This is a genomic window from Phytohabitans sp. LZ39, assembly GCF_059359075.1.
On the sequence record NZ_JCADBM010000004.1, the window covers coordinates 57,672 to 114,288 of the forward strand.

Consider the following 56,617-nt stretch of genomic DNA (forward strand, 5'->3'; position numbering starts at 1 on the left):
CCGGTCGAGCATCTCCTCGATCATCGTCTGGTACAGCTTCGCGATCGAGCTGGGGATCTCGTAGTAGTCCTTGCGGGCGTACAGGCCGACGGACATCGCGAGCACCAGTGGCGTGCGGTGCAGGTCGAGCGTGCCCGAGGCGCGTACCGCCTGGAGGAAGCTCTCCGGCCCGCTCGCCGCCTTGAACTTGGGGCGCAGCGCGTTGAGGTAGCTGAAGATCTCCGAGTCGCGCAGCGGGGCGAGCGTGCACACCCGGCGGGCGATGGCCGGCACCCACTCGTCCTCGATCATCCGGAAGTTCTGCCGCCGGCAGGTGACCACCACGCGGGCCAGGTGGGTGGGGCGTTCGCGGTCGTGGTCGCGCAGAAACCGGTGGACCGCCTCCAGCACCGCGTCGTACCGGTCGGCCGTGACCTCGTCGAGGCCGTCGAGCATGACCAGGACCCGCTGGCGTTCCAGCAGGTAGGCGAGCAGCCGCACCGCGTCCGCCCGGGTCATGCCGCAGTCGGACACCAGGATGTCGTCGACCAGGAAGTCGGCGAGGCCGCCACCGCGCCCGAGGTAGCGGGCGAGCTTGCGGAGCGGCACGAGGAACGGCACCTCCGCCCGGCCCGGCCGCCGGCCGCGCAGCCAGTGCCGGGCGCGCAGCGCGCCGACGCCGTACGCCTTGAGCAATGTGGACTTGCCGGAGCCGGGCTCGCCCTCGATCACCATGTTGCCGGCGGCCCGGTCGGCGAGCACCTCGGTGGCGACCGCGCGTACCTCCCGGTCGCCCTCCGGTTCGTGGAAGGAGAGCGACACGAACGTGCGGGTGAGGTCAAGATCCTCCTTGTCGTCCAGGTAGGGGTTGTCGTAGACGCCCCAGGTGCGGACGAACCACGCCGCGTACCTGCGCTCTGGCCGCCCGGCCCGGAGCAGCGCGCCCCGCCAGGCCCGCCCGATCGCCCGCCGGACCGGCCCGACCATGGCCACCACGATCGTCGCGACGACGCCCAGCAACGCCAGAATCTCGCTGGCACCCCATTTCGACACGGTCCACGTGCTATCGGATCCTGTCGTCACTGGCAACCAACTGTCGGCCTTGTGTCAGGCCGGCGTTCGTACGGCGGAAGTAAATATGCCCTAACCTCCGGAATCGATGAGCCCCAAGACCCTGCTGGCTGGCAAGCGGGGGCTGCCCGCCCACGTCACCGTGTACCTGTTCGTCATCGTCCCGTTCCTCGCCCTGCTCGCGGCCGTGCCGATCGCGTGGGGCTGGGGACTGTCCTGGGTGGACGTCGCGCTCGCCGCCGCCTGGTACACCTTCACCTGCCTCGGTGTCACCGTGGGCTTCCACCGGTACTTCACGCACGGCGCCTTCAAGGCTGGCCGCCCGATGCGGGTGGCGCTCGCGGTCGCCGGCAGCCTCGCCGTGCAGGGGCCGATCCTGCACTGGGTGGCCGACCACCGGCGGCACCACGCGTTCTCCGACAAGGAGGGCGACCCGCACTCGCCGTGGCTGTTCGGCACGTCGGCGGGGGCGCTGGCCCGCGGCTTCTGGCACGCCCACCTCGGCTGGATCCTCGACCGCGACCTGACCAACCAGGAACGCTTCGCGCCCGACCTGCTCGCCGATCGCGACCTCCGCCTGGTACACCGCCTCTTCGGCCCGCTGACGGTGGTCACGCTGATCGCGCCCGCGGTGATGGGCGGGCTGATCACGTGGTCGTGGTGGGGCGCGGTGACCGCGTTCTTCTGGGCCGGCCTGGTGCGGGTGACGCTGCTGCACCACGTCACCTGGTCGGTCAACTCGGTGTGCCACATGATCGGCGAGCGCCCCTTCGCCGCCCGCGACCGCTCGGCCAACTTCTGGCCGCTCGCGATCCTCAGCATGGGCGAGTCGTGGCACAACCTCCACCACGCCGACCCGACCTGCGCCCGCCACGGCGTACGCCCCTGGGAGATCGACATCTCCGCGCGGGTGATCTGGCTCTTCGAGAAGGTGGGCTGGGTCCGCGACGTCCGCTGGCCGTCCCGCCCCCGCCTGGCGCGGATCCGCCGGGGCGCGGCCACGCCGGCCTAGCGGAGGCCCGCCGCGGCCAGGCGCTCCGGGAGGGTGGCCAGGCGGTCGACCGGCTCGGCGCTGAAGACGAAGCGGATGTGCCGTGCCGCCACCGCGTCGCCCCAGCCGGTCATCGCGGTCGCGGCCACCGCGCCGTCGCGGAGCAGCCGGCGCGAGGCCTCGGCCGGGTCGACGCCCATCGCCACGGTGTCGAGCAGCAGCGACCAGCCGCCCGCCGGGCGTACCAGAGGAAGACCCGCAAGGCCGGTGAGGATGGTGTCGCGACGGCGCTGGAGCTCGGCGGCGGCCGCCGTCACGTGGGTGTGGTCGCCGCGGAGGACGGCGGTCGCGGCCGCGCGGGCGATGCCCACCGGGGTGGTGGTGTTGTAGACGTGAGCCCAGCCGACGTGCTCCACAAGGGAGCGTGGGCCGGCGACCCAGCCGACTCGCCAGCCGATCATGCGGAACTCCTTCGACAGCGACCCGATCACCAGCGTGCGCTCGGCCATGCCCGGCTCGCGCACCGGGTGGACGAACGGGCGCCCGTCGAAGAGCAGCCGCTCCATCGCGCCGTCGTAGACGAGCAGCAGGTCGCGCTCGCGGCAGAGGTCGCACACCGCCCGCCACTCCTCCTCGTCGAGCACCGCGCCGGAGGGCATCGAGGGGCTCATCAGGAGCAGCGCGCGGGTGGCCGGCCCGACCGCCGCGCGCAGCGCGTCGAGGTCGAGGCGCCACTCGCCGCCCACCACCCGGTACGGCGCGAAGCGCGGCACCCCGCCGACCAGCCGCACCCGGTTGACCAGGCCGGCGTAGGTGGGGTCGCCGAGCACCACCTCGTCGCCCGGGTCGATGGTGGCCAGCAGGCAGTCGAGCGCCGCCTCGGTGCCGCCGCTGGTCACGACGATCTCCTCGGCCGGGTCGTAGTGGTGGCCGGTGCGGTCGACGAGCAGGTCGGCGATCGCCGCCCGCAGGTCGAGGTCACCGGTGAACGGAAGCCACGAGTTCGCCGGCGGGGTGGAGAGCGCCGCCGCGGTGACCGGCACCGCCTCGGGCGGCAGGGGCAGGTCGGTGTCGAGGTTTTCCAGGCGCAGCACCGGCCACCGGGCGGTCACCCGGTCGGCGTTGCGCGCGACCCGGTCGATCCCGAACCCCACGATGTCCGTCATCCGGCGCGCCGGTCTGACTCCTGTACTAGTCACAGTGACTACTATAGTGCGCATGAACGACACGCCCGCAAGCCGGATCGCGGCAAATATCCGCATCCTCCGTGAGTCGCGTGGCCTGTCGGTTGTCGCGCTGGCCGAGCGGAGCGGCGTCGGCCGGGCCACGCTGACCAACCTGGAGGCCGGGCGCGGCAACCCCACGATCGACACGCTCTACGCGCTCGCCGACGCGCTCGGCGCCGCGCTGGGCGACCTCATCGGCGAGCCGGCGCGCACGCGGGTCGAGGTGGTCCGCGCCGGTCACGGCACCCGCGTGGAGGGTGCGGTCTCCGCCCGCCTCCTCGATCGGGTACGCGGCCAGCGGCTCGCCGAGCTCTACGAGGTGGAGTTCGCCACCACCGCCCGCCACGCCGACCCCCACCCGGCCGGCGTGACCGAGTCGCTGCTCGTGGTGGCGGGGCGCCTGCGCGTCGGCCCGGTGGCCGAGCCGGCGGAGCTGGGGCCGGGCGACTTCATCCGGTTTCCCGGCGACGTCCCCCACGTGTACCAGGCGATCGGCGGCCCGGCGCACGGCGTTCTTGTCATGGCGCACCCGTAGCCTGTGGGCGTGAGCGCCATCGCCGACCGTCGCATGAGGAGCGCCCTGCTGACCTCCTTCGCGGCGCCCGCCGACGTCGTCCGGTGGTTCGGGGCGGTGCAGGCGCAGGACTTCGGGCTGGCCAAGTGGTCGCTGGGCGAGCGCCTGCCCGGGGTCACCGACGCGGAGGTGCAGCGCTCCTTCGACGCGGGCGAGTTCCTGCGCACCCACGTGCTGCGGCCGACGTGGCACTTCGTGGCGCCGGAGGACATCCGGTGGCTGCTGCGCCTGACCGCCCCGCGGGTGCACGCCACCAACGCGCACGTCTACCGCCAGGTCGGCCTCGACGCGGGCGCCTTCGCCACGGCACACGGGCTGCTCACCGAGGCGCTCGCCGGCGGCGGCTACCGCACGCGCAAGGAGCTGGCCGGCGTCGTCGGCGCGGCGGGCCTGCCGAGCACCGGCTTCGGGCTCGGATACCTGCTGATGCACGCCGAGCTCGACGGCCTCGTTTGCAGCGGCCCGGCGCGCGGCAAGGAGCAGACCTACGCGCTGCTGGAGGAGCGCGTGCCGCCCGCGCCCGAGCGCGACCCGGACGAGGCGCTGGCCGACCTCGTCACCCGCTACTTCACCAGCCACGGCCCGGCCACCACCAGAGACCTCATGTGGTGGTCCAGCCTCACCCGCGCCGACATCGCGCGGGGCGTGGCGCTGGCCGGCGACCGCCTGCGCCACGAGGTCGTCGACGGCGTGTCCTACTGGTCCGGCTGGCACGAGACCGCGCCGCCCGGGTCACCCACCGTCCACTTGGTACAGGGCTACGACGAGTACCTCGTGGCGTTCACCGAGAGCAAGCACGTGGTCCGCCCGCTCCCGCCGGCCACCTCCGTGCCCAATAGCGTGCTGCTGCTCGACGGGCTCGTAGCCGGCCACTGGCGGCGCACCTCCACAAAGGACACCCTGCAGATCGAGGCGCTGCTCCACCGCGCGCTCACCCCGGCCGAGTCGGCGGCACTCGACGCCGCCGCGGCCCGGCAGGCGGCCTACCTCGACCTCCTTCCGAGCGTCGCCACCCGGTTGCTTGACGAGCCTGGCTAATAGGGTTAGCTTTGCCGCTATGAAGCGTAGTCACCGGGCCGGGCTCTCCACCGCGGCCGTGGTCGAGGCCGCGCGCACCATCATCGACGAGCAGGGCGCGGACGCGCTCACCCTGGCGGCGGTGGCCCAGCGCACCGGCGTCGCCGCCCCCTCGCTGTACAAGCACGTGGGCAGCCTCGCCGAGCTGCGTACCCTGGTCGGCGCGCGCGTGCTGGAGGAGATGACCGAACGCTTCACCCGCGCCGTGCTCGGCCGCTCCGGCGACGACGCGGTCGAGGCGCTGATGCACGCCTACCGCGACTACGTGCGGGAGCACCCCGCCCGCTACGCCACCGCCCCCGCCGACGCCCTGCACGACCCCCGCACCGCCGCGCCGGGGCGGCGGCTGCTGGAGGTGTTTCTGGCCGTGCTGCGCGGCTACGGCCTGACCGACTCGGCCGCGATACACACGACCCGCTGCCTGCGCGCGGTGGTGCACGGCTTCGCGTCGATCGAGGCGAGCGGTGGCTTCGGCCTCCCGGAAGACCTGGACGAGACGTACGCCCAGCTGATCCGCATGACGGTCGCCAGCCTGCCCCGCTGAGCCAGGCCGGCGCCGCCGGCCAACGTCCGTGGCCACCGCGTCAGGCCGGCACGGGCACCGGCCTGGGCAGGCGCGTAGCCAGCGCGGCCCCGATCCCAGCCACCGCCGCCAGCAGCAGAAACGCCCCCGCCATGCCGTGATCCATCAACGCCGCCGCGGCCGCGATGCCGGCCACCGGTCCGGTGTTCATCGCGGTCTGCTGTAGGCCGCCCACCACGCCGGCCGCCTCCACCGGCGCGTGCCCCACGACGGTCGCGGTCGCCACCACCATCACGGCGCCCAGCCCCGCGCCGAGCAACACCAGGCCGGCGCCCACCAGGACCGCCCGTTCCGCGCGGGCCAGCGACGCGATGCCCGCCGCCGCGGTGAGCAGCGCCCCCACCGCGACCGGCCGTGCCCCGTGCCGCCGCATCAGCCGGCTCGCCGCGGGCGAGGCCACGATCATCGCGGCGGTCAGGCCGAGCCCAAGCAGTCCACTGTGGAGCGGGTCGAGGCCGAGCCCGTCCTGGACCAGATACGTGGCCGCGAACAGTGTCCCGAAGGCCGCCCCGGACGCGCACGCCAGCACCCCGAGCGCGACCGGCACCGCCGGCACCCGCAGCACGGCCGGCGGCACGAGTGGATTGGCCGAGCGCCGCTCGTGCCGCCCGAACGCCACCGCGCATCCGAGCCCCGCCGCCAGCGCCGGCCACCGCAGCGGCGGGTGGACGATCGCGAGCACCAGCCCGGCGAGCGTAGCCGCGTAGAGGGCGGCGCCCAGGACGTCGGGGCCGCCACGCCCGGTCGGGGACGCGGCCGGCACCGCGAGCGCGAGCGCCGCCACCACCGCCGCCGGCACCACGCCGAGCAGGAAGACCGCGCGCCAGCCGAGCAGGCCGACCACCGCGCCGCCGAGCACCGGTCCGGCGGCGCCCGCGGCCGCGATCGCGCTGGTACGCAGCGCGATGGCCGAGCCGAGCCGCGCCGCGGGGTAGGCCGTGCGGAGCAGGCCGAGCGTCGCCGGCTGGAGCAGCGCGCCGAACGCACCCTGCGCCACCCGCAGCGCCACCACCCACCCGATGCCCGGCGCGAGGCCGATGGCGGCGGACGAGGCGGCGAAGCCGAGGATGCCGGTGAGCAGGAGGCGGCGGTGCCCGTACAGGTCGCCGAGGCGGCCGCCGACCACCAGCAGGCCGGCGACCGCGATGAGGTACCCGGTGCTGCTCCACTGCACCTGCGCGAACGTGGCGTCCAGGTCGCGCCGCAGCGTGGGGTACGCGACGGTGAGCACGGTGCCGTCCAGCGCGACGAGCATCGCGCCCGCGACGCTGACCGCGAGCGTGACCCTCGGCCGGCTCACCGCGGCGCCGGCCCGACGTGGGCGTCGACCGCCGCGCGCAGCAGCGGATCCACGTCGTCGAGGCCGGTGGCGAGCTGGAGGCTCCCCCAGGTCGAGAGCTGGGCGAGGCCGTGCAGGTTGGCCCACAGCGCGCCCGCCGCCACCCGCGCCGCGGCCCCGCTCTCGCCGCGCGCCTGCCCGACCAGCTCCACCAGCACGTCGAAGAGCGGCAGCCTCGTCTCCCGCAGGCCCAGCCGGTTGCTCTCCAGCAGGTCGTGCCGGAACATCAGCTCGAACATGCCGCGGTTCGTCGACGCGTACTCCAGGTAGGCCCGCCCGAGCGCCAGCAGCCGCGCGTGCGGCGTGCCGCCACCCGCCAGCAGGCGGGCGACCCGCTCCCCCAGCTCCTGGAACCCTTGGCGGGCGATCGCGGACAGCAGCGACAGGTGAGTGGGGAAGTAACGCCGCGGCGCGCCGTGCGACACCCCCGCCCGGCGAGCGATCTCGCGCAGCCGGAGCACCGAACTCCCCTCGCGACTGACCATCTCCACCCCGGCCGCGACAAGCCGCGCGCGCAGGTCCTCCTCCGTCATAGACACTGTCTACCAGCCTAGGTAGACAGTGTCTACAGCCGGCCTTCGTGCGCGTCTCTGGGATCGCTGTCCTGTATCGCCCGCAATCGAGCGGGCGATCACTAGATGCTTCCGGTTTGCGCGCGCTCAGTGCATTCCAGTCATGACGGCCTCACGGGATGAACGCGGTCCGGACGTCGGGCCGGACCCGGCCCTTGATTGATGATCTTGTGAAAACTAGCGGTAAGGCTGGTCAGAGTGCATGCAGCGTGGTCGGCCGGTTGTCAGGGCGCCTATTGGCCCGGTGCGCGGGCTGCTGCGGCGGTCAACCGGTCGGTGTAGATCCGGTATGCCTTGCGGTCGGCGGAGGTCGCGCCGTCGGTGTCGAGCATGGCCGCGGTGCGGATCGCGCCACGGCTGACGCCGTGTTCGCGGGCCAGAGCGGCGATGCTGGCACCGGCGCGGAAGGCGTCGCGTGCCTGGTCAGTCGCGCCGAGTTGGGCAAGGCGAGGGCGTCGGCCGGGCATGCTGCCGTTGACCCAGGCGGCGAGGCCGTCGCGGGTGAGTTCGTTCCGCGGTGATGGATCGGAGCTCCGGTGCAGAGGGCCGCGCGACGGTCCGTGGGCGTTGCTATGCGGAGGCTCTCAGGGGCTCGAGGGCGGCCAGGATGAGGTCGAGGCCGAAGATGAACTCCTCTGCCGGGTCGTAGCCGGCAGCGACGAGCGCCGCGGCGGACTCGTTGAGGTAGGGGAACTCGTCAGGAGGAAGCTGGGGCAGGAAGACGTCCTCGGTCATGTCCGCGAGCTCATCGGCGGTGTCGAACGGCAGGCTGGCTTCTTGCAGGGCGAAACCGTAGACATAGCAGTCGAGCAACCAGTTGGCGTGCGTCGCCATCAAGACCGAGAAGCCAGCCCTCCGCAGGCAGGCGGTGACCGCTTCGCGGTGGCGGAGGTTCGCGGGCCCCGGCGATGTCCGCGACTCCATCAGGCCGATCGCCCACGGGTGGCGTGCGAGAACCTGTCGGGCGGATACCGCCCGCCGTCGCATCGCTGACTGCCAGTCGGTCTCTTCGGGCGGGAGTTCGATCTCCTCGAACACGATGTCGATCATGGCGTCCAGCAACTCCCCCTTGTTCGCCACGTAGTGGTAGAGCGACATCGCGCCCGCGCCGAGCGCGCCAGCCAGCCGGCGCATGCTCAGCCCGTCGACCCCCTCGCGGTCGGCGAGCCGGATCGCCTCGACCACCACCCGTTGCTTGCTCAGCCCCGCGTCTGACGCGACCTGGCGTTGTTCCCTCGCAGACAAGGGTCTCCTCGCTCCCTCGAACGGCTTGACAATCGTACAGCGTACGCCCATAGTACAGTGTACGACGTACGGTGTACGAGGCGGCGAGAGTCGCAGCTCGGACGCGGGGAGGCGTCTGTGGAAACCGAACAGCGATCGAATGCCGGAGCACGCCTGGCGCCGGGAGCCGAGTCCGGCCGGGGCGGCGACGATGCGGGCCGCCGTAGCTGAAGCCTCTGGTGTCGGTCGCGAAGCGCCAGGACCTGCTCACCCCGGCCGACCTCCTCGCGACCGGGCAGGTCACGCCGGTCATCGACCGCACCTACCCCCTCGACGAAGCAGCCGACGCCCTCCGCTACGTCGGGGCCGGCCACACCCGAGGGAAGGTCGTCGTCACCGTCTGACAACCGGACCGACGAGAACGACCCAACCCGTGCGTATGCACGCCCAGACCTGCCGGCACTCCGGCGGACGGACCGCTCCTCTCGAAAGAAGAACCGATGACCATCTGAACGAACACCCCGAACCTGCTCGACAACCCGCCATCCGACTGAAACGAAGGAGTAAAAGATGAGATCACCGCAGAACACCGCCACCCCGCTAGCCCGCAGTTGGTTCGTTCGAGGCCGGCTCGTCGGCGCCGCGGCGATCGCGTTCGCGGTGTCGGTGGCGATAGAGAACGCGGTGCTGGCGGGAACGGGCGCGCCGACCTTCGGCGCTCCGATCGAGGAAGTGCTGGCATACTACGCGGCCAACCGCGACTCGGTCGCGATCGCGTCCGGTCTGGTGGCCCTGTACCTGCCGCTGCTGCTCGTGTTCGTGACGGGCCTGCACGGTCTCGTGGAGCGGCGCGGCGGAGCGGGCGCCGACGGGTCGCGGCTCGCCTTGGCCGCTGGCGCGGCGCTGTCGGCCATCTTCGTGCTTGTCAACGTCCTACAGATCGGGCTCGCGCTCTCCGCCGGCGGGCTCGCCGAGCCGACGCCCGCGTTCGAGCTCGTCTGGCAGGTTCACGCGGCGGCGTTCGCGCTGGCGCTGCCGACGCTCGGCACCACCTTCATCGGCGCGGCCCTCGCCGCGCACGCGAGCGGGCTGACTCCGGCTTGGCAGCGCCTGCTGGGCCTGGTGGGCGGGAGCCTGCTGCTCGCCGTGGGGCTCGGCAACCTCGCGATCGCCGACGGCTCGGCGCTGATCTTCGTTGGGCTCCTAGGGTTCGCCGCCTGGCTCGTCTGGCTGCTCGCGACCGGCGTGCGCCTCGTCCGATCGTGACCGAGATGAGGGCGGCGCCGAGGTCGCGCACGCGGGCGAGGACTCCGTGGAGGGCTGAGATGTGTTGGATCGGACATCCGCCACCGACCGCGGACGCGTCAGTCAAGGTCGCCGGGGCGGAGGCGGAAGACCTGGAGGCGGAGGCCGTAGTACTTCTCCGTCTCGCCGACCCACTGCATGCCGATGCGGCGGGCTGTCGCGCCGGCCCGTTCGTTGGCGGGGCGGGCGACCGCGAAGACCTCGTCGGAGCCCTCGTCGAACGCCCACTGGGCGAGGCGGCGGCCGGCCTCGGCCGCGTAGCCCTGGCCCCACGCGTCGGGGCGCAGGGTCCAGCCCATCTCCAGGTCTTCGCCGCCGGGCGGGAGCGGGAGCAGGACGGCGCCGCCGATCACCTGCTTGTCCTCGACGCGCTCGATCGCCCACCGGCCGGCCGGGGTGAACAGGCGCTGGTCCTCGGCCATCCACTGCTGGAGGATCAGCCGCATCGCGCCGAGGTCGCTGACCGTGTCCATGGCCGGGCTGAGCCAGCGCGCCACCCCGCCCTCGCCGTAGACGGCCAGCGCCGCCTCGGCGTCGTCGACCTCCCAGGGGCGCAGGGTCAGTCGCTCGGTTGACATCAGACGTCCGGCCACCTGGCAACTCTATCCACGGCGCGGCACACCGTGACACGGCGGCAGCGGAGCGCACCGAGCGTTCACCGGAGCGTCGCACGAACACTACGAAGGGGGCAGAAGATGTCCGGTTTATCTAGTTGCTTCGTGCCGCTGTCGCACATCACGAATGGATAACGCAGAAACACGGCCTACGCTAGGGCGTCATGGCCAACCGCGACTCCCACAACCTCCGCTCCGTTCTCGCCGTCCGCGGGTTCCGGAGACTCCTGGGTGTGCGGCTCTCCAGCCAGCTCGCGGATGGCCTCTTCCAGGCTGCCCTCGCCGGCAGCGTGCTCTTCAACCCGGACAAGCAGACCAGCGCGATGGCGATCGCCGCCGGGTCGGCGCTGCTCGTCACGCCGTACTCGCTGATCGGTCCGTTCGTCGGCGTCTTCCTCGACCGGTGGAGCCGCCGCCAACTGGTGGTCTTCACCAACCTGCTCCGGGCCGCTTTGGTGCTGCCCGCGGCGTACCTGATCCACGGGGGTAACAACGGCATCGCGTTCGTGGTGGTGGCGTTCGCGATCATCGGGCTCAACCGCTTCCTGCTGGCCGGCCTCTCCGCGGCGGTACCGCATGTCGTCGAGGATCGACGCCTGGTCACCGCCAACTCGCTCTCCGGCACACTCGGGTCGATCTGCTTCTCCGCCGGCCTCGGCATCGCGTTCGTCCTGCTCAACTTCTTGCTCTCCGCCGGAGACTCCGGCTACGCGGCGATGGCGCTGGTCGCACCCATCGGGTACGTGGCGTCCTCGGTGCTCGCGTGGCGCTCGTTCCGCGTCGACGCGCTCGGGCCCGACCATGCCACCGCCCCCGCGCGGGCGCCGGTGCACTCGGCGATCGGCGACGTGCTGAGCGGCATGCGCGACGGCCTCGTGCACCTGGCGAGCCGACGCGGCGCGGCCTACACGATGGCCGCCAAGGCGGGTTTCCGGGTGCTCTTCGGCGTGCTGACGCTCGCCATGCTGCTGCTCTACCGCCACTACTTCGTCACCGACGACGACGTGCACGACTCGATCACCGGGCTGGCGTTCGTGGTGGTGGCCGGCACCTTGGGCGTATTGGTCGCCGCGCTGATCACGCCGCCGGTGACGCGGCGCATCGGCGGGTGGCGCTGGGTGGCGGGCCTGATCGCGGCGATCGCGATCGCGCTGCCGCTGACCGTGTCGTCGTTCACCCAGCCGCTGCTGGTGGTGGCCGTCTTCTGGATCAACATCGCCGCGCAGGGCACCAAGATCGTGGTGGACACGTCGATCCAGCACGAGTGCGACGACGACTACCGCGGCCGGGTCTTCGCGGTCAACGACACGACCTACAACCTGAGCTACGTGCTGGGCCTCTTCATCGCCGCGCTCACGCTGCCCGGCGACGGGCACTCGCCGACAGCCGTGTTCGTGGTCGCGGCCGGGTTCGCGGTGATCGCCGGCTGGTACGCCGTGGTGGCCGGCCGGTGGGCGCGCCGGGTCGGCGACGACATCGCCCAGCCCGAGCCCGCCCCCGTGCCCACGCCGATCGGCTAGTGCGGCGCCGGTCGGCCGCCGCACACCCGGGCCGGCTTCGCCGGCCCGGGTGTGCGGCACCGCACTAGGCGGTGAACATCGCCGCGTGCTCACGCACCCAGTCGGCGAACGTGCGCGCCGGACGGCCCGTCACCTTCTCGACCGTGGGCAGCACCGTGTAGCCGGCCTCCGGCGGGTTGGTCCGCATCGCGAGGAAGAACGCGATGTCCTCCTCCCCGAAGCCGGCCTCCCGCCACCCCGCGACGACCTCGTCGGTGCTCAGCTCCACGTACCGGATCTCCCGTCCCAGCACCTCGCCGACCACCCGCACCTTCTCCGCCGTGGTGAACACCTCCGGTCCGGTCAGCCAGTAGTCCTGGCCGCCGTGGCCATCGCCGGTCAGCGCGACCGCGGCGACCGCGGCGATGTCCGCGTCGTGCACCATCGCGCTCCGCGCGTCCGGAAAGCCCTCGCGGACCACGCCCTCGGTGCGGACGGAGTCGGCCCACTCGAGCGTGTTCGACATGAACTCGACCGGCGACAGCCACGTCCACGCCACCCCACTGGCCTCGATCGCCTCCTCGAGCGGGCTCTTGGCGACGTCGCCGCGTAACACGGTGACCTTGGGGATCCCCGCCTCCCGCAGCGCGTCCACGATCGGGGCGGGGTCCGCCCCGTACACGTTGATCAGGTGGGCGGCCCGCACCCCCTGGAACGCCGCGGGCAGGGTGGCGGGCTGGGTGAGGTCGCCGGCGACCGCCTCGGCGCCGGCCGGGAGCTGGGCCTTCGCGGGGTCGCGGGTGAGCGCGCGGACCTTCTCCCCGGCGGCGAGGAGCTGCTCGACCAGGGGCTTGCCGACATTGCCGGTCGCACCGGCCACGAGAATCGTCATGCACCGACGCTAGAAACAATCGCGGCCAACTCCTGTCCGCGATCGGTGGCAGGATCGAAAACATGTTGGAGACGTCGGCCCGCCTGCTGCGCCTGCTCGGGCTGCTCCAGGCGCACCGCGACTGGTCGGGCACCGCGCTTGCCGAGCGCCTCCGCGTCAGCCCACGGACCGTGCGGCGCGACGTCGACAAGCTGCGCCTGCTGGGATACCCGATAAACGCGACGGGCGGGGTGGGCGGCGGCTACCAGCTGGCCGCCGGCGCGACCCTGCCGCCCCTGCTCCTCGACGACGAGGAGGCGATCGCCGTGGCGGTGGGGCTGCGCACGGCGGCGGCCAGCGGGGTGACCGGCATCGCCGAGACGTCGGTGCGCGCGCTGGCCAAGCTCGACCAGGTGCTCCCGTCGCGGCTGCGCCACAAGGTCGGCACGCTCGGCGCCGCCGTGGTCACCACGCCCACGCTCGGCCCCACCGCCGATCCCGCGGTGCTGACCGCGGTGGCCGCGGCGATCCGCGACCACCTGCGTGTCCGCTTCGACTACAAGGGCGCGGTCCGCGACGTGGAGCCCTACCGCCTCGTCCACAATGGACCCCGGTGGTACCTGGTGGCGTGGGACACGGAGCGGGCCGACTGGCGCACGTTTCGGGTGGACCGGCTCACGCCGCGGGTGCCCACCGGCCCGCGCTTCACGCCGCGCCCGCTGCCCGCCGACGACCTCGCCCGCTACCTCTCGCTCGGCGTCACCACCAGCCCATACCGGTGGCAGGCCGTGCTCGTCATGCACGCGCCGGTCGGCGAGGTCGCCGACGAGGTGCCACCGTCGATCGGCGTGGTGGAGCCGATCGACGGCGACACGTGCACTGTGCGGATCGGGTCGGACGACCTCGACCAGCTGGCGGTGTGGACGGCGGCGTTCGGGTTCGAGTTCGAGGTACGCGAGCCGCCCGAGCTCGCCGCACACCTGGCGCGGCTCACCGGCCGTCTCGACCGGGCGGCGCGGCGGTCCGGTCAGGAGCCGGTGTAGAGGACCGCGTCGACCTCGATGTCGAACCCGCTGAGCGCCACCGGCAGGGTCGTGCGCACCGGCGGCACCGGGCCCTTGAAGTACTGGGCGAAGATCGTGTTCATCTCGGCGAAGTCGTTCCACTCGCGCAGGTAGACGCCGACCCGCACGGCGTGGTCGAGGTCGCTGCCGGCCGCCTCCGCCACCCGTGCCAGGTTGCCGAACGCGGCGTGCGCCTGCTCCGCGAACGCCCCGCGCACCCAGCTGCCGTCCGGGAGGCGGGGCACCGCACCGGCGAGGTACACGAAATCTCCGGCGACGACCGCCTGGGAGAAGGGGCCGCCGGACGGCGCCGCGTTGTCGGTCGAGATCGCGCGCATGGTCTCATCCCTCATTCCTGGTTCGCGGAAACTGCTCGGTCAGGCCCTCCGGACCGACCAAGGGCTGGCCGAGGAGGTCGCGCAGGGCCTTGTCGCGCCGGTCCAGCGCCGCCCGCTGCGCCTCGGTCAGGGGTACCCACGGGGGCGGCGGCTCGGGCAGCGACGGCGGGAGGAGCCGGCCGGCGACGTAGGTGGCGACGCACCGCAGCCGCTCCGGCGCCCGGCGCACCTGCCCGTTCGCGTCGACCACCGGAAACGGTCCCTCGTCCACCGCGAACACCGCCACGTCCGCCGGCGCGCCCACGGCGAGGGTCCCCACGCCGCCGGGCAGCCGCAGCGCCGCGGCCGGGGCGGCGGTGGCGGCCTCGACGACGTCGTGCAGCGGCACGCCGACCGCGCGCAGCTTCGCCATCGTGGTGGGCAGGTCGAACACCGGCCCGTACCGGCACCGGGTGTGCAGGTCCGTCGACACGGTGTGCGGGGCCAGACCGGCGGCCAGCTGCTCCTCCAGCACGTCGAAGGCGAACCCACCCGCCCCGTGCCCGACGTCGAACAGCACACCCCGCGCGTACGCCTCGCGGACCACCGGCCCGGCGCCGACCGCGGCCGTGCCGCTGGCGCAGTGGGTGAGGATGTCGCCGGGCCGCAGCAGTGGGAGCACGTCCTCGGGGCCCGGTGGACCGGCGGCGACGTGCACCATCACCGGCGGGCCGACGGCGAGCGCGCGTTCGAGGGGGCGTAGCCCGTTGGCGCCCACGGTCTCGCGGTCGATCCGCACCTTGACGCCCACGACGAAGTCTGGGTGCCGGGCGACCGCGTCCCGCGCCGCGTCGACGTCCACGTGCGCCAGGTCGGTGGACTCCCCGGTGCGGCCGGTCAGGCCCAGCCCGGAGATGTTCAGCAGCGCCGGCACCCGTACCCGGTAGGACGAGACCGCGGTCCGCAGCGCGTCGATCCCCCAGGCCCCCGCGGAGCCGGCGTCCACCCAGGTGGTGACGCCGGAGTGCCAGGCGACCGGATCGGGGTGGACGCCCCAGTAGGTGGCACCCGGGTGTACGTGCGTGTGCAGGTCGACCAGCCCCGGCGTGACGAGGTGGCCGGTCACGTCGACGACCTCGCGGGCCTCGTGCGGCGCCAACCCGGGCGCGACGGCGGCGATCCGCCCGCCCCGGACCGCCACGTCGTAGCGGCCGACGTGCCCGCCGCCCACGTCGACGACGTGCCCTCCGGTCAGCAGCAGATCCTGGATGGCCGGCCCCCTAAGATCAGTCCGGGGATCTTATCGGAGGTGCGGGTGCCACTCGACAAGGGTTTCTGGGAATCCGACAGTCCCGTTGGTCAGTCCCTCTTCGGCGGTACGTTCGGGTGGCCGCTGCTCGTGGCCCGGTCCGGCACGGTCGACCGCAACATCGCCACCATCGCCGCCTACACGCGGCGGCACGGCGTCGCGCACGCCCCGCACGGCAAGACGACGATGGCGCCCACGCTCTGGCGGGCCCAACTGGACGCCGGCGCGTGGGGCATCACGGTGGCGACCGCGGACCAGGCGCGGGTGTGCCGCGAGTTCGGGGTGCCGCGGGTCCTGCTCGCCAACCAGCTCCTCGACCCCGCCGCGCTGCGCTGGGCCGCCGCCGAGACCGACGCCGGCTTCGACCTCTACTTCCAGGTGGACTCCCTGGAGGGCGTCGCGGCCGCCGCCGCCACGCGCGGCACCCGGCCGCTCCAGGTCCTCGTCGAGATCGGGTACCAGGGCGGCCGGACCGGTTGCCGCACCGAGTCGGCGGCCCTGGCGGTGGCCGGCGCGGTCGCCGCCTCGCCCCGCCTCACGCTGGCGGGGGTGACCGGCTACGAGGGCGGCCTGCCGGACCCGGCGGCGGTCGCCGCGTTCGTCGACCTGCTCCGGACCGCCGCGGTCGCGCTCGCCCACCTGCTGCCGCCGTCGGTGATCGTGTCCGCCGGCGGCAGCGTCTGGTTCGACGTGGTCGCCGAACGCCTACCCGGCGACTGGCTGCCCGGCCACGAGGTGGTGCCGGTGCTGCGCAGCGGCGCCTACGTCACCCACGACGACGGCTACTACCGGGAGCACACACCGTTCAACCGGGTGCCCGGCGAAGGCGGGCTGGAGGCGGCGCTGGAGCTGTGGGCCCAGGTCATCTCGACGCCCGAGCCCGGTCTGGCCATCGTCGGGATGGGCAAGCGCGACGCCCCGTTCGACGAAGGGCTGCCGGTGCCCCTCGCGGTGCGCCGCGCGGGCGGCGCCGCGCCACCGGCCGCCGGCCTGACCGTGACCCGGCTGATGGACCAGCACGCGTTCCTCGCCGTGGACGGCGCCGCGCTGGCGCCGGGCGACCTGGTCCGCTTCGGCATCTCCCACCCGTGCACCGCGTTCGACAAATGGCGCGCGATCCCCCTCATCGACGACGCCGACGTGGTCGTCGACGTCATGCGGACGTACTTCTGACGCCCGCCTTCGCGGTCTCCCGGTGCGTGGCCAGGATCGAGCCGGCCAGGATCAGCGCGAACGCCACACCGGTGAGTGGCGTGATCTCCTCGCCGAGTACCGCCGCGCCGAGGACCACGGCCACGGCCGGGTTGACGAAGGTGATGACCGTGGCGCGTACGCCGCCGACCTCCGCGATCAGCGCGAAGAACAGCACGAACGCCAGCGCGGTGCAGGCGACCGCCAGCGCCAGCACGGCCAGTACCGGGCCCAGGGTCACCGTGCGCGCCAGGTCGGGCAGATCCGGGGCGGCCACCGGCGCGAACATGAGCGCGCCGATCGCCAGCGACATCGCCGCGACGCCGTACGGGGGCGCGTCGCCGAGCCAGCGTTCGACGATGAGCGGCCCGGTGGCGTAGCAGACGACCACGCCGATCAGCTCCACCATCGGGAAGACGCCGCCGGCGCCGACCTGGAAGCCGAGCAGGAGCGCGACCCCCGCGAAGCCGGCGAGCAGGCCGCCGACCCGGCTCGGGGTCAGGTGCTCGTCGCGGTTGGTGGCCCGGGCGAGGACCGCGGCGACCAGCGGCACGCCCGCGATGACCAGGCCGGTGAACGCGCTGTCCACGTGCCGCTCGGCGTCGGAGAGCAACAGCCACGGCAGGGCGACCTCGATGACCGTGTAGGCCAGCAGCGGCAGCCAGGGGCGCAGCGACGCGCGGATCTCCTTGCGGGCGAGCGCGACGGGCAGCAGCAGTAGCGCGCCGAGCCCGGTGCGGAGAAAGACGAGCTCGGCGGGGCCGATCTCGCGGACCGCGACCTTGATCAGCAGATAGGGGACACCCCAGATCACGCACATGGCCGCGAAGAGGACCCACCCACGACGACTCATGGCACGAGAATCAGGCCAGGCGGCGCACCGGGTCTTGAACGCTGTTGCGGTACGCGGCCGGAGTAACCCCCGTCACGCGCTTGAACCAGCGGGTCAGGTGGGCCTGGTCGGCGAAGCCGACGGCGCCCGCGACCTGTGCCGGGCTCACGCCGGCGGCGAGCAGGTCGCGAGCCGCGCAGACGCGTTCGAGCACGAGCCAGGTGTGCGGCGGAAACCCGGTCGCCTCCCGGAAGACGCGCAGCATGTGGAACGGCGACAGCTCCACACCCGCCGCCAGCTCCCGGAGCGTGGGCGGGCAGCGCAGGTCGGCGGCGAGCCGGTCGCGGATCGCGGCGATCTTCCGCGCGGCGGCCGGGTCCGAGGCGCGGACCGGCTTCGGCCCGGCGCGTTCCCGGCCGTGCCGCCGGATGACGGCCTCGAACGCCCACGCGAGCTTCGACTGGGCGGCGAGCGGGTCGGCGCCGGCCGTGAGCGCCTCGTGCGCGGCGCGGATCAGGTGCACGGCGCGCGCGTCGTGGACGACCGCGTCGGGAAACGCGGGCCGGGTCGCCCGGCCGTCGAGCAGCATGGCCTCGCTGGGGTACAGCACCCGGTAGGACCAGCCACCCTCCGCGGCGGCGCGGCCGTCGTGCGGCTCGTCCGGCTCGAGGATGGCCAGGCTCCCCACGCCCGCGCGGTGCGTCTCGCCGCGGTAACGGAACTGCTCCACGCCGGCGACCGCCACCCCGATGGCGAACGTGGCGTGGGTGTGCCGGGTGAACACGTGGCGCCGGTATGACGCGGTGAGCAGGTCGAGCGCGAAGCGGCCGTCGTCGACCCTCGTCCAGGTGGCCGACTCCGTCATGCCGCGACGCTATACCCGGGTGGTGAGCACCGCCGCGCGGCTGACCGCGGCGCCAGCCGACCACTCCGTTCCGTCAGGACGGTTGAGGACGCCGCGGGTGACCCGCTTGGCGATCGCGGTGACGAGGCGGCGGGGGCGGCGCGGGCTGAGGTGGGCACCGAGCGCAGCGCCAGGCTGAAGTTGAGCACGAACGTCTTGGCGGCCGCGTAGGACGCGAAGTAGGGCGACGGCTGGAAGCCGGCCGTGGAGCCCACGTTGATCACCCCACCGTCGCCGCGGGCCAGCATCGCCGGCACGAGCAGCCGGGTGAGGGCGACGACGGACACCACATTGACCATCAGCTGGTCGGTGTCGCGGCCGGCCGGGATCTCCTCGAACCGCCCGGCCGTGCCGATTTCATCGGCCGCCGGTTGACGTCGCATCGCGATTAGCGGTCCTTCATCCAGGCATTTCCGCAAGGCTGCGGGAAAAGCGCGGATCCCGCGCCGAAATACGTATTTCGACCCCGCTGGTTCGACCCTCTCATGCGGCCACTGAGGCAGCTCTCATCCCTAGCCCGCCTCCGTGGGGTGAGCGTGGCCCGCCGTTCCGGCCGATCGGGCCCCCAGGCGGTCCGCCGTGCGTACGTTGGCGGGATGTCTGACGCCGCACCACCGATCGTCGTCGGCTTCGACGAGTCCGACGGTGCCCGCGCGGCCCTGCGTTGGGCGATGGACGAGGGTGCCCGCGGCGGCGCGCCCGTCGACCTGGTGTACGCGTTCGACTGGCCGGTGATGGACGGTGCCGCGAGCCTGGCCCCGGCGGTCTGGCCCGACTACGGCGCCCGTGACGAGGCGGGCAAGGCCGTCACCGCCGCCGTGGCGCAGACGCACGAGCGCCACCCCGACGTGGCGGTGACCGGCGCGGTGGTGGCCGGCGCCGCCACCGCCGTGCTGGTGGAACGCTCGCACCGGGCCCGCCTCGTGGTGCTCGGCGGGCGCGGCGCCGGCGGGTTCGCCGGGCAGTTGGTCGGTTCGACGAGCGTCAGCGTTTCGGCGCACGCGCGCTGCCCGGTCGTCGTCGTACGCGGGCGGGAGCCGGCCGCCGGCGCCCCGGTCGTGGTCGGTGTCGACGGGTCCGACCAGGCGCTGCTGGCGGTGGAGTTCGCGTTCGCCGCCGCGGCCGGCCGGGGCACGAGCCTCCAGGTGGTGCGCGCCGGAGATCAGCCCGCCCACGTCGACGCCGCACGGGCGGAGACCGCGGGGCTCGTCAGCGCCTGGCGGGACACGTACCCCCAGGTCCCGGCGAGCGTCCACGTCGTGGCCGGCTCGGCCGCGGCGGCGCTGGTCGAGGCGAGCGGCGGCGCGCAGCTCGTCGCGGTCGGGTCGCGGGGCCGGGGTGGCTTCCGCGGCCTGCTGCTGGGCTCGGTGAGCCAGCAGCTGCTGTACCACGCCGACTGCCCGGTCGCCGTCGTCCGCGCACTGCCGACCTGAGCCGACCCCGACACCTCCGGCAACGCGCCACAGCCGTGTCCGCGCGCTGCCGACCTGAGGGCACGCGCCGCGGCTCAGGTGTTGCGGCGACGCAGGGTGAGGTATCCGGCGAGGGCGACCACCGCCCACACCGCCGCCACCGCCGTCTGGAGCGTCAGGGCCCCGGGCGCCAGCCCGTCGACCGTCGCCCGTGCGGTGGGCAGCAGCGGCGGGGCCAGCCACGGCACCGGCGAGTCCTTCGTGCCCACGACGAAGGCGAGCGCCGTGCAGCCGGTCAGCACCGCTAGCCCGCGGGCGGCGTTGCCCACCGCGGCCCGGCTGGCCAGCGCGCCCAGCAGCACCGCGGGCGGCACCAGCAGCAGGTGCGCCCACACACCCGTGACCACGCCGGACGCCACCGAAGGGCCGGTGATGCCGCCGAGCGGCCACGGCAGCGCCAGCGCGATCGCGACCAGGACGAGCGCCGGCACCAGCGCGGCGAGCAGGCCCGCGGCGGTCTCCCGGGCCAGCCCTCGGGCGGCCACTGTGGACAGCTGGCGCTGGGTGTCCGGCTCGACGTTGAAGAGGATCTGGGTCTGCCAGGCCACCACCGGGAAGAGGACCGCGGCGGAGAACCCGTACGCCTCGGCGGCCTGCGCCTTCCCGCCGCCGTAGATGACGCCGAGCACGACCAGGAGGATGAGCAGCGGGGCGAGGGCGCGGCCGGTGCGCAGGAACGCGGCGAGCCGCAGGCGGACGAGAGCGCTCATGACGGCGTACGCACCCCCAGCACCCGGTGGCCGGCGGCGCGCAGGTCGACCAGGGCGGCGTCGACGTCGGCGACCGCGACGGCCACCTCGATGACGCACTCGACGGCGTCCACAATGGGCGACGAGAGCACGCCGTCGGCCAGCTCCCACGTCCGCACGTCGGGCAGGGAGGAGACCTCGCCGAGGTGGTCGCTGATCAGCACCCGCCCGCCGCGCGCCAGCACCTCCGTCACGACCATCGGGATCTCCAGCCGGGTGGCCGCGTCCAGCCCCTCCCACGGCTCGTCCAGGATCAGCAGGTCGGGCCGGTGCACAAGGCCCTGGATCAGGCCGACCTTCTGCGCGGAGCCCTTGGACAGCTCGGCCAGCGGGTGGTCGAGCAACCCGTCGAGGTGCAGCCTGGCCGACCAGTCACCCACCGCGCGGAGAGCGTCGGCCGGCGCCAGGCCGTGGACCGCGGCCATCCCCATCAGGTACCGGCGGGCGGTGAACGGCTGGTCGGCCGGGAACCGCTCCGGCACGTACCCGACGCGGGGCGGCCGGTCGCGGACCGCGCCCCGCTGCGGGCGCAGCAGCCCGGCGGCGAGCTTGAGCAGCGTCGACTTGCCCACGCCGTTGCGGCCGACCACCGCGACCGCCTCGCCCGCCGCCACCGACGCCTCGACGCCGCGCAACACCCACGGCTCACCCCGGCGGTATCGGAGCCACACTCCGTCCAGTCGCACCGCTCGATGGTGCCACGAGCAAGACGATCTTGCCCCGACCGTGGCCCTTCTCCAGTTCGCGATGGGCTTGGGCCGCCTGTTCCAGTGGATACGTATGCCGGACGTGGAAGCGCAGCTCGCCCTTGGCGTAGAGCTCCGCGAGCGACGCGAGCCGCTCCGCGGACCGCACCCCCTCGACCACCCGGACGCCCAGCTCGGCGGCCCGGCCGTGCTCGACCAGCGTGATGATCCGCCGGCGGTCGGCCACCAGCGCCAGCGACGCCTCCAGCGCCTCCCCGCCCGCGCCGTCGAGCGCCGCGGTCGCACCGCCGAGCGCGCGCAGCCGCTCGACCAGGCCGTCGCCGTACGCGACCGGCGTCGCCCCCAGCTCGCGCAGGTAGTCGTGGTTGTCCGGCGCCGCCGTGCCGATCACCCGCGCGCCGGCCCGCACCGCGAGCTGCACCGCCATCGTGCCGACCGCGCCGGCCGCTCCGTGTACCACCAGGGTGTCGTCTTGGGAAAGGGCGAGCGCCTCGAGCGCGAGTGACGCGGTCTGCGCGCCCGCCGTGAAGCCGCCGGCCACCTCCCACGGCATCGTCTCCGGCTTGGGCGTCACGTGGCCGGCCGGCACCACCACGTACTCCGCGTAGGCCTGCACCTGGCCGAAGCCCAGCACCTCGTCGCCGGCGGACACCCCCGTGGCGCCCGCCCCGACCTCGTCGACCACACCGGCGAACTCGTTGCCCGGGATCCGCGGCAGCGGCGACGTCACGCCGGGTGGCGTCCAGCCAGCCCGCACCGCCAGGTCGTAGGGCTGCACGCCGGCCGCCCGCACGCGCACCCGCACCTCGCCGGCACCCGGCCGCGGAGTGTCCACCTCGGACACCCGCAGCACCTCGGGCCCACCGAACTCACTGAATATCGCCGCTCTCATGGGATCGAGTCTCGAACCTCAACCCCGCTAGAGGTCAATCACCCGCGCTCTATGAGGTGGCCCACAACGGCCGGGCCGAACATCGCGGCGCCGGACGCGTCGCGCCGCGGGTCGACCTCGGGCAGCGTCACCGGCTCGCCGCTCCCGCTGGCCGCCGCCGGCCGCGGCCCCACCCAGGCGAGGGCGAGCCGCCGCTCACCCTTGAGGAACCGCTGGGCGCGCACGCCGCCGGTCGCCCTTCCCTTGGTGGGGTACGCCGAGAGCGGAGTGACCTTCACGCTGCCGCCCGCGGACGTGACCACCATCGGGTCGCCGTGGTCGGGGTCGTCGGTGCGCACCGCGCCGAAGAACACCGCGTGCGAGCCGGCCGTGAGGTTGATGCCCGCCATGCCGCCGCCCTTGAGGCCCTGCGGCCGGACGAGGCTCGCCGGGTAGTAGAGCAGCGAGGCGTCGGAGCTGACGAACGCGAGCACCTCGGCCCCGTCGGTGAGCCAGGTGGCGCCGACCACCTCGTCTTCCTCGCGGAGCGTGATCACCTCGAACTCGTCGGAGCGCACCGGCCACTCCGGCGCGCACACCTTCACCACGCCCTGCTTGGTGCCGAGCGCGAGGCCCGGCGAGCCCTCACCGGTCAGCGGGGCGAGGCCGATCACCGTCTCCCCCGCGCGCAGCGGCACGAGCTCCGAGGCGGACATGCCGCCGCTCAGCGAGACCGTGCCGGTCTGCTCGGGCAGCACCGGCAGCGGCAACACGTCGGTCTTGAACGCCCGCCCGTGGCTGGTCACCAGCAGCACGAGGCCGCGGGCGGTGGTGTGCACCACCGCCCGCACGCTGTCGTGCTTGACCCGGCCGCGGCGGCTGCGCCCCTCGGGCGCCTCCTCCGACTCGACCGCGGTGCGGGCCACCAGGCCGCTCGCCGACAGGATCACCTGGCACGGGTCGTCGCCGACCTCCAGGGGCCCGGACGGCACCGACGCGGCGAGCGTCTCCTTCAGGTCGCCGTCGATCAGCGTGGTGCGCCGCTCGGCGGTGAACTCCTTCGCCACCGCGGCGAGCTCGTCGGAGACGACCTTCTTGAGCACCTGGTCGTCGTCGAGGATCGCGGACAGCTCGGCGATCTCGGCGCGCAGCTTCTCTCCCTCGGCCTCCAGCTCGATCCGGTCGAACTTGGTGAGCCGGCGCAGCGGGGTGTCCAGGATGTACGTCGCCTGGATCTCGGAGAGCTTGAACTGGCTCATCAGCGCGTCCTTGGCCGCCTGCGCGTTTTCGCTCGCCCGGATCAGCCGCACCACCTTGTCGATGTCGATCAGCGCGATGAGCAGGCCGTCGACGAGGTGGAGGCGCTCCTGCCGCTTGCGCCGCCGGTATGTCGTGCGCCGCGTGACCACCTCGTACCGGTGGGCGAGGAACACCTCCAGCAGCGCCTTGAGGCCCAGCGTCTGCGGCTGGCCGTCGACGAGCACGAGGTTGTTGACGCCGAACGACGACTCCAGCGGCGTCAGCCGGTAGAGGTCGGCGAGCAGCGCCTGCGGGTTGACGCCCACCTTGCACTCGATGACCAGCCGGGTGCCGGCCTCGCGGTCGGTGAGGTCTTTGACGTCGGCGATGCCCTGAAGCCGCTTGGTGCGGTTGACCTCCTCGGTGATCCGCTCGATCACCTTCTCGGCGCCCACACCGTACGGCAGCTCGGTCACCGTGATCGCCTGCCGCCCGCGGCTCCCCTCGAGCGGCCCGATCTCCACCTTGCCGCGCATGCGCACCACACCGCGGCCGGTCTCGTACGCCTTGCGCACCTCGTCGAGGCCGAGCAGCAGCCCGCCGGTCGGCAGGTCGGGCCCGGGCACGAACGTCATCAGCTTGTCGAGCGTCGCGTCCGGATGCTTGATCAGCCACCGCGCGGCCGCGACCACCTCACCCAGGTTGTGCGGGATCATGTTGGTGGCCATGCCGACCGCGATGCCCGAGGTGCCGTTGACGAGCAGGTTGGGGAAGGCAGCCGGCAGCACGGTGGGCTGCTCCAGCGAGCCGTCGTAGTTGGGGTAGAAGTCGACCGTGCCCTCGCCGAGCTCCCCGACGAGCAGCATCGCCTCCCGCGACATCCGCGCCTCGGTGTACCGCGAGGCGGCCGGGCCGTCGTCCGGGCTCCCGAAGTTTCCGTGCCCGTCGACGAGGGGGGCGTTGAGCGAGAAGTCCTGCGCCATCCGCACCAGGGCGTCGTAGATCGCCCCGTCGCCGTGAGGATGGTACTTTCCCATGACATCGCCGACAATTCGTGCACTCTTCACATGAGGCCGCTCGGGGCGGTGGCCCTGCTCGTACATCGAGTAGAGGATGCGGCGGTGCACCGGCTTGAGGCCGTCGCGGGCGTCCGGGAGGGCGCGGGAGTGGATGACCGAGACCGCGTACTCCAGATAGGAGTCTTCGACCTCCTGGACCAGCGGGTTGTCCAGGACGTTCGCGCCGGCCTGGTCGAACGCGGACAGGTCCACAGTGGACCCTTTGTCCTTGCGGCGTGCCATGTGCTTGCGTCTCCCTCTACGCGTCGATGGCGTCGCGGTCGACGCGCGCCGCCTGGTCGATCAGCCACGCGCGGCGCGGCGGCACCGCGTCGCCCATCAGCAGGTCGAGCACCCGCTCGGCCGCGTCGACGTCTTGCATCGTGATGCGGCGGACCGAGCGGGTGGCCGGGTTCATCGTGGTGTCCCACAGCTCGTCGGCGTCCATCTCGCCGAGGCCCTTGAACCGGGGCACCGGCGTGACCACCTGCTTGCCGGCCTTCTCCAGCTTGGCGACCGTGCTCTCCATCTCCGCCTGCGTGTACGTGTAGATCGTCTTCGGGTCGCGGCCCTTGGTGGTCACCTTGTGCAGGGGCGGCATGGCGGCGAAGAGACGGCCGGCCTCGATGGCCGGGCGCATGTAGCGGGCGAAGAGCGTGATCAGCAGCGTGCGGATGTGTGAGCCGTCGACGTCGGCGTCGGCCATGATGAGGATGCGGCCGTAGCGCAGCGAGCCGAGGTCGAAGGTGCGGCCCGAGCCGGCGCCGAGCACCTGCACGATCGCCGAGCACTCCGCGTTGTCGAGCACCTGCTGGAGGTTGGCCTTCTGCACGTTGAGGATCTTGCCGCGGATCGGGAGCAGCGCCTGGTACTCGGACGAACGGGCCAGCCGGGCGGTGCCGAGCGCGCTGTCGCCCTCGACGATGAACAGCTCGCTGCGTGCGACGCCGCTGGAGCGGCAGTCGACCAGCTTCGCCGGCATGGACGCGCCTTCCAGGGCGGTCTTGCGGCGGGCGGCGTCCTTCTGCTGCTTTTGGGTGAGGCGCACCCGGGCGGCGTCGACGATCTTTTGCAGGACGGTGCGCGCCTCGGCCTTGGTCTTGCGCGCGTCGACCCAGCCCTTCAGGTGTTGCTCGACCACGCCCTGGATGACCCGGGTGATGCCGGCGGTGGAGAGCTCGTCCTTGGTCTGCGAGGTGAACTGCGGCTCGGGGATGCGCACGTGCACGACCGCGGTCATGCCTTCGAGCACGTCGTCGAGGACCGGCGGCTCCTCCTTGGGCTTGAGCAGGCCGCGGGTATTGCGCACGGCCTCGACCAGCGCGCGAGTGGCGGCCCGCTCGAAGCCCTTGCGGTGGGTGCCGCCGTGCACGTTGCGGATGGTGTTGGTGAAGCACTCGACCGTGCGCTCGTAACCGGTGCCCCAGCGCAGCGCGACCTCGACCTCGGCCTTGCGCTCCACGTTGGACTGCATCACGCCGTTTTCGTCGGCGGCGTTCTCCCGGTACGAGCCTGAGCCGTGGATCAGGACGGTGCCGCAGACCGGGCGGTCGCCGGCCGGCGCGAGGAACTCCACCATGTCGGAGAGCCCGTTGGGGAAGTGGTAGGTGTCCTTGCCGCCGGCGTGCTTGAGCACGTACGTCACGGTGGGCACCAGGAACGCGGTGTGGCGCACCTTGGCGCGCACCGCCTCCACGTCGAGCGCCGCGCCGGTCTCGAAGTAGCGCGGGTCGTGCCAGTAGCGGATGGACGTGCCGGTGGGCTTGCCGGCGCGCAGCCGGCCGGTGACCCGCAGCCCGCTCTCCGGGGTGAACGGCGCGTCCGGGCCGTCGCCGTCGAAGACGCCGGGCTCGCCGTAGCGGAACGACATCTCGTGCACCTTGCCGTCGCGGCGGACGGTGACGTCGAAGCGGCTGGCCAGCGCGTTGACCGCGGAGGCGCCGACGCCGTGCAGGCCGCCGGAGGTCTTGTAGCCCGAGCCGCCGAACTTGCCACCCGCGTGCAGCCGGGTCAGGACGAGCTCGACGCCGGACAGGCCGGAGCGGGCGTGGACGTCGGTGGGGATGCCCCGCCCGTCGTCGTCGACCTGCACCGACCCGTCCTCGTGCAGCGTCACCTCCACCTTGGTGGCGTGGCCGGCCACGCCCTCGTCGGTGGAGTTGTCGAGGATCTCGTTGACCAGGTGGTTGACCCCGCGGCTGTCGGTCGAGCCGATGTACATGCCGGGGCGCTTACGGACGGCGTCGAGCCCCTCGAGGTGCGTGAGGTCGTCCGCGCCATAGAGGGTCTCGGTCACCTTGCTGCTCCCGGATCGTGCGGCTATGTCGCGGCCAGCGTAACGGCCGGCCCCGACAACACCCGTCACGAACCGCCAGTGACGGCCACCACCTGCCCGTTGACCCCGGTGTTCGCGGCCGAGCCGAGGTACACCACGGCGTTGGCGACCTCGGCCGCGTCCAGCAGCCGCCCCAGCGGGCTCAGCGCCGCGTAGGCCTCACCCACCGCGTCCACGATGTGCGTATTCGTCTCGGTACGTATCAGGCCGAGCATGGCCACATTGGACAGGATGTCGCCGTCCCGGCCCAGGTTGAACGCGACCGAGCGGCTGAACCCGTGCAGGGCCGCCTTGGCCGCGCCGTAGTACTCGCCGCCGGCCATGCCGTCGGTGGCGATGCTGGAGGAGACGTGCACCAACCGGCCGAACCGGCGCTCCCGCATCGCCGGTGCGACCGCCCGGGTGAGCCGGATGGCGCCCTCGATGTTGGACCGCACCATGGCCAGCCAGCCGTCGTCGGCCAGCCCTTCGAACGGGCCTTCCCACAGCGTGTCGCCGCCCCAGTGGACGGCGTTGTTGACCAGCACGTCGATCCGCCCGGTGCGGTCCAGCACCGCGCGGACCAGGTCGGTCGCCGAGTCCGGCTCGTCCAGCGCGTACCGGACCGCCTCCGCGCCGGTCTCCTTGGCCAGCTCCTCGGCCGCCGCTTTCGCCGAGTGGTAGGTCAGCACCACGTCCGCGCCCTCGGCGGCGAAGCCGCGGGCGACGTACCGCCCGATGCCTCCGGTGGCGCCCGTCACGACGACGGTGCGCCCAGCGAGTCCCAGATCCATGTCGTTTCCCCTTTCGGTCTCCCCCCAACCTCGCCGCCGCCGGACGCGGTAGGGAGGCCGGCGTGAGGGTGGCCCCGCGGGGGACACCCTCCGCCCGCCGGCCGTCGATAGGCTCGAAGGCATGAGTGAGCTGGGCGATTACCTCCGCGGCCGCCGCGAAGCCGTCACCCCGGCCGAGGTCGGGCTTCCGGAAGGACCCCGCCGCCGGACCCCGGGCCTGCGCCGGGCCGAGCTCGCCACGCTGGCCGGGGTGAGCATCGAGTACCTGACGCGGCTGGAGCAGGGGCGTGACCGCCACCCGTCGCCGCAGGTGCTGGGCGCGCTCGCGGACGCGCTCCGGCTCGACGTCGACGAGCGCTTCCACCTGCACCTGCTGGCCAAGCCCGGCGGCGGGCCGATCTGCTCCGCACGGGCCACGCCGGCGAGCACGGTGCGGCCGACCGTGCGGGCGCTGCTCGACCGGCTGGAGCCGGCGCCGGCCTACGTCGTCAACCGGCTCGGCACGCTCATCGCCCACACCGAGGGGTACCGGCGGCTGGCCGGCCCGGTCGGGCTGCTCGACGGCGACCCGCCCAGCCTGCACCGCTTCCTGTTCACCGACCCGCGGGCCCGCACCGCGTACCCGGACTGGGAGCGCCGGGCCGACGAGGCCGCGGCGGCGCTGCGCTTCGAGTCACGCGGCGGCGGCGACGAGCACACGCGGGAGCTGGTCGACTGGCTGAGTGTGGCGGCGGGCGCGGCGTTCATCCAGCGGCTGGAGCGGCCGCCGGCGCTGGCCCGCAGCCGCGGGGTCCACCACCTGGTCCACCCGGACGGCGGCGAGCTGCGCTTGGCGTACGAGACGCTCGACCTCCCGGCCGGCGACTACCAGCAGCTCGTCGTGTACCTGCCGGCGGACGAGGCGACGGAGGCCGCACTCGACAAGATCACCGGCCGCCGGCCGGGGGCACTCCGACCCGTGGCGTGACAGCGACCACTTTTTGGTAGCAGCTTGTTTTTGGGAGTTACTCTCATTTCATGGCTTCTATCAAGTCACGCTGGTGGGCGCTGGCCGCGCTCGCCCTCGCCACGCTCGCGATCGGGCTCGACGCCACCGTGCTGAGCGTGGCGCTGCCGACCCTGTCCCGCGACCTCGACGCGTCGACCGGCGACCTACAGTGGTTCACCAACGCGTACCTGCTGGTCATGGCGGCCGCCCTGCTGCCGGCCGGCATGCTCGGCGACCGGTTCGGGCGCAAGCGGATGCTGCTCGGCGCGCTCGTGCTCTTCGGCGCCGCCTCGGCCGCGTGCGCATACGCCACCTCGACCGGCCAGCTCGTCGCCGCGCGGGCGTTCCTCGGCCTCGGCGCGGCGGTGCTCATGCCGCTCACCGCGGCCGTGCTGACCGTGCTCTTCACGCCGGACGAACGCCCCCGCGCGCTGACCGTGTGGGTCACCGCGAACGCGCTGGGCATCCCGCTCGGCCCGCTGGTCGGCGGCTGGCTGCTGGACAACTTCTGGTGGGGGTCGGTCTTCCTGATCAACCTGCCGCTCGTGGCGGTCGCGCTGCTCGCGGTCGGCACGCTGGTCCCCGAGTCGCGGGCCGACGAACGCCGCCGCTTCGACCTCGCCGGCGTGGCGCTCTCCACGGTCGGGCTCGTCACGCTCGTCTACGGCGTGATCGAGGCCGGCGAGCGCGGCTGGGGCGACACCCGCTCGCTGCTCATGATGGTCACCGGCGCCGTGGTGCTGGTGGCGTTCGGAGTCTGGCAGCGCCGCGCCCGCCAGCCGCTCGTCGACCTCGCGCTGTTCCGTTCGCGCGGCTTCACCTGGGGCGCGATCCTCGCCACGGTCGCGACGTTCACGATGTTCGGGCTGCTGTTCACGCTCCCCCAGTTCTTCGGCACGGTGTACGGCACGGACGCGTTCGGCACCGGCCTGCGCCTGCTCCCGGTCATCGGCGGGCTCATGGTCGGCGCCCGGGTGGCCGGCCGGGTCGCCGAGCGTGCCGGCGCCAAGGCGGTGGTCGCGGCCGGCCTCGCCGTGATGGCCGTCGCGCTCGCCGCCGGCGCCACCACGAGCGCGGACACCGGGTACGGCTACGTCGCCGCGTGGGTGTCCGTGGCCGGCCTGGGCCTCGGCTTCGCGATGCCGCCCGCCATGAACGCCGCCCTCGGCGCGCTCGAGGCCGACCGCAGCGGCGTCGGCTCCGGCCTCATCCAGGCGATGCGGCAGGTCGGCAGCGCGATCGGGGTCGCGGTGCTCGGCACCGTGCTCAACGCGGCCTACCGCGACGGGCTGCCCGCCGGCACCGAGGACGCGGTGCGCAAGAGCGCCGCCGGCGGCGTCGAGGTGGCCAGCCGGCTCGGCTCGCCCACGCTGCTGGAATCGGTGCGCACGGCGTTCGTTCACGGGATGGACGCCACGCTCGCCCTCTCCGCGGCACTGGCGGCGGCCGGCGCGGTGCTCGCGCTCGTCTTCCTGCCGGCGCGGCCCGCGCCAGGAGCGCCCCGCGACGGCGAGGCGGCCCGGGAGCCGGCAGAATCGACGGCATGACGGCTGCTTCCGACCTAGGCGACCGTAGGAATCCCGGCCTGCGCGAACGCAAGAAGGCCAAGACGCGTGCCGCCATCCAGCGGCACGCGTTGCGGCTCTTCCAGGAGAAGGGGTACGCGGCGACGACCGTCGACCAGATCGCCGAGGCGGCCGAGATCTCGCCGAGCACGTTCTTCCGCTACTTCCCCACCAAGGAAGACGTCGTCCTGCTCGACGGCTGGGACCCGATGTTCGTCGCGTCCGTCCTCGCCCAGCCACCCGAGATGGGCCCGGTGGCCGCCATCCGCGCCGCGATCCGCGAGGTCGTCGCGCGCATGTCCGCCGAGGAATGGGAGGCCGAGCGGGGGCGCCAGGAGCTGGTCCGCATGGTGCCCGAGCTGCGGACCCGGCTGCTACAGCAGTACGTGGACGCGATCGACCTGCTGGCCGGCGCCATCGCCGAACGGGCCGGCCTGCCGGCCGACGACTTCGCGGTGCGCGCCATGGCCGGCGCGGTGATCGGCGTGTCGCTGGCCGCCGTCCCGCACGTGCTGGGCGGCACCCACGATCTGATCGACTACGACCGCGTCGACGAGGCGCTCGCCCTGCTGGAGGCCGGGCTGCCGCTGCCGGGCAAGGCGTAGCCGGCGCGGCTTGTCGCTAGGACGCCTGGCGGACGGGCATGTCGGCCAGCCACACGCCGGCCAGGTCGCTGAGGGGCACGTCGAGGGCCTGGCTGAGGCAGACCACGGTGCCGAACGCCGGCGCGGGAAGGCGGCCCGCCTCGATCTTGCGCAGGGTCTCAGGGGAGATGCCGGCCGCCACGGCCACCTCGGCGAGGCTGCGGCTGGCCCGCGCGGCGCGGAGGGCGGCGCCGAGGCGCTGGCCGGCTGCGATCTGTGCGGCCGTGAGCGGTTGGCGAACCATGGCAGCAGGATAGCCCCCCGTAGCCGCCCCGACCGGGCGTGGTATAAAAATACCGCACAGGGGAGAGGGAGGTTGTCGTGATCGAGCTCAAGTCCGCCGAGGAGATCGGCCGGATGGCGGTGGCCGGCCAGTTCGTCGGCGAGCTGCTCGCCGAGCTGAGCGGCGTCGCCGCGGTCGGCGTCAACCTGATGGACCTCGAACACCACGCCCGCCGCCGGATCAAGGAGCGCGGCGCCGAGTCCTGCTACTGGGACTACGCCCCTTCGTTCGGCCGCGGCCCGTTCCGCAACGTGCTGTGCCTGTCGGTCAACGACGCGGTGCTGCACGGCCTGCCGCACGACTACGTCCTGCGGGACGGCGACCTGCTCAGCATCGACATGGCGGCCGGCATCGACGGCTGGGTCGCCGACTCCGCGCTCTCCGTCGTCGTCGGCACCCCCGACCCGGCCGACCTGAAGCTGATCGAGGCCACCGAGGTCGCGCTGGCGGCCGGCATCGCCGCCGCCCGGCCCGGCGGCCGGCTCGGCGACGTCTCCGCCGCGATCGGCGAGGTCGCCCATTCGTACGGCTACCGCGTCAACGCCGAGTTCGGCGGCCACGGCATCGGCCGCACCATGCACGAGGCCCCGCACGTCGCCAACGACGGCCGACCCCACCGCGGCATGAAGCTCGAACCCGGCCTCACCATCGCCATCGAGCCCTGGTTCTGCCGCTCCACCGACAAGATCAGGTACGACCGCGACGGCTGGACGATCCGCTCCGCCGACGGCTCCCGCACCGCCCACTCCGAGCACACGGTCGCCGTCACCGCCTCCGGGCCCCAGGTGCTGACCCGACGCCCCGATCACGGCGCCACGGCGGCCGACCCCACCAAGAAGCCCGCGACAGCGTCCTGAGCTGCGCCGTATGCGAAGTTCGCCTGGTGGCCGCCCGCTGGATCGGTGGTGTCCGCTGGCGTGACAGTCGGGCCGGATCCACCCGTGGCAGGGCATCCTCGCCGGGCTGGCGCTCGCCTTCGGCCTCACGCTGCTCATCGAGCTCGGCCGCTACCTGATGGGTCGCCGCGCGCGCACCAGGGCCAAGCAGACCGCCTAGAGGGCGGATCGGGTCTTGACGAGTGTGCGGTGGGGCCGCAATAGTTAATCAACTTGCCTAACGGTTGGACGACGGAGGGGTTGATGACGCGGCTGGCCGGCTCCTCCAAGCTGCTCCGGGCGATGAACGAGAGCGCCACGCTCGCGCTCCTGCTCGACCGGGGCACGCTCACCCGGGGCGACCTGCGCGAGCTCACCGGCCTCTCCAAACCCACGACGTCCGAGGTCATGCGGCGCCTCACCGACGCCGGCCTGGCCGTCGTGGTCGGCCACACGAGCGGTGGGCCGGGCCCGAGCGCCGAGATCTACGCGGCCAACCCGGCCGCCGGCCACGCCATCGCGATCTCGGTACGGGAGACGCAGCGCCCCCACCTCGCCGCCGTCCTCTGTGACCTGGCCGGCGCCGAGGTGGCCCGGTCCGAGGTCGCCGTGCCGACCGACCCGCTGCCGGCGGTGGCGGGGCTCGTCGACGACCTGGCCCGCCAGGCGGGTCTCGTGCCGGGCAGCGTGCGGCTCGTCCAGCTCGCCCTCCCCGGCTCGTACGACGCGGCCGCCGGCGTCATCCGGCACATCGACGTGCCCGGGTGGGACCGCCCGGGGCTGGTCGCCGACCTCGCCATCCGGCTCGGCGCCACCGTGGCGGCGGACAACGACGTCAACCTGGCCGCCATCGCCGAGCGCCACCACGGGGTGGCCGGCGACGCGGAGAGCTTCGCGCTGGTGTGGTTCTCCGGCGGCCTCGGCCTCGCCATCGACCTGGGCGGCACGCTGCTGCGCGGATCGCGTGGCGGGGCCGGTGAGATCGGGTACATGCCGGTCGGCCTCGGCCGCGGTGCCGACCGCACCGACCTGACCGACCTGGTCGGCGGCCCGGCGGTGCTCGCGCTCGCCGCGGCACACGGCATCGACGCACCGACCCCGGAGGCGGCGGTGGCCGCGGCTTCCGCTCCGTTCCTCGACGCGCTCGCCGAGCGCATCGCCTACGGGCTCGCCGCCGTCGCGGCCGTGCTCGACCCGCCCCTCATCGTGCTCGCCGGCGACGTCGGGCGGGCCGGCGGCGCGGCGCTCGCCGACCGGGTCACCGCCGCGCTGCACGCCAACACGCCGCTCGACACCGCGATCGCCGTCACCGGTGTCGCCGACGACCCCGTGCTGCTCGGCGCCCAGGTCGCCGCGCAGCAGGCCCTCCGCGAACAGATCATCACCACCCTCCGGGACACCGCCCCGGCCGCATAGAAATCCCCCCATCCCGCCGGATCACCCCCACCGGAAGGAGCGCTCCACCATGCCCTCATTTAGTCGAAAAATGATGGTAATTGCCGCCATAACGCTTGTCTCCGCCTGCACACCGGGCGAGACCGAGAAGCCGGTCGCCTCTCCCGGCACCGAGGCCTCCGGCACCGTCGAGTTCTGGCACTTCTTCACCGACCGCGAGGCCAAGGCGATCGACACGATCGTGGCCGACTTCAAGGCCGCCCACCCGAAGATCGAGGTCGTGGTCAAGTCCGGCCAGGACGACACCAAGATGCTCCAGGCCATCGGCGCCGGCCAGGGCCCCGACGTCGGCCTGTCCTACTCCACCGACACGGTCGGCAAGTTCTGCGCCAGCGGCGCCTGGCTCGACCTCAAGCAGTACATCGAGCGCGACGGCGTCGACCTCGGCAAGCTCCCGCCGACGGTGCGCAGCTACACCGAGTTCAAGGGCCGGCGGTGCGCGATGCCGTTCCTCGCCGACACCTACGGCTTCTACTACAACAGGACGCTCCTCACCGAGGCCGGCATCGCCGCCCCGCCCAAGACGCTGACCGAGCTCACCGACGCGGCCAAGAAGCTCACCAAGCGCAAGCCGGACGGCACGATCGAACGGGCCGGCTTCCTGCCGCTGTTCGGCTTCTACGAACACTCCCCCTCGCACCTCGGGCCGGCGGTCGGCGCCAAGTGGCTCAACGACGACGGCACCAGCGCGATCGGCTCCGACCCGGCCTGGCTCGAGCTGCTCAAGTGGCAGAAGGACCTCGTCGACTGGTACGGCTACGACAAGCTGGAAAAGTTCCGGGCGAGCCTGGGCGACGAGTGGTCCGCCGACAACGCGTTCCACAAAGGACAGGTCGCGATGATGGTCGACGGCGAGTACCGGATCGCCTTCCTGCGCGACCAGGCCAAGGACGTCAAGTTCGGCACCGCGCCGCTGCCGGTCAGCGACGCCCACCCGGACTGGTACGGCGGCGGCTACGTCACCGGCAACGTCATCGGCGTCTCCAAGACGGCCAAGAACCCGGAGGCCGCGTGGGAGCTGATCCGCTACCTCACCACCGACACCGGCGCGATCGTCAAGCTGGCCAACCTCATCAAGAACGTGCCGAGCACCACCGACGCGCTCGCCGCACCCGGGGACCTGGGCAACGACCCGGACTTCAAGGTGTTCCTCGACATCTTCGCCCACCCGCACACGTCGACCACCCCGCCCAGCGCGGTCGGCCCCGCCTACGAGGAGGCGCTGTCCACGTTCCTCCAGAAGTACCAGGCCGGTAAGGGCGGCGACCCCGGCCCGGGTCTCAAGGACGTCGACAAGCAGATCAACCAGCTCGTCCAGCTCGCCGGCTGAGATGACGACCCTCGCTCGACGCCGCAGGCGGGACCGGCTCACCGTGCTGAGCTTCATGGCGCCGGTCCTGCTCGGCTTGCTCGTCTTCCTGGTGTACCCGCTCGTCGCCAGCGTGTACTTCTCGTTCACCACGTTCGACCTGGTGAACGCGCCGCGCTGGGTGGGGCTGCGCAACTGGGAGCACCTCTTCCAGGACCCCAACGTGCGCACGGCGGCGGGCAACACGCTGTGGCTCGTCGCGGTGCTCGTGCCGGCGCGGATGCTCGGCGCGCTCACCACCGGCATGCTGCTGGCCCGGTTCAAGCGCGGCGCCGGCCTGTACCGGACGCTCTTCTACCTGCCCGCGCTCGCCCCGCCGGTGGCGGCGACGCTCGCGTTCGTCTTCCTCTTCAAACCCGGCACCGGCCCGGTCAACTCGCTGCTGGCCGACATCGGCGTCCAGGGTCCACTGTGGTTCAACTCGCCGGATTGGGCCAAGCCGTCGCTCGTCCTGTTGGGGCTGTGGGGGATCGGCGACCTGATGATCATTTTCCTGGCCGCGCTGCTCGACGTGCCGAAGGAGCAGTACGAGGCCGCCTCGCTCGACGGCGCCAACGCGGCGCACCAGTTCCGGTACGTGACGCTGCCGAACATCGCGCCGGTGGTGCTCTTCGCCGCGGTGACCGGGGTGATCCAGACGTTGCAGTACTTCACCCAGGCGGCCGTGGCGGCCAGCGTCGCCTCCGGGCAGGCCACCACCGGCGGCGGGATCTCCTCCACGTTCGGCTACCCGGAAGGGTCCACATTCACCTATCCACTGTGGCTGTACGTGGCCGGCTTCCGGTACGGCGCGCTCGGCTACGCCAACACCCTCGCGGTCGTGCTCTTCGTCGTCGCGGCCGCCGTGACGGTGGTGCTGCTGCGCCGGTTCCGGAGCTTCCTATGAGGCTGGCTTTCGTAGCCCGGCACTCGATCGCGATCGCGCTCGGCGCGATGTTCCTCTGCCCGATCGTGTTCCTCGCATTGACGTCCTTCATGTCCAGCGACCAGTCGCTCACCTCGAACCTCTGGCCCACGTCGTGGCATCCGGGAAACTACGTCGAGGTGTTCCAGCGCACCCCGCTCCCCCGCTACCTGCTCAACACCGCGCTCTACGCCACCGGCGCCACGCTCTTAATGCTGCTGGCCAGCGTGCCGGCCGCGTACGCGCTCGCCAAGCTGCGGTGGCGCGGCCGGACGACGGTCTTCGTGGCGATCGTGTGCATGATGATGCTGCCACCGCAGGTGACCACCGTCCCGCTGTACCTGATGTGGGCCGACTACGGGCTCACCGGCTCGCTGTGGCCGCTGGTGCTGCCGATGCTGCTCGGCGACGCGTTCTCCATCTTCCTGCTGCGGCAGTTTCTGCTCACGATCCCGGACGAGTACCTCGACGCGGCCCGGGTGGACGGCTGCGGCGAGTGGCGGACGCTGCTGCGCGTGGTGCTGCCGATGGCCCGGCCCGGCATCGCCGCCGCGGCCATGTTCCAGTTCTTCTACGCCTGGAACGACTACTACGGCCCGCTCCTCTACACCAGCGAGAACGAGTCCGCGTGGACGCTCTCGCTGGGGCTGGCCTCGTTTCGCACGCTCCACGCCGTCCAGTGGAACATCGTCTCGGCGGCCACACTGCTCACCATGGTGCCCATCGTCGTCGTCTTCTTCTTCGCGCAGAAGGCGTTCGTACAGGGCGTGACACTCACGGGGGTCAAGGGATGAAGATCGCGGTCGTCGGCGGCGGCTCCACGTACACGCCGGAGCTGGTCGAGGGGTTCGCCCGGCTGCTGCCGGACGCGTCGCTCCACCTCGTCGACCCGGCGGCGGAGCGGCTCGCGGTCGTCGGGCCGTTCGCGCGGCGGCTCAACCCCCGCGTCTCCTGGACCACCGACCTGGGCGAGGGGCTCGACGGCGCCGACATCGTGGTGATCCAGCTGCGGGTCGGCGGGCAGAAAGCCCGGATCCACGACGAGACGTTCCCGCTGGCGTGCGGCTGCGTCGGGCAGGAGACCACCGGCGCGGGCGGGCTGGCCAAGGCCGTGCGCACCGTGCCGGTGGTGCTCGACATCGCGTCGCGGGTCGCGCCCGGCACGTGGATCGTCAACTTCACCAACCCGGTCGGCATCGTCACCCGCGCGCTGCTCGACGCCGGCCACCGCGCGGTCGGGCTGTGCAACGTGGCGATCGGCTTCCAGCGCCGCTTCGCCGGGCTGCTCGGCGTGCCGCCCGAGGCGGTCGACCTCGACCACGTCGGGCTCAACCACCTCACCTGGGAGCGGGCCGCCTATGTGGACGGTGTCGACCGGCTGCCCGCGCTGCTGTCCTCGTTCGGGGCGGAGCTCGCCGCCGAGGTGCGGCTCCCGCCGGAGGTGCTCGCCACGCTCGGCAACGTCCCCTCGTACTACCTGCGCTACTTCTACGCCCACGACGAGGTGGTGCGGGAGGAGACCGGCCGGCCCACCCGCGCGCACGAGGTGGCCCGGATCGAGGCCGAGCTGCTCCGGCTCTACGCCGACCCGGCGCTCGACGAAAAGCCGCCACTGCTGGGCCAGCGCGGTGGCGCCTTCTACTCCGAGGCCGCGGTCGGCCTGATCCACTCGCTGACCACCGGCGACGGCGCGCACCACTCGGCCAACGTCCGCAACAACGGCACCCTCCCCTTCCTGCCCGACGAGTCGGTCATCGAGGTGACGTGCGCGGTGTCCACGGACGGCCCGGTGCCCAGGCCGGTGACGCCGGTAGGCCCGGCGCTTTCCGGGCTCATCGGCGCGGTCGCGGCCTACGAGGAGCTGGCCGTCGCCGCCGCCATCCACGGTGGACGGTCCCGGGTGTACTCCGCGCTGCTCGCCCACCCGCTCGTCGGCCAGCACGCGCTCGCCGACGCCCTGGCCGACGAGGTGCTCGCGTGACGCGGCTCTACGTGGCCGTCGACGGCGGCGCGACGAAGACCGACGTGGTGCTCGGCACCTCGGCCGGCGAGGTGCTCGCCTCGGTACGCGGCCCCGCCTCCAGCCCGCACTACGTCGGCGTGCCCGGCTGCGTCGCGATCGTCGACGCGCTCGTCGACGAGGCACGCGCGGTGGCGCGGCTGGACAGGGACACGACGCTCGACCGCGCCGAGGTGTACCTCGCCGGCGCCGACCTGCCGGTCGAGGTGGACGTGCTGCACAAGGCGGTCGGCGAGGCCGGCTGGGCACGCGAGCACCGGGTCGACAACGACACGTTCGCGCTGCTGCGGGCCGGCACCGACGCCCGCGACGCGATCGCGGTGGTGTGCGGCACCGGCATCAACTGCCTCGGCCGCGACGCCGCAGGCCGCACCGCCCGCTTCCCCTCGCTGGGGCAGATCAGCGGCGACTGGGGCGGCGGCGAACACCTGGCCGCGCTCGCCCTCTACCGGGCCGCGCGCGGCGAGGACGGCCGGGACGGCCCCACCGCGCTGAGCGCCGCGGTCGCCGCCCACTTCGGACGGTCCACGGTGGAGGAGGTCGCCGCCGGCCTGCACCTCGACGAGATCCCCAAGGAGCGGATCGCCGAGCTGTCGCCGGTGCTCTTCGCGGTCGCCGGCGCCGGTGACCCCACCGCCCGCCGGATCGTCGCCCGGCAGGCCGGCGAGATCGTGGCGCTGGTCCGGGTGGCGGCGACCCGGCTCGACCTGCGCGACGTCCCGTACGCGGTGGTGCTCGGCGGCGGCGTGCTCGCCGCCCGGCACCCGTTGCTGATGGACGCGGTCGAGGAGGGCATCGCCGCCCACTCTCCACACGCGACACTGACGCTGCTCGCCGCCCCGCCGGTGACCGGCGCCGCCCTGCTGGCACTGGACGCCTTCGGCGCACCGCCGCCGGCGGGCCGGTCCCTGCGGGCGGCGCTCAGCACCGCGCCGTAAACCCGCCGCCGGCGGGCCGACGGCCCGCGGGCGGCGCCGAGCGCCACGACGTGAGCGGAGACCCTGGGCCGCTCTCTCCGGGGGGTGAGCGAGCGGCCCAGGGCCGTCTCTAGGGGCGCCCGAGCGCCCGGTACTCCCAGCCCGCGGCCCGCCAGGCCGCGGCGTCGAGCGCGTGCCGGCCGTCGACGATCCGGGGGTGCGCCACCGCGCCGGCCAGCGCCACCGGGTCGATCTCGCGAAACTCGGCCCACTCGGTCAGCAGCACCACCACGTCCGCCTCCCGGGCCACGTCCAGGGTGCTTTCGCCGTAGGACAGCTCGGGATGCGTGCGGCGGGCGTTGTCCATCGCGGCCGGGTCGAAGACGCGCACCGCCGCGCCCGCCTTCTGGAGCGTGCTGGCCACGTCGAGCGCCGGCGCGTCCCGCACGTCGTCCGAGTTGGGCTTGAAGGCGGCGCCGAGCGCGGCCACCCGTACCCCGGAAAGGTCACCGCCGACGACCTCGCGCACCAGGTCGACGGTGCGCGCCCGGCGGCGCTTGTTGATGTCGTCGACCTCGCGCAGGAACGACACCGCCTGCCCCACACCCAGCTCCTCGGCCCGGTGCAGGAACGCCCGGATGTCCTTGGGCAGGCACCCGCCGCCGAACCCCAGACCCGGCTTGAGGAAACGCCCGCCGATCCGGTTGTCGTAGGCGAGCGCCTCGGCGAGGTCGTGCACGTCGGCGCCGGTCCCCTCGCACACCTCGGCCATCGCGTTGATATACGAGATCTTGGTGGCCAGGAACGCGTTGGCCGCCACCTTGACCAGCTCCGCGGTGGCGAGGTCGGTGACCACCGCCGGCGTACCCTGCGCGAGCACCGGGGCGTAGGCGGCGCGCAGCCGCTCCTCCGCCCACGGCGACGCGACACCGAAGACGAGCCGGTCGGGCCGCATCGTGTCGTCGACCGCGTACCCCTCGCGGAGGAACTCCGGGTTCCACGCCAGCTCCACGGCCGCACCGGCCGGCGCGAGCCCTTGCAGTAACGACGTGAGCCGCGCGGCGGTGCCGATCGGCACGGTCGACTTGCCCACGACGAGCGCCCGCCGGTGCAGGTGGTGCGAAAGCTCGCTGACGGCGGCGTCCACGAACCGCATGTCGGCCGCGTACGACCCCGGCCGCTGCGGCGTCCCCACGCACACGAAGTGCACGTCGCCGAAGTCACCCGCCTCCGCGAACGACGTCGTGAACCGCAGCCGCCCCGACTCCAGCGCCTTGGCGAGCAGCTCGGGCAGACCAGGCTCGAAGAACGGCACCTCACCCGAGGCGAGCCGCCCCACCTTCGCGGCGTCCACGTCGACGCCGAGCACCTCGTAACCCAGCACCGCCATGCAGATGGCGTGCGTGGCGCCGAGGTAGCCCGTGCCGATCACGGTCAGCCGCGGCATGCTCCGATCCATGGCTGACCAGGCTATGAGCGGTTTCGGCGCCCGCCACGCCACTGTCCGGTTGCCGACCGTCACTCCACACTGACGGCCGGATCACCTCATCCGGTGAGCTGAGTTATCCACAGATCGATCATGGCCCTGTTGCCCGATCTCATGCGGATGGGCGACCGTCGCCCCCGTGAACGAGGAACTGCGCGCCCTGCTCGGACGTCGCGACGGCGTAGTGCGGCGAGACGAGGTGGCGCCCGGGGCACTGAAGTGGGCGGCCCACGCCGGCCAGGTCGGCGGCTCCTGCCAGGCGTCTGGGTGGACGCCACGGCGGCCGACCAGGTCGCGGTGCTGCGGCACGCCGCGGTGCGCTACGCCGCTGGACGCGGGGCGCTCAGCCACACCACGGCTCTGGAGGTGTGGGGTCTGCGTCCCGCCGAACCGGCCGAGCCGGTGCACCTCAGCGTCCCCGCCGACGTGCGGCTGCGTCCTCACCCGCCGGTCGTCGTGCACCAGCGCCGAGATCTGCGGATCGAGCCGCCGGACGTCCTCGTCCGAGACGGCCTGCCCGTCACCCGACTGGAAACCACACTCGTGGACGCCTGGCCCCTCCTGTCGCCGGAGCAGCGCCCGGCGCCGCTGATCAGAGCTGTCGGCGACCGCAGGACGACGCCGGAGCGGATCCTCGCGGCGCTGGAGGCGACGCCCCGACTCAGCGACCGAGCAGCCATCCGCGTCCTGCTGGACCGACTGGCCGGCGGCTGCCACAGCGCCCTGGAGATCTGGGATCACGACCACGTGTTCACCGGACCGGCTATGCCACCCTTCGAACGCCAGGTGCGGGTCCGGCTCGGCGGGCGAACCTACTACCTCGACGTCTTCGCGCGCGAGGAACGCGTCGACTTCGAACTGGACGGCGCGGCCTCACACGGGGCACCGCAGCAGCGCGAAGCGGATCTGCGACGCGATGCCCGGCTCGCGGCGCACGGGATCCAGGTGGTCCGGTTCACTCACCGCCGCTTGTATCGCGAAACGGACGCGGTGCGGCGTGAGATCCTCGACATCCTCGCCGCGGCTCGCAGCAGGTCCTGGCCCGTGTGGGGGGCCAGGCCCAGGTGGTACAGCGCGACGCCGCTCGCGCCGGCGGCCAGCAGGCGGTCGACGTGTCCGGGTAGGTCGGAGGGCTGAGCCGGGGGCAGCACCGTTACGTATGCGTCGACTGGTGTGCCGGTCGACGCCGCGGACGCGACCGCGGCCGCCGAAGACGGTGACGTGGGCCAGGCGGGGACCAGCAGGCGGTCGACGTCCTTGGCCGCGCGGGGCGTCAGCCCTGGCGATGGGCCGGTCGCCCAGGGGTCCGGCTGGGCGTGAAGTGTCAGGACAGCGTCCGGCGCGCTGGCTCGTACCCCGTCGAGGGTCTGGGCCCGGAGGAGGTCGGTGGTCTCGTGCCGGGCGGCGAGCAGCGCCGCGGCGACGGCGGCGGAAACGAACGAGCCCGGCGCCTGCGCGCGGACCGCGCCGCGCAGCGTGGTCAGCACGTCGCCGGGGTCGAGGCCGCGGGCCGACCAGGCCGCCTGGCAGGCCGCGCAGCAGCACACCGACAGCCAGCGTGCCGCGTCGGGCGTCCAGGCGCCGTCGGTCTTCTCGTGGGTGCCGGCGTGTGCGACGCCGAGCTGGCCGCAGGCTTCGAGGGAGACGCCGTCGACGGGCGCGTCGCGCACCGCCTCGGTGGCGAGCGTGGCCGCGTAGTCGCGGACCTCCTCGTGGGCGGGGCACAGCGCGTAGGGGTAGGGCTCGCCGAAGCAGTTGACGACCGCGAGGTCGGGGCAGGCACGGCCGAGCCGGCTGTCGTGGGTGAGCACGAGCCATGCGTCGACCCGCAGGCCGGCAGCGTGCAGCGCGGCGGCGGCCTGGCGGTACGGGTCCGGCGCGTCCATCCACTCCGGACCGATCGGGCGCAGCCGCCGGCCGGCCCACACCGGCTCGCGGATCGGGCGGTAGAGCGCGGTGTGGCGGGCGTCGACGATCTGGTGCCGCGGGTGCAGCGGGGTGGCCGCGCGGGTGGCGTGGTAGGCGGCCGCGAGCGTGACCGAGTCGACGCCCAGGTCGCGGGCTCGCGCGGGGAAGTCGGCGTCGCCGACCACGTCCCACGGGTAGGCGTGGCCGGTGACCCTCACCACCGCGGCCGCCGGCTCGGGAAGTCGGGCTGGACCGCGCGCATGTAGGTGGTGTCGTCCCGCTCGCGGATGTCGGTGCGCAGGTAGTCCTCGTGCATGCGGGCGAGCTTGTCGGGGTCGAGCGCCACGCCGAGGCCGGGCCCGTCCGGCACCGGCACCGCGCCGTCCACGAAGGACAGTGGAGTGTGGAGCACGTCGGCGCCGAGCTGCCACGGGGTGTGGGTGTCGGCCGCGTACGTGAGGTTGGGCAGCGCCGCGCCCAGGTGGGTCATCGCGGCGAGGCTGATGCCGAGGTGGCTGTTGGAGTGCATGGACAGGCCGATCCCCCAGGTCTCGCAGATGCCGGCCATCAGCGCGGAGGCGCGCAGCCCGCCCCAGTAGTGGTGGTCGGCGAGCACCACGCCGACCGCGCCCTGGGCGACCGCCTCGGGCACGTCCGCGAAGTTGACGACGCACATGTTCGTGGCGAGCGGCATCGTGGCCTTGGCGGCGACCGCGGCCATGCCGGGGATGGTGGCGGTCGGGTCCTCCAGGTACTCCAGCAGCCCTTCGGTCTCCTCGGCCACCTTCAACGAGGTCTCGACCGTCCAGTTGCAGTTAGGGTCGAGGCGCAGCGGGTGGTCGGGGAAGGCGGCGCGCAGTGCCCGGATCGCCGCGATCTCCTCGGCGGGCGGGAAGACGCCGCCCTTGAGCTTGACGGAGCGGAAGCCGTAGCGGTCGACGAGCGCCCGTGCCTGCGCCACGATGCCGTCGGGGTCGAGCGCCGCGCCGTACTCGTCCGGCTCGCCGCCCGGGTGCGCGGCCCACTTGTAGAACAGGTACGCGGAGAAGGGCACGGCGTCGCGCACCCGCCCGCCGAGGACGTCGCAGACCGGGCGGCCGGCGATGCGGCCTTGGAGGTCGAGGCAGGCGACCTCGAACGGCGCGTACACGCGCAGGAGCGTCTTGGCGGGTGTCGAGCCGCCGGTCAGGCCGTGGCGGTCGGGCGCGTCGACGGCGCCGATCGCGGCCGCCACGGCGCGGCGCACGCCGGCGAGGTCGAACGGGTCCACTCCGGACAGTGCGGCGGCGGCCCGCTCGACGAGGGCGAGGTGTGGCGCGTCGCCGTAGGTCTCACCGAGCCCGACCAGGTCGTCTCCACAGTGGACCTGGACGATCGTACGCAGCGCCCACGGCTGGTGTACCCCGGCCGCGTTGAGCAGCGGCGGGTCGGCGAAGGCTACGGGGGTGACGGTGACGCGGGTGACGGGGTTCATGCTTCGTCCCGCTTGAGGGCGGCCCGGCCACTGGCGATGATCTCCTCCAGTGCTTCGACGTGCGCCGGTGTGGCGTCGACGAGCGGCGGCCGCACCGGCCCCATCCGCAGCCCGGCCAGGCGCGCCCCGGCCTTGACCAGGGCCACCTGGTAGCCGGGCACGCGGTCGCGCAGCGTGGCGAAGGGCAGGTAGAACTCCGCGATCAGCACCCGCACCGTCACATCGTCGCCTTCCCGCACCGCGCGGTGGAAGGCCGTGGCGATGTCCGGCGCGAAGCAGAGCACCGCGCTGGAGTAGCTGCCCACCCCGATCGCCCGGTAGGCCAGCGCGGACAGCTCGGCGGTCGGCAGTCCGTTGAGGAAGCCGAACTCCGCCGCCCGCGGGTCGCGGCTCGACCGCACCGCCGTCACCAGGCGCAGCATCGCGTCGACGTCGCCGCGGCCGTCCTTGACCGCGACCACCGTGGGCACGCCGAGCAGCGCCACCGCCGCGTCCGGGTCGAGGACGGCGTTGGCCCGCTGGTAGACGACCGTGGGCAGCGCGGCGGCCTCGGCGACGTAGCGGACGTGGCTCACCAGGCCGGCCGGGGTGCTCGCGACCAGGTAGGGCGGCAGGAGCAGCAGCCCGTCGGCGCCGGCGTCGTGGGCGGCCGCCGCGAACTCCCGCGCCACGCGCGGCCCGCCGCCGGCGCCCGCGTACACCGGCAGGCGGTCGCCGGCCACCCGCACGGCGGTGGCGACGACCGTCCGGTACTCGTCGAGGGAGAGCGCGCTGAACTCCCCCGTGCCGCAGGCGACGAAGAGCGCGGCGGGCCCGGCGAGGACCTGCTCGTCGACGTGCTCGGCGAACGCGTCGAGGTCGACCTCGTCATCGGCCGTGAACGGCGTCAGCGGGAAGGAGAGGAGCGCGTCGGCCTCTGCTGGCATCCACATATATGTACAGCTTCTCTCATCCTGTCGCCCACACACCCACAAACTAACGTCCGGTAGCATGACGGTCAACCGGTCCCGGGTGGGGGTTGTCATGTCGGAAGCTGTGAAGTCCGCGGAGCGCACGGTCCGCATCCTCGAGGTGCTCGCCGGCTCCCCCACCCGCCTCACGATCTCCCAGCTCCAGGAGCGGATGGGCTACCCGCGGTCGAGCCTGCACGCGCTGGTGCGCACACTGCGTGAGCTCAAGTGGGTGGAGGCCGACGAGACCGGCACCGCGTTCGGCGTGGGGCCGCACGCGCTGCTGTCCGGCACCGCCTACCTCGACCGCGACCCCGCCCTGCGATACGCGCTGGAGTGCCTGGAAGACCTGCGCGCCGAGATCGGGTACACGATGCACTACGCCCGCCGCGACGATGCGCACATCATCTACCTGGCCAGCCGCGAGTCCCGCGACTCGGTGCGGCTGATCTCCCGGGTCGGCCGCCGCCTGCCGGTGCACCTCACCGCGCTCGGCCAGGCGCTGCTGGCCGGCCTGACCCGCGACGAGGTCGAGACGATGCTCTCGGCCGACCTGGAGTCGTACACGCCGCACACCATCACCTCCCGCGACGCGCTGATGGCCGAACTCGACGAGGTGCGCACGCGTGGGTGGGCGTTCGAGCGCGAGCAGGGCACCACCGGCGTGGCGTGCGTGGCGACCGCGGTCGACTACCGCATCCCCGCCACCGACGCGATCTCCTGCTCGATGCCCGCCCACCTGGCCGAGGGCGAGGAGCTCGACCGCGTGGCCAAGGCGGTCGTGACACACACGCAGCGCCTCGCCGCCACGCTCCGCCGCGAGGGCATCAGGTAGCCGCCTGCGGCTCGCCCGGCTCGAAGAGTGTCCACAGTGGCGCGACGAGCGCCTCGTGGTGGAGGTCCGCCAGCTCCACGATGCGCTTGAGCGATCCCCGTTCCCGCGGGTGCCGCTGGGCCAGCTCGACGAGCGCCGGCCGGCGCCGCATGTCGGTCAGCTCGACGGTGAGGCGCTCCGCGACGGCCGGCATCTGCGCGTAGGCGAACTGCATGAACGGAAGCATCGTCTCGAAGCCGACCATCGACGTGTCGACGATCCGCCTGGCCATCACCGGCTCGTCGAGCATGGCTTCGAGCCGCGCCGCGAGGGCCGGCATCTTCCGATGCGCGAACTCCAGGAAGGCCGCCGCGTTGCCGGGATTGTTGGGCACGGCCTCGGCGATCCGCGCGCACCGCACCGGATCCCCGAGCAACGAGGTGAGCGCCGCGGCCAGCTCGGGAAGGCGCTCGTCCGCGTAGACGAGGACCTCGGTGGCGTTGCCGAGGTTGTTGGGCACGGCCTCGGCGATCGCGGCGCACCGCACCGGATCCGTCAACAACGACCTGAGTGCCGAGGCCACCTCGGGGAGGCAGTCGTCGGCGTACACCAGGAACTCGGTCGCGTTGCCCAGGTTGTTCGGCACGGCGTCGGCGATCCGCGCGCACCGCACCGGATCCCCGAGCAGCGGGGTGAGGGCCGACGTCACATGCGGCAGGCGGTCGGCCGCGTACACGAGGAACTCGGTGGCGTTGCCGAGGTTTCGCGGCATGGCGTCGGCGATCCGCACGCACCGCGCCGGATCGCCGAGCAGCGAGGTGAGCGCCGCGGCCACCTCGGGGAGGCGCTCCTTCGCGTACACCAGGAACTCGGTCGCGTTGCCCAGGTTGTTGGGCATGGCGTCGGCGATCCGGGCACACCGCGCCGGGTCCCGCAACAACGACTCGATCGTCGACGCCACCGCGGGGAGCCGCTCGTCCGCGTAGGTGATGAACCTGATCGCACCGCCGAGGTCGTAGGCCAGGGCGTCCGCGACGCGCGCGCACCGCTCCGGATCCGCCAGCAGCGGCGCGAGCACCGCGGTCAGCCCGCGCGGGCGCCCGTCCAGGTAGGCGAGGAACCGTACCGAGCTGCCCAGCTGTTTGGGCAACGCGTCGGCGATCCGGGCGGCCCGCTCCGGATCCCGCAACAGAGGTACGACCGCCGCCGCGACGGCACGGTGGCGCTTGTCCGCGTACTCCAGGAACCGCACCGCGTTGCCGAGGTGGCTGGCCACGCTGTCCGCGATCCGCGCGCACCGCTCCGGATCCGCCAGCAGCGGCGCGAGCACGCCGGCCAGGTCGCCGTGGTACCGGTCCACGTAGGTGAGGAACTCCACCGCGTTGCTGAGGTCGTTGGGCACGGCGTCCGCGATGTCGGCGCGCCGCCCCGGCTCGGCGAGCGCTTCGCACAGGCGCTGGCAGTACGCCGGCATCCGGTCCTTCACGAAGTGCAGGAACCGCTTCGCGGTGCCCAGATGGATCGGCACCGAGTCCAGCAGCGCACCCGGCACGCCGATCGGCGTGAGCGCGTTGTCCATCCCCTCGTACGTGCGCACGCCGCGGTCGGCGACGAGCCGGAGGATCGAGACGGCGATCTGCGTGCCGGACAGCGCCTTGGCCATGTGGCGCGGATCGGCGCTGAGCTCCCGCAGGATCCGCAGGGCCTCGTCCCGCTGGCCCACCCGGTCGAGTCGCCAGGCGAGCGCGAAGCCGAACGCCGGGCTGCTGACGGCGAGCGCGCTGAGGCTCGCGATCCCGTCGGCGGTCCGGTTGGCTTCCATGATCAGATGGCCGAGGCCGAGATGCGCCAGCGTGTACCGCCGGTACGCCGCGCTCCCGTGCGTCGTCACGTAGACGATGCCCGCGGCGACCAGGTCGTTCATCACCCCCGGCGGCACCGTCTCCTCCGGCAGCGAGAGCTCGAAGGTGCTGGCGGTCGCCAGGTGCAGCAGGTACGGCCGGGCGTCGGGGTAGGGATCGAGGTACTTCTCGGTCACGTAGCTGATGGCGTCGTTGGCGGCCAGCGCCGCTCCGGAGCCGAGCCAGCGCCGGGCGTCGCGGCTCTCCAGGTGACGCGTCAGTGCCAGCGCGAAGGCGATCCGGTCGCCGGCGAAGAGTGCCTGCCACGCGGCCAGCGTCGTGGCCGGCACGGTCGGCCCCGCGTCGCCGAGCCCGTGGATGCGCGCCAGCCTCTGGTAGGTGAGCAGCAGGTCGTCGTCGGTGACCTCGAGGGTCACCGCGTCGGGCGCCAGCCGGGACAGCCCCGCGCCCTCGACGCCCGACTTGACCGTCCGGTAGATGGTCCTTCCGACGAGGAGCAAACGGCTGCCGGCTCCGTGCCGCTGCCAGTGCCGGTACAGCTGGTGTGCCAGCCGCTCGTTGACGTGGACGTTGTCGACGACGAAGAGCGTCGAGTCGTCGACCAGCGCCGACATGCTGTCGATCAGCACGGCCGGGTCCTGGAACGTCCCGTCGCCGAAGTCCATGTAGTACGCGGTGCCGCCCGTGCTGTTGTGCTGGAGGCCGACGAACAGCGCCAGGGTCGTCTTGCCGACGGTGCCCCGGCCGAGCAGCAGGCACCAGCCCGACCGCAGGCGCTCGGTGACGTCCCGCAACAGCTGGCCGGGCACCTGGATCTCGCCCCGGGTGAACTCCCACAGGGTCGGCCGGTACTGCGACCGGTGCTCGTCGCCGAAAGCCGACGACCATTCGTCGAGCGGCTCGAACGGGTTGTAGCCGGCCGCCGGCCGCGCGCTCGGCGCGGGTGCCGCGGCATGCGCCCGGGACGGCTCCGGCGCGGTGAACAGCCCGGCGTGCGGGCCCGCGCGCAGCAGCCGCGCTATCGCGGAAATGGGCACACCCTGATTTCGGCGGTTTCCGAAATAGTGGTGGATGGCGACCAGGTTGCCGTCGTGGTCGACGATCGGCCCGCCGGACGATCCCTGGAGGGTATTGCTGTCGTATCGGATCCGGGTGCGATCCATGTCCCACCGCGGCGACTTCACTTCGGACATTTTTTGGCCGGCGCCGAGCGGATGGTGCACGACGACGAGCTCCGCTCCGCGAATGTCGTACTCGACGGCCTTCAGCTCGTAGAAACTCCGGAACGTCGCGTGACCATAGGTGTCGGTGCCCGGTGGTGCGGGAGAGATGAGCCGCAGGACGGCGAAGTCGAGATGGTCCGCGGCGGCTGAGGTCGACGCCGATCCCAGCTCGGCCGGCGCCGGCGGGCTTTCCGCGACGATCTCGACGACCGGCACCCTCGTCCCGGTCTCCGCGGGGCTGGCCAGCGGGCTCTCGTCGTAATCGAAGACCGCGACGATCTCCGGTTTTCCTTTCGCGCCGGATTTGGAGCGCACCACATGCTGCGCGGTCAGGATGAGGTCTTTTCCGATCAGCACGCCGGATCCGCTCCGGCGGCCGTCGACTTCGATCAGAGCGGTGCGCAGACCCGCGTCCAGGATCGCTTTCGCGCCGGTGCCCGGACTCCGCCAGCCGGCCGACGAAATGGTGATGCCCTGCAACTCGGCGGAGTCGGTCACGGGACCTCCTGCCGGACGAGTCGGGTCAGCGTCGCGCCATGCTAACAAGCGGTGAAAACGCCAGCCGGACACGGCCGAAAGGGCCGGCTGGTTGAATGGGCGGTGTGACACGCGTATGTGTGGTGGGCGCCGGTGCCGTCGGCGGCGTCATCGGTGCCCGGCTGGCCGCCAGCGGGCACACCACCACCGCCCTCGCCCGCGGTCGCACCCTCGATGCGCTCCGGACGCACGGCTGGCGGCTGCGCACCGCGGACGGGATCGTCGGCGGGCCGGTCGAGGCGAGCGACGACCCCGCCGCGCTCGGGCCGCAGGACGTGGTGCTGCTGACCGTCAAGGCGCACGCGCTGCCCGCCCTCGCTCCCACGCTCGGGCCGCTGCTCGGGCCGCGGACGGTGGTCGTACCGGCGATCAACGGGGTGCCGTGGTGGTTCTTCGACGGCGCCGGCGGCGAGTTCGAGGGGCTGCGGCTGCGCGCGGTCGACCCGGACGGCGCCATCGCCGCGGCGATCCCGACCGCGCGGGTGGTGGGCTGCGTCGTCCACCTCAGCGCCAGCGTCGAGGAGCCCGGCCTGGCCCGCCACCACGCCGGCGACGGCCTGATCCTCGGCGAGCCCGCGGGCGGCACGACGGAGCGCCTGGAGAGCCTGGCCGCCGTCGCGGGCAAGGCCGGCTTCACGGTCACCCTCTCGCCCCGGATCCAGCAGGACATCTGGTACAAGCTGTGGGGCAACATGACGATGAACCCGATCTCCGCCCTCGCCGGGGTGACCGCCGACCTGATCCTCGACGACGAGCTCGTCAACGGCTTCGTCCGCGCGGTCATGGCCGAGGCGGCCGCGATCGGCGAGCGGATCGGCTGCCCGATCGCGCAGAGCGCCGAAGACCGCAACGAGGTGACCCGCCGGCTGGGGGCGTTCAAGACGTCGATGCTCCAGGACGCGGAGGCCGGCCGCCCCCTGGAGCTCGACGCGATGGTCACGGTGGTCCGGGAGATCGCCCAGGCCACGGGCACGCCGACGCCGCACATGGACGCGCTGCTCGGCCTGACCCGGTTGGCCGCCCGGCAGCGCGGCCTCTACCGGCCGACCTCCCCCGCGGGCGGCGTGTAGGTCGCGTTGCTGGTGATGCCGAGCCAGTGCAGCGCCGGGGTGCGGCCCGCGCGTACCGCGGTCAGCTCGACCCGGTACTGGACGTAGCGGGAGCTTGCCTCGACCCGGCCGCCCTGGGCGACCGGGGTCCACGCCGACCACGACGCGTCCGGCGTCGACGTGCTGCCGGTGCGCACGCTGATCCGCAGCGAGCAGCCGATCGGCACGGTGGCGCCGTAGGTCAGCCGGTCCCAGGTCACCATCTGCCCGGCGTCGAGCACGCGGGAGACGCGGTTTCCGGCGCGCGTGCCGGGCGCCAGGGCCAGCGCGCCCAGCCCGTCCTTCCGCACGGCCGTGCCCACGCCGCCGCGCCCGGTGCGGAACTGCGCCGCGGTGCGGTCGGCGACCCCGAGCGCGGAGGAGACGAACCGCGCCGGCGGCTGCCCCTCCGGCGGCCAGACGACGGCCTTGCCGGCCGCGTCGGTGCTCCGGACCCGGTAGTGGTAGGTGGTGTCCGGGCGCAGGCGGGTCGCGACCACGGTGTGGCTGGTCTTCGTGCCGCTGGCCGACAGCGGCTCCAGCTTGTCCGGAGTGGACCCGATGAGCAGCGTCCCGCCGGTCTTGGTGCCGGTGCGCCAGGCGAACCCGGCGGTGCCGTCCGGCAGCGGGCTCACCTCCACAGTGGACACCGTCGGCGCGGTGGCCGGGGCCGGCGGGCCGAGCCTCGGTGCCACCGGCGCGGTGCGGGCCGCCGCCGCGCCGCCGCCGGCCGCGTACGTCGCGGTGTAGGTGCCCGGCGCGGCGGCGAACATCGCGTACTCGACGCCCTTGACGGTGGTGCGGGTGAACGTCACCGGGCTGCCGCCGAGCCTCAGGGTGCTCAACGTGGTGCCGCCCGTGCCGGCGGTCGGCACCATGCCGGTCAGACCGTTGGCGCCGGCGCCGACGTTGACCGCGAACGTGAGCGTGTTGCCGCTGCGCGAGATCCCGGAGAACGACGAGGCGTTGCGGCCGTTGAGCCAGGTGAGCAGCTGCCGCGCGCTGATGACCGGCACGCCGCGCTCCTGCGCCGAGGCGAGCAGCTGGTCGCTCTGGAACGTGGTGGCCTGGTCGGTGTGCATGTTCGCGGTGAACGCGCCGTAGTAGCCCAGCGGGCCGAGCGCCCGGTCGAGCAGCGTGTCCGGCGTGAACGGGTAGCTCTGGCCAGACTCGTCGGTCATCTGGGTCGCGGCCTGGTACACGTCGATCAGCGCGCCGGCCTTGCCGACAAAGCGCATCGGCATGCCGGAGCCGGTCATGAAGCCCGGCCGGTCGGCCACCCATGTTCCCGGCCAGTAGTAGTAGTTGGTGTCCAGCCGGATCCCGTTGGCGGCCGCGGTGGTCGCCTGCGAAGACCAGTCCGACCACACGATGCAGTGGGTACGGTTGGTCGCCGGCGCCGGCACGCCGCTGTACTTCTGCGTGAACTGGCTCAGCTGCGTGGAGTAGGTCGAGGCGATGGAGCTCGCCGTGTAGTTACCGCAGTTCGTGCTGACGTGCAGCCCCACCTCGAAGCCACTGGCGCTGTACGAGGCGGCCTGGCCGTTGCTCATCGGCGTGTTCGTGTAGATGTAAGACGTGAAGCGCGGGCACTGCCAGTTGTCCACGACACATCCCGGCGGGCTGTTCGCGAGGTACTGGTCGAAGCGGCCGCCGGTGCCACCGTTGCCGTGGTCGTCACCGGTGGCCACGACGACCGCCTTGAGGCCGCGCGGAAAGTACCAGAATCGGGGCAGCGGCTTGCGGTCGAGGTTCATCGTGCCGATCAGGTTGGCCAGGAGGCGCTGCTGCTCGTCGGCCTGCGGGATGGCGACCTTGTCGAGGTTGACCCAGTCGGGGCTGGAGCCGCCGAAATAGAGATCGTCGGAGCGGATCGGGGCGGCGCCGTCACGCTCCTGCCCATCCCACGCCGGGTTGCCCTGCCTCGTGTGGACAAGCGACTGCGGCAGGTCGTACGTGAACGCCGCCGCCTGCCCGCCGTTGAGGCCCACGCTCACCAGCGTGACGGCGGGGTTGGTGGTCGCGGCCGTGGGGCTGGAGTAGAGCGTCGCCACCGCCCGCGCGGTCAGCGCCGTGTACCGGTCGGCGGTGCCGTGGAACTGGATGGTCTGGTCGGTGATGCCGGCCCCGGGCGCGCTCGCGGTGTCCACCTTGAGGTAGCCGTTGGCCAGCGTGCCCGTCGTACTGACCAGGCCCAGGAGAGTGGCGAGTTGCTTGTCCGGCCGGAAGGCGATGAGGTTTCCGCCGCCGGTCACCCAGGTCGTGAACATGCTGACCTGCGCCACGGTCAGCGTCGTCGACCCGAGCAGGACCACGTCGTACTGGCTGAGGACCGCGCTGTTCACCGTGGACAGATCGGCGGTGACGAACTCGTTGAGGCCCTCGGCCCGCAACACCTCCGCCGCGAAGCTGGTGAACCCGGTGGCGCCCTTGATGACCAGCACCGGCCCGCCCGGGCCCTGGTCCGGCGGTGGCGGGGGCGGCGCCGCGGTGGTGAAGGACCAGGTGACCGGCGACATCACGTTGCCGGCCGGGTCCCGCGCCCCGCTGACCGAGGCCGTGTAGGAGGTGGAGTTGGCCAGGGCCGCCGCCGGTGTGAAGGTGGCGGTGTTCGTCGCCGTGTCGTACGCGGCAGCGCCGGCGACCGCCCCGCCCGGCCCGGCCAGCGACATCACGACGCTGGATCCGGTCACCGGTTCGCTGAAGGTCGCGGTGACCCGCGCCGTCGTCGCGACCCCGGACGCTCCGGCCGCGGGTACCCGGGCCGTGAGCGTGGGCGGGGTGTTGTCGGCCGCGGTCTGGTTGAAGACCACGTCGACCCAGTAGTTGGTGGCCTGGAAGGTGTTGCTCGGGAAGCCACCGGTCCCGTACGCGTAGACGCCGTTGCCGCCCGAGCCGCCGCTGGCCACGGCGGTCAGCGGGCCGCGGGTCACCGCCGACGCGAACCCGTTGTTCGTGGCCGAGTAGAAGCCGGTGGTCGTGTGGTACGACGCGACGTACATGGTGTTGGCGCTGACCGGCACCGGCGATGGCAGCGTCGCGGTCTGCCACCCGGACGCGCTCTCCCCGGTGAAGGTGACCGTGCCGAGTCGCGTGCCGGTGCTCGACCACAGCGATCCGGTGTGTGTGCCGGTGTTGCCGCTGCCCTTGTAGAACCTCAGCCCGGTGATGTACCCCGCCTGGTTGGTGCGGAACTTGACGCCGACCTCCACGGCCGAGTTGTCGTTGACGCTCGGCGTCGCCGGTGTCGCGGTGTCCGCCCAGATGGTGCACGGGCAGCCGGCCGTCACCGCACCCGTCGTGAACGACCAGCTGAACGGGGACATCGTGTTGCCGCTCGGATCTCGCGCGCCGCTGACGGTGGCGGTGTGCGCGGTCGACGCCGCCAGGGCCGCCGAGGGCGTGAAGGTAACCGTGCGGCTCGCCGCGTCGTACGCGGTGCTGCCGGCCACCGGGGTGCCGCCAGCGGTCAGCGTCAGGCTCGCGGTGCCCGCCTCGACGGCCTCGTTCAGCGTCGCGCTGATCGCCGTCCCGACCGGCACACCGGTGGCGTTCGCGGCCGGGTTCGTCGAGGCAACCGCCGGCGGCGTGGTGTCTGCGACGGAGGTGTCGAAGACGACGTCGACCCAGTAGTTCGCCGACTGCCACGAGTTCGTCGGGAAGCCGCCGCCGGTGCCGTACCGGTAGAGGCCGTTGGCGCCGTCCACCCCGTCCCGCAGGGCGTGCAGCGGTGCGTTGTCCACGCCCGTGTTCGCGAAGTAGTTGACGTCGCCCGCGTATCGCCCGTTGGGCGCGTAGTACGACACGACGTACGTGGTGTTGGCGGTGATCGACACCGGTGCGGCGAACGTAGCCTGCTGCCAGCCGCTCGCCGTCTCGGCCGTGAACGTCACCGTAGCCAGCAGCGTGCCCGAGCTCGTCCACAGGTGACCGACGTGCGTGCCGGTGTTTCCCATGCCCTTGTAGAAGCGGACGCCGGTGACGGCACCGTCCACATCGGAGCGGAACTTCGTGCCGAGCTCCACCGGATCGGTGTCCGGATCGGACGGTGACGCCGGTGTGGCTGTGGCGGGCCAGATCGAGCACGGGCACGGTGCGGCCGCCGCGGCGGTGGCCGGCCGGAGCACGGTCAGCGCCGTCAGTGCGAGCACGAGGCAAAGGGCTGGCGCGAACAGCCGACGCCAACGGTTGGTGCCGGGCATGGAAGGCTCCTCAGCTGGTGACGAATACTAGGTCGACCCAGTAGTTGCTCGACTCCCATGTGTTGGTCGGGAACCCCCCGCCCGAGCCGTAGCGGTAGACGCCGTTGCCGCCGTCCACACCGTTCTGCAACGCCTGTAGCGGTCCGTTGGTGACGCCTGATCCCCCGAAGTAGTTGTTGTCGGCAGAGTACCGGCCGTTCGGCGCGTAGTACGACACGACGTACGTGGTGTTCGCACTGATGGAGACCGGTGTGGCGAACGTGGCCTGCTGCCAGCCGCTCGCGGTCTCACCCGTGAACGTCACCGTCGCCAGCAGCGTGCCCGAGCTGGTCCACAAGTGACCGACGTGCGTGCCGGTGTTGCCCGAACCCTTGTAGAAGCGGACGCCGGTGACCTGGCCGCCCACAGTGGAGCGGAACTTGACGCCGAGCTCGACCGGGTCGGTGTCGGGATCCGAGAGCGTCCCCGGCGTCGCCGACGCGGACCAGATCGAACACGGGCACCCGGACGGCGGTGGCGTCGCCGCCGTCGTGAACGTCCACGAGAGCGGCGCCATCACGTTGCCGCTCGGGTCGGCCGCGCCGCTCACGCCGGCGGTGTACGTCGTCGAGGCCGCGAGTGCCGCGGACGGCGTGAACGTTGCCCGGCGCGTGGCGCCGTCGTAGGTCACGGCGCCCGGCACGGTCACCCCGCCCGGGTCGCGCAGCGTCATGGCGATCGTGCCGCTCTGCACGGCCTCGCTGAACGTCGCCGTCACCGCCGTGTTGGTCGCGACACCCGTGGCACCGGCCGCCGGTGTCCTGGCCGTCACCGTCGGCGGCGTGGTGTCGGGCGCGCCACCCGAGGGGCTGAACACCACGTCGACCCAGTAGTTCGCCGACTCCCAGGCGAGGGTCGGGAAGCCCATCCCGATGCGGTAGACGCCGTTGGGACCGTCGGCCCCGTCGCGCGGGGCGTGCAGCGGCGCCGCGTCCCAGCCCGACTGTGCGAAGTAGCCCGGGTCGCCGGCGTAGTGGCCGTTCGGCGCGAAGTACGACGCGACGTACGTGGTGTTGGCGCTGATGGAGACCGGTGTGGAGAACGTGGCGGTCTGCCAGCCGCTCGCCGACTCGCCGGTGAAGGTGACGCTGGCCAGCTGGGTGCCGCTCGCCGTCCAGAGGTGCCCGACGTGGGTACCCGTGTTGGCGGTGCTCTTGTAGAACCGCAGCGCCGACACGTGACCGGCCACATCGGAGCGAAACTTGACCCCCACCTCGGTCGGCGAGGAATCCGGGTCGGACGGCGTCGCCGGGACGGCCGACGTGCCCCACATGTCGCACGGGCAGGTCCGCGCGCCGATGGTCACCGACCCGGGGCCGTCGGCGCCGACGTTGCCACTGTCGTCGGTCGCCCGCACTCGCAGCGTCACCGCCCCCGCCGCCTGCGGAGTCCAGGTGTACGACCAGTTGGCTCGGCCGTTCGCCGGGTGCCACGTCGCGCCGCCGTCGACGGACACCTCGACGCCGCCCACTACCCCGCCTCCGGTGTCGGTAGCCGTACCGGAGATGGTGGCGGGCGCGCCGACCTGGAAGGTCGCGCCGGGTCCCGGCGGGGTGATCGTCGCGCTCGGCCCGGTCGTGTCCGTCGACCTTGTCGCGGCGGTCAGCCCGGACACCAGCGTGGCGGGCTGCACGCCCATGTCCGCGAAGAGGTTGACCGTCGCCTGCCGCATCGGCGTGCTGGCGGCGCCGGAGCCGCGGTCGTGGTTGCTGTCCAGGCCCCAGGACCACTGCACGGTGCCGGCGCCGAAGACCAGCGCGCCGCTGGGCGCCCGGTAGAGCGTCAGGTTGTGGGTGGCGCTGCCGCCGCCGTACGTGCTGCCGTAGTCCTGGAGCAGGTCCAGGCCGCTCGCCGTGGTGGTGGACAGGCGGATGAGGCCGCGCGGGCGGGAGCCGTTGTCGGCGTCGACGTCCCACTCGTAGCCGAGCGTCCCGGTGCCCAACGTCGCGGTGGCGCCGGCGGCCTGGGTGGCGACGGTGGTGCCGCGCCAGAAGCGCATCTTGCCGTCGGCGGCCGGCACCTGGAGGTTGACCGTGCCGGCGTTCACCTTGAAGGACGTGCCGGTCAGCGCGTTTTCCGGCCGGCCGCCGTCGCCGGGCGGGCTGAACCGCGGGTCCCGCCAGGTGCCGGTCCAGGTCGACGGTGCCTGCGGGTCGATCCGGCTGTTGGCGTGGGTCTCCTTGTAGCAGACGAGGGTCCGGTGCGCGGTCCCCGAGCCGTCGACGCTCGGCTCCCACCGGGTCTTCCAGAACACCTCGTTGCCGCTGA

At 73.0% G+C, this 56,617-nt stretch carries 49 protein-coding genes (2 of these 49 only partly in view); 23 read left to right on the forward strand and 26 right to left on the reverse strand.

Going from position 1 to position 56,617, the window contains the following annotated elements:
- Positions 1–1,032, reverse strand: partial view of an NACHT domain-containing protein gene (locus tag AC5L36_RS09350; protein ID WP_441214545.1) — the 5' end (the start) only. 1,626 nt of this gene lie to the left of the window's left edge; only the first 1,032 of its 2,658 coding nucleotides appear in the window; its start codon is at positions 1,030–1,032; its stop codon lies beyond the left edge, outside the window.
- 106 nt (positions 1,033–1,138) lie between these two features.
- Here AC5L36_RS09350 and AC5L36_RS09355 point away from each other — a divergent pair, with 106 nt between their 5' ends.
- Positions 1,139–2,062 (forward strand): acyl-CoA desaturase, encoded by a 924-nt coding sequence (locus tag AC5L36_RS09355; protein ID WP_441214546.1) that lies wholly within the window; start codon positions 1,139–1,141, stop codon positions 2,060–2,062.
- On the opposite strand, the gene AC5L36_RS09360 is transcribed toward AC5L36_RS09355, so the two are convergent.
- Positions 2,059–3,207, reverse strand: a complete 1,149-nt coding sequence (locus AC5L36_RS09360) for a pyridoxal phosphate-dependent aminotransferase (RefSeq protein WP_441214547.1) — start codon at positions 3,205–3,207, stop codon at positions 2,059–2,061. The genes AC5L36_RS09355 and AC5L36_RS09360 overlap by 4 nt on opposite strands.
- A gap of 52 nt (positions 3,208–3,259) precedes the next feature.
- On the opposite strand from AC5L36_RS09360, the gene AC5L36_RS09365 reads away from it, so the two are divergent.
- From AC5L36_RS09365 to AC5L36_RS09375, 3 genes are read left to right on the forward strand one after another with little or no spacing between them, the layout of a single operon-like run.
- Positions 3,260–3,802 (forward strand): helix-turn-helix domain-containing protein, encoded by a 543-nt coding sequence (locus AC5L36_RS09365; protein WP_441214548.1) that lies wholly within the window; start codon positions 3,260–3,262, stop codon positions 3,800–3,802.
- Positions 3,803–3,811: 9 nt separating this feature from the next.
- Positions 3,812–4,879: a winged helix DNA-binding domain-containing protein gene (locus AC5L36_RS09370; RefSeq protein ID WP_441214549.1), complete on the forward strand. Its 1,068-nt coding sequence runs from the start codon at positions 3,812–3,814 to the stop codon at positions 4,877–4,879.
- 19 nt (positions 4,880–4,898) lie between these two features.
- Complete coding sequence (locus AC5L36_RS09375; RefSeq protein WP_441214550.1) at positions 4,899–5,462, forward strand: TetR/AcrR family transcriptional regulator; 564 nt, start codon at positions 4,899–4,901, stop codon at positions 5,460–5,462.
- 40 nt (positions 5,463–5,502) lie between these two features.
- Here AC5L36_RS09375 and AC5L36_RS09380 read toward each other — a convergent pair whose 3' ends face one another.
- The 4 genes from AC5L36_RS09380 to AC5L36_RS09395 all read right to left on the reverse strand — a co-directional run bounded on the left by AC5L36_RS09380 (position 5,503) and on the right by AC5L36_RS09395 (position 8,657).
- Entirely contained in the window at positions 5,503–6,801 is a 1,299-nt protein-coding gene (locus AC5L36_RS09380; RefSeq protein ID WP_441214551.1) for an MFS transporter, read from the reverse strand.
- A complete protein-coding gene (locus AC5L36_RS09385) occupies positions 6,798–7,373 on the reverse strand; it encodes a TetR/AcrR family transcriptional regulator (protein WP_441214552.1) in 576 nt (191 codons plus the stop codon). Before AC5L36_RS09385 ends, AC5L36_RS09380 begins: the two co-directional genes overlap by 4 nt.
- Positions 7,374–7,645: 272 nt before the next feature.
- Positions 7,646–7,879 (reverse strand): hypothetical protein, encoded by a 234-nt coding sequence (locus tag AC5L36_RS09390; RefSeq protein ID WP_441214553.1) that lies wholly within the window; start codon positions 7,877–7,879, stop codon positions 7,646–7,648.
- 103 nt (positions 7,880–7,982) lie between these two features.
- Positions 7,983–8,657: a TetR/AcrR family transcriptional regulator gene (locus tag AC5L36_RS09395; RefSeq protein WP_441214946.1), complete on the reverse strand. Its 675-nt coding sequence runs from the start codon at positions 8,655–8,657 to the stop codon at positions 7,983–7,985.
- Between the two features lie 218 nt (positions 8,658–8,875).
- On the opposite strand from AC5L36_RS09395, the gene AC5L36_RS09400 reads away from it, so the two are divergent.
- Positions 8,876–9,040 carry a zinc-binding dehydrogenase gene (locus AC5L36_RS09400; protein ID WP_441214554.1) on the forward strand — a complete coding sequence of 55 codons (165 nt, stop codon included), beginning with the start codon at positions 8,876–8,878 and terminating at the stop codon, positions 9,038–9,040.
- Between the two features lie 166 nt (positions 9,041–9,206).
- On the forward strand, positions 9,207–9,902 hold the full coding sequence (locus AC5L36_RS09405; protein WP_441214555.1) for a hypothetical protein: 696 nt from the start codon (positions 9,207–9,209) through the stop codon (positions 9,900–9,902).
- 98 nt (positions 9,903–10,000) lie between these two features.
- Here AC5L36_RS09405 and AC5L36_RS09410 read toward each other — a convergent pair whose 3' ends face one another.
- Positions 10,001–10,519 carry a GNAT family N-acetyltransferase gene (locus AC5L36_RS09410; RefSeq protein WP_441214556.1) on the reverse strand — a complete coding sequence of 173 codons (519 nt, stop codon included), beginning with the start codon at positions 10,517–10,519 and terminating at the stop codon, positions 10,001–10,003.
- A gap of 200 nt (positions 10,520–10,719) precedes the next feature.
- Between AC5L36_RS09410 and AC5L36_RS09415 the strand changes: the two genes are divergently transcribed.
- On the forward strand, positions 10,720–12,075 hold the full coding sequence (locus AC5L36_RS09415) for an MFS transporter (protein WP_441214557.1): 1,356 nt from the start codon (positions 10,720–10,722) through the stop codon (positions 12,073–12,075).
- 64 nt (positions 12,076–12,139) lie between these two features.
- On the opposite strand, the gene AC5L36_RS09420 is transcribed toward AC5L36_RS09415, so the two are convergent.
- Positions 12,140–12,946: an NAD(P)H-binding protein gene (locus tag AC5L36_RS09420; RefSeq protein ID WP_441214558.1), complete on the reverse strand. Its 807-nt coding sequence runs from the start codon at positions 12,944–12,946 to the stop codon at positions 12,140–12,142.
- Positions 12,947–13,008: 62 nt separating this feature from the next.
- On the opposite strand from AC5L36_RS09420, the gene AC5L36_RS09425 reads away from it, so the two are divergent.
- Positions 13,009–13,968, forward strand: coding sequence for a helix-turn-helix transcriptional regulator (locus tag AC5L36_RS09425; RefSeq protein WP_441214559.1), 960 nt, complete (start codon positions 13,009–13,011; stop codon positions 13,966–13,968).
- Here AC5L36_RS09425 and AC5L36_RS09430 read toward each other — a convergent pair.
- Together AC5L36_RS09430 and AC5L36_RS09435 are read right to left on the reverse strand one after the other, a co-directional pair.
- On the reverse strand, positions 13,953–14,327 hold the full coding sequence (locus AC5L36_RS09430; protein WP_441214560.1) for a RidA family protein: 375 nt from the start codon (positions 14,325–14,327) through the stop codon (positions 13,953–13,955). The two genes, AC5L36_RS09425 and AC5L36_RS09430, sit on opposite strands and share 16 nt — an antisense overlap.
- A 4-nt stretch (positions 14,328–14,331) precedes the next feature.
- On the reverse strand, positions 14,332–15,576 hold the full coding sequence (locus AC5L36_RS09435) for an amidohydrolase/deacetylase family metallohydrolase (RefSeq protein ID WP_441214947.1): 1,245 nt from the start codon (positions 15,574–15,576) through the stop codon (positions 14,332–14,334).
- A 39-nt stretch (positions 15,577–15,615) separates the two neighbouring features.
- On the opposite strand from AC5L36_RS09435, the gene AC5L36_RS09440 reads away from it, so the two are divergent.
- Positions 15,616–16,788: an alanine racemase gene (locus AC5L36_RS09440; RefSeq protein ID WP_441214561.1), complete on the forward strand. Its 1,173-nt coding sequence runs from the start codon at positions 15,616–15,618 to the stop codon at positions 16,786–16,788.
- Here the strand turns inward: AC5L36_RS09440 and AC5L36_RS09445 are convergent.
- Genes AC5L36_RS09445 through AC5L36_RS09455 form a run of 3 tightly spaced genes read right to left on the reverse strand, consistent with a single transcriptional unit; the run spans position 16,769 to position 18,925 of the window.
- Positions 16,769–17,659, reverse strand: a complete 891-nt coding sequence (locus AC5L36_RS09445; protein ID WP_441214562.1) for a DMT family transporter — start codon at positions 17,657–17,659, stop codon at positions 16,769–16,771. The genes AC5L36_RS09440 and AC5L36_RS09445 overlap by 20 nt on opposite strands.
- Positions 17,660–17,669: 10 nt before the next feature.
- On the reverse strand, positions 17,670–18,503 hold the full coding sequence (locus tag AC5L36_RS09450; RefSeq protein WP_441214563.1) for an AraC family transcriptional regulator: 834 nt from the start codon (positions 18,501–18,503) through the stop codon (positions 17,670–17,672).
- Positions 18,500–18,925, reverse strand: a complete 426-nt coding sequence (locus AC5L36_RS09455; protein WP_441214564.1) for an SDR family NAD(P)-dependent oxidoreductase — start codon at positions 18,923–18,925, stop codon at positions 18,500–18,502. The genes AC5L36_RS09450 and AC5L36_RS09455 overlap by 4 nt, the downstream gene beginning before the upstream one ends.
- A 213-nt stretch (positions 18,926–19,138) precedes the next feature.
- On the opposite strand from AC5L36_RS09455, the gene AC5L36_RS09460 reads away from it, so the two are divergent.
- The gene (locus AC5L36_RS09460) at positions 19,139–19,975 is read left to right on the forward strand and encodes a universal stress protein (RefSeq protein ID WP_441214565.1); all 837 of its coding nucleotides are present in this window, start codon (positions 19,139–19,141) and stop codon (positions 19,973–19,975) included.
- A gap of 74 nt (positions 19,976–20,049) precedes the next feature.
- On the opposite strand, the gene AC5L36_RS09465 is transcribed toward AC5L36_RS09460, so the two are convergent.
- The 6 genes from AC5L36_RS09465 to AC5L36_RS09490 all read right to left on the reverse strand — a co-directional run bounded on the left by AC5L36_RS09465 (position 20,050) and on the right by AC5L36_RS09490 (position 27,746).
- Positions 20,050–20,724 (reverse strand): hypothetical protein, encoded by a 675-nt coding sequence (locus AC5L36_RS09465; RefSeq protein WP_441214566.1) that lies wholly within the window; start codon positions 20,722–20,724, stop codon positions 20,050–20,052.
- Positions 20,721–21,449, reverse strand: a complete 729-nt coding sequence (locus tag AC5L36_RS09470; protein WP_441214567.1) for an ATP-binding cassette domain-containing protein — start codon at positions 21,447–21,449, stop codon at positions 20,721–20,723. The genes AC5L36_RS09465 and AC5L36_RS09470 overlap by 4 nt, the downstream gene beginning before the upstream one ends.
- A complete protein-coding gene (locus AC5L36_RS09475) occupies positions 21,409–22,362 on the reverse strand; it encodes an NADP-dependent oxidoreductase (protein WP_441214568.1) in 954 nt (317 codons plus the stop codon). Before AC5L36_RS09475 ends, AC5L36_RS09470 begins: the two co-directional genes overlap by 41 nt.
- Before the next feature lie 38 nt (positions 22,363–22,400).
- Positions 22,401–24,881, reverse strand: coding sequence for a DNA gyrase/topoisomerase IV subunit A (locus tag AC5L36_RS09480; RefSeq protein WP_441214569.1), 2,481 nt, complete (start codon positions 24,879–24,881; stop codon positions 22,401–22,403).
- 16 nt (positions 24,882–24,897) lie between these two features.
- Positions 24,898–26,934: a DNA gyrase/topoisomerase IV subunit B gene (locus tag AC5L36_RS09485; protein WP_441214570.1), complete on the reverse strand. Its 2,037-nt coding sequence runs from the start codon at positions 26,932–26,934 to the stop codon at positions 24,898–24,900.
- A gap of 65 nt (positions 26,935–26,999) precedes the next feature.
- Positions 27,000–27,746, reverse strand: a complete 747-nt coding sequence (locus tag AC5L36_RS09490; protein ID WP_441214571.1) for an SDR family NAD(P)-dependent oxidoreductase — start codon at positions 27,744–27,746, stop codon at positions 27,000–27,002.
- A gap of 121 nt (positions 27,747–27,867) precedes the next feature.
- On the opposite strand from AC5L36_RS09490, the gene AC5L36_RS09495 reads away from it, so the two are divergent.
- The 3 genes from AC5L36_RS09495 to AC5L36_RS09505 are packed head-to-tail and all read left to right on the forward strand — an operon-like array spanning position 27,868 to position 30,904.
- Positions 27,868–28,713, forward strand: coding sequence for a helix-turn-helix domain-containing protein (locus AC5L36_RS09495; protein WP_441214572.1), 846 nt, complete (start codon positions 27,868–27,870; stop codon positions 28,711–28,713).
- A 50-nt stretch (positions 28,714–28,763) separates the two neighbouring features.
- On the forward strand, positions 28,764–30,281 hold the full coding sequence (locus tag AC5L36_RS09500) for a DHA2 family efflux MFS transporter permease subunit (RefSeq protein ID WP_441214573.1): 1,518 nt from the start codon (positions 28,764–28,766) through the stop codon (positions 30,279–30,281).
- Positions 30,278–30,904, forward strand: coding sequence for an acyl-CoA-like ligand-binding transcription factor (locus AC5L36_RS09505; protein ID WP_441214574.1), 627 nt, complete (start codon positions 30,278–30,280; stop codon positions 30,902–30,904). Before AC5L36_RS09500 ends, AC5L36_RS09505 begins: the two co-directional genes overlap by 4 nt.
- A gap of 16 nt (positions 30,905–30,920) precedes the next feature.
- Here the strand turns inward: AC5L36_RS09505 and AC5L36_RS09510 are convergent, their stop codons facing one another.
- Positions 30,921–31,187 (reverse strand): helix-turn-helix domain-containing protein, encoded by a 267-nt coding sequence (locus AC5L36_RS09510; RefSeq protein ID WP_441214575.1) that lies wholly within the window; start codon positions 31,185–31,187, stop codon positions 30,921–30,923.
- Positions 31,188–31,264: 77 nt separating this feature from the next.
- Between AC5L36_RS09510 and map the strand changes: the two genes are divergently transcribed.
- The 7 genes from map to AC5L36_RS09545 all read left to right on the forward strand — a co-directional run bounded on the left by map (position 31,265) and on the right by AC5L36_RS09545 (position 38,787).
- On the forward strand, positions 31,265–32,083 hold the full coding sequence (gene map / locus AC5L36_RS09515) for a type I methionyl aminopeptidase (protein ID WP_441214576.1): 819 nt from the start codon (positions 31,265–31,267) through the stop codon (positions 32,081–32,083).
- A 282-nt stretch (positions 32,084–32,365) separates the two neighbouring features.
- Positions 32,366–33,517 carry an ROK family transcriptional regulator gene (locus AC5L36_RS09520; protein ID WP_441214577.1) on the forward strand — a complete coding sequence of 384 codons (1,152 nt, stop codon included), beginning with the start codon at positions 32,366–32,368 and terminating at the stop codon, positions 33,515–33,517.
- Between the two features lie 70 nt (positions 33,518–33,587).
- Complete coding sequence (locus AC5L36_RS09525) at positions 33,588–34,886, forward strand: ABC transporter substrate-binding protein (protein ID WP_441214578.1); 1,299 nt, start codon at positions 33,588–33,590, stop codon at positions 34,884–34,886.
- A gap of 1 nt (position 34,887) precedes the next feature.
- Positions 34,888–35,811, forward strand: a complete 924-nt coding sequence (locus AC5L36_RS09530) for a carbohydrate ABC transporter permease (RefSeq protein ID WP_441214579.1) — start codon at positions 34,888–34,890, stop codon at positions 35,809–35,811.
- Positions 35,808–36,623: a carbohydrate ABC transporter permease gene (locus AC5L36_RS09535; RefSeq protein ID WP_441214580.1), complete on the forward strand. Its 816-nt coding sequence runs from the start codon at positions 35,808–35,810 to the stop codon at positions 36,621–36,623. The genes AC5L36_RS09530 and AC5L36_RS09535 overlap by 4 nt, the downstream gene beginning before the upstream one ends.
- Positions 36,620–37,810 (forward strand): family 4 glycosyl hydrolase, encoded by a 1,191-nt coding sequence (locus AC5L36_RS09540; protein ID WP_441214581.1) that lies wholly within the window; start codon positions 36,620–36,622, stop codon positions 37,808–37,810. The genes AC5L36_RS09535 and AC5L36_RS09540 overlap by 4 nt, the downstream gene beginning before the upstream one ends.
- Entirely contained in the window at positions 37,807–38,787 is a 981-nt protein-coding gene (locus AC5L36_RS09545; RefSeq protein ID WP_441214582.1) for an N-acetylglucosamine kinase, read from the forward strand. Before AC5L36_RS09540 ends, AC5L36_RS09545 begins: the two co-directional genes overlap by 4 nt.
- A 109-nt stretch (positions 38,788–38,896) precedes the next feature.
- On the opposite strand, the gene AC5L36_RS09550 is transcribed toward AC5L36_RS09545, so the two are convergent.
- On the reverse strand, positions 38,897–40,225 hold the full coding sequence (locus tag AC5L36_RS09550; RefSeq protein ID WP_441214583.1) for a UDP-glucose dehydrogenase family protein: 1,329 nt from the start codon (positions 40,223–40,225) through the stop codon (positions 38,897–38,899).
- 294 nt (positions 40,226–40,519) lie between these two features.
- On the opposite strand from AC5L36_RS09550, the gene AC5L36_RS09555 reads away from it, so the two are divergent.
- Entirely contained in the window at positions 40,520–41,389 is an 870-nt protein-coding gene (locus tag AC5L36_RS09555; protein ID WP_441214584.1) for a DUF559 domain-containing protein, read from the forward strand.
- A 985-nt stretch (positions 41,390–42,374) separates the two neighbouring features.
- Here AC5L36_RS09555 and AC5L36_RS09560 read toward each other — a convergent pair.
- Positions 42,375–43,634 carry an enolase C-terminal domain-like protein gene (locus AC5L36_RS09560; RefSeq protein ID WP_441214585.1) on the reverse strand — a complete coding sequence of 420 codons (1,260 nt, stop codon included), beginning with the start codon at positions 43,632–43,634 and terminating at the stop codon, positions 42,375–42,377.
- A complete protein-coding gene (locus AC5L36_RS09565; RefSeq protein ID WP_441214586.1) occupies positions 43,631–44,560 on the reverse strand; it encodes a 5-dehydro-4-deoxyglucarate dehydratase in 930 nt (309 codons plus the stop codon). The genes AC5L36_RS09560 and AC5L36_RS09565 overlap by 4 nt, the downstream gene beginning before the upstream one ends.
- Before the next feature lie 97 nt (positions 44,561–44,657).
- On the opposite strand from AC5L36_RS09565, the gene AC5L36_RS09570 reads away from it, so the two are divergent.
- On the forward strand, positions 44,658–45,419 hold the full coding sequence (locus tag AC5L36_RS09570; RefSeq protein ID WP_441214587.1) for an IclR family transcriptional regulator: 762 nt from the start codon (positions 44,658–44,660) through the stop codon (positions 45,417–45,419).
- Here AC5L36_RS09570 and AC5L36_RS09575 read toward each other — a convergent pair.
- On the reverse strand, positions 45,412–48,981 hold the full coding sequence (locus tag AC5L36_RS09575; protein ID WP_441214588.1) for a trypsin-like serine peptidase: 3,570 nt from the start codon (positions 48,979–48,981) through the stop codon (positions 45,412–45,414). The genes AC5L36_RS09570 and AC5L36_RS09575 overlap by 8 nt on opposite strands.
- A 104-nt stretch (positions 48,982–49,085) precedes the next feature.
- On the opposite strand from AC5L36_RS09575, the gene AC5L36_RS09580 reads away from it, so the two are divergent.
- Positions 49,086–50,090, forward strand: a complete 1,005-nt coding sequence (locus AC5L36_RS09580; RefSeq protein ID WP_441214589.1) for a 2-dehydropantoate 2-reductase — start codon at positions 49,086–49,088, stop codon at positions 50,088–50,090.
- Here AC5L36_RS09580 and AC5L36_RS09585 read toward each other — a convergent pair.
- On the reverse strand, positions 50,057–54,310 hold the full coding sequence (locus AC5L36_RS09585) for a DUF4082 domain-containing protein (RefSeq protein WP_441214590.1): 4,254 nt from the start codon (positions 54,308–54,310) through the stop codon (positions 50,057–50,059). The two genes, AC5L36_RS09580 and AC5L36_RS09585, sit on opposite strands and share 34 nt — an antisense overlap.
- A 10-nt stretch (positions 54,311–54,320) precedes the next feature.
- On the reverse strand, positions 54,321–56,617 hold the 3' portion of the coding sequence (locus tag AC5L36_RS09590) for a DUF4082 domain-containing protein (RefSeq protein ID WP_441214591.1). Its footprint extends 910 nt past the window's final position; 2,297 of the gene's 3,207 nt are visible here — the last part of the coding sequence; its start codon lies beyond the right edge, outside the window; it ends in the stop codon at positions 54,321–54,323.

Bases quoted from the DNA above. Each gene is read 5' to 3' on its own strand.
- AC5L36_RS09480 (WP_441214569.1), bottom strand. From the start codon at position 24,881: ATGGCACGCCGCAAGGACAAAGGGTCCACTGTGGACCTGTCCGCGTTC.
- AC5L36_RS09535 (WP_441214580.1), top strand. From the start codon at position 35,808: ATGAGGCTGGCTTTCGTAGCCCGGCACTCGATCGCGATCGCGCTCGGC.
- AC5L36_RS09430 (WP_441214560.1), bottom strand. From the start codon at position 14,327: ATGCGCGCGATCTCGACCGACAACGCGGCGCCGTCCGGCGGCCCCTTC.
- AC5L36_RS09405 (WP_441214555.1), top strand. From the start codon at position 9,207: ATGAGATCACCGCAGAACACCGCCACCCCGCTAGCCCGCAGTTGGTTC.
- AC5L36_RS09445 (WP_441214562.1), bottom strand. From the start codon at position 17,659: ATGAGTCGTCGTGGGTGGGTCCTCTTCGCGGCCATGTGCGTGATCTGG.
- AC5L36_RS09585 (WP_441214590.1), bottom strand. From the start codon at position 54,310: ATGCCCGGCACCAACCGTTGGCGTCGGCTGTTCGCGCCAGCCCTTTGC.
- AC5L36_RS09475 (WP_441214568.1), bottom strand. From the start codon at position 22,362: ATGAGAGCGGCGATATTCAGTGAGTTCGGTGGGCCCGAGGTGCTGCGG.
- AC5L36_RS09510 (WP_441214575.1), bottom strand. From the start codon at position 31,187: ATGGTTCGCCAACCGCTCACGGCCGCACAGATCGCAGCCGGCCAGCGC.
- AC5L36_RS09550 (WP_441214583.1), bottom strand. From the start codon at position 40,225: ATGGATCGGAGCATGCCGCGGCTGACCGTGATCGGCACGGGCTACCTC.
- AC5L36_RS09490 (WP_441214571.1), bottom strand. From the start codon at position 27,746: ATGGATCTGGGACTCGCTGGGCGCACCGTCGTCGTGACGGGCGCCACC.
- AC5L36_RS09420 (WP_441214558.1), bottom strand. From the start codon at position 12,946: ATGACGATTCTCGTGGCCGGTGCGACCGGCAATGTCGGCAAGCCCCTG.
- AC5L36_RS09360 (WP_441214547.1), bottom strand. From the start codon at position 3,207: ATGACGGACATCGTGGGGTTCGGGATCGACCGGGTCGCGCGCAACGCC.
- AC5L36_RS09505 (WP_441214574.1), top strand. From the start codon at position 30,278: ATGACGGCTGCTTCCGACCTAGGCGACCGTAGGAATCCCGGCCTGCGC.
- AC5L36_RS09560 (WP_441214585.1), bottom strand. From the start codon at position 43,634: ATGAACCCCGTCACCCGCGTCACCGTCACCCCCGTAGCCTTCGCCGAC.
- AC5L36_RS09385 (WP_441214552.1), bottom strand. From the start codon at position 7,373: ATGACGGAGGAGGACCTGCGCGCGCGGCTTGTCGCGGCCGGGGTGGAG.
- AC5L36_RS09415 (WP_441214557.1), top strand. From the start codon at position 10,720: ATGGCCAACCGCGACTCCCACAACCTCCGCTCCGTTCTCGCCGTCCGC.
- AC5L36_RS09525 (WP_441214578.1), top strand. From the start codon at position 33,588: ATGATGGTAATTGCCGCCATAACGCTTGTCTCCGCCTGCACACCGGGC.
- AC5L36_RS09355 (WP_441214546.1), top strand. From the start codon at position 1,139: ATGAGCCCCAAGACCCTGCTGGCTGGCAAGCGGGGGCTGCCCGCCCAC.
- AC5L36_RS09530 (WP_441214579.1), top strand. From the start codon at position 34,888: ATGACGACCCTCGCTCGACGCCGCAGGCGGGACCGGCTCACCGTGCTG.
- AC5L36_RS09455 (WP_441214564.1), bottom strand. From the start codon at position 18,925: ATGCGACGTCAACCGGCGGCCGATGAAATCGGCACGGCCGGGCGGTTC.
- AC5L36_RS09365 (WP_441214548.1), top strand. From the start codon at position 3,260: ATGAACGACACGCCCGCAAGCCGGATCGCGGCAAATATCCGCATCCTC.
- AC5L36_RS09500 (WP_441214573.1), top strand. From the start codon at position 28,764: ATGGCTTCTATCAAGTCACGCTGGTGGGCGCTGGCCGCGCTCGCCCTC.
- AC5L36_RS09425 (WP_441214559.1), top strand. From the start codon at position 13,009: ATGTTGGAGACGTCGGCCCGCCTGCTGCGCCTGCTCGGGCTGCTCCAG.
- AC5L36_RS09540 (WP_441214581.1), top strand. From the start codon at position 36,620: ATGAAGATCGCGGTCGTCGGCGGCGGCTCCACGTACACGCCGGAGCTG.
- AC5L36_RS09465 (WP_441214566.1), bottom strand. From the start codon at position 20,724: ATGAGCGCTCTCGTCCGCCTGCGGCTCGCCGCGTTCCTGCGCACCGGC.
- AC5L36_RS09410 (WP_441214556.1), bottom strand. From the start codon at position 10,519: ATGTCAACCGAGCGACTGACCCTGCGCCCCTGGGAGGTCGACGACGCC.
- AC5L36_RS09495 (WP_441214572.1), top strand. From the start codon at position 27,868: ATGAGTGAGCTGGGCGATTACCTCCGCGGCCGCCGCGAAGCCGTCACC.
- AC5L36_RS09450 (WP_441214563.1), bottom strand. From the start codon at position 18,503: ATGACGGAGTCGGCCACCTGGACGAGGGTCGACGACGGCCGCTTCGCG.
- AC5L36_RS09570 (WP_441214587.1), top strand. From the start codon at position 44,658: ATGTCGGAAGCTGTGAAGTCCGCGGAGCGCACGGTCCGCATCCTCGAG.
- AC5L36_RS09520 (WP_441214577.1), top strand. From the start codon at position 32,366: ATGACGCGGCTGGCCGGCTCCTCCAAGCTGCTCCGGGCGATGAACGAG.
- AC5L36_RS09390 (WP_441214553.1), bottom strand. From the start codon at position 7,879: ATGCCCGGCCGACGCCCTCGCCTTGCCCAACTCGGCGCGACTGACCAG.
- AC5L36_RS09565 (WP_441214586.1), bottom strand. From the start codon at position 44,560: ATGCCAGCAGAGGCCGACGCGCTCCTCTCCTTCCCGCTGACGCCGTTC.
- AC5L36_RS09375 (WP_441214550.1), top strand. From the start codon at position 4,899: ATGAAGCGTAGTCACCGGGCCGGGCTCTCCACCGCGGCCGTGGTCGAG.
- AC5L36_RS09460 (WP_441214565.1), top strand. From the start codon at position 19,139: ATGTCTGACGCCGCACCACCGATCGTCGTCGGCTTCGACGAGTCCGAC.